Origin of the sequence: Actinomadura sp. KC06 (assembly GCF_004348735.1) — a bacterium.
Lineage (GTDB): Bacteria > Actinomycetota > Actinomycetes > Streptosporangiales > Streptosporangiaceae > Spirillospora.
Genome location: NZ_SMKT01000017.1, coordinates 1 through 56,641, shown reverse-complemented (window position 1 = coordinate 56,641; position 56,641 = coordinate 1). Strand labels below are relative to the sequence as shown.

Genomic DNA, 56,641 nt, shown 5'->3' with positions numbered 1-56,641 from the left:
ACGCGCCGGTACGCCCCCTAGTCCCTCTCAGGGGCGTCCCCTACGCCCGGCGCGGTACCGGGAGGGACCGGCATGGTCAGACCGCTGTAGATCATGTGTCTCTTCGCGGCCGATGCCCAGCGGTATGCCGTACACGCAGCATCATCGGCATGACGAACACGACGCAGACCCTCACCCGTCCGGCCGCCTCCACCTCCGCCGCCCACGCCGGCCCGCCGAAGCTCTCCCCGGTCGAGCTGCGCGCCGCGCAGATCGAGACCCTGGAGACCCCGCGCCTGAAGTACGGCTTCCTCGCCCGGATGCTGTTCAAGCAGATGGACCTGGTCTACGGCCGCGAACGCACGCTCGTGAAGTTCACGATGCTGGAGTTCATCGCCCGCGTCCCGTACCAGGCGTGGGAGCGGATGGGCTACCTCTCGCTGTCGCGCCACCGCCGCCGTTCCGCGCTCGCCAAGCGCGTCTACGAGCGGATCGTGGAGACCCGCGAGGAGCAGGACAACGAGCAGTGGCACCTGCTGATCCTCCAGGACATGGTCCAGCGGGACGGGATGAAGCAGTCGTTCGTCCTGCACCGGCTGGCGCCGTGGCTCGTGGCGTTCTTCTACTATCACGTGTCGTGGCTGCTGTTCCTGGTGCGGCCCGAGCTGAGCTACCGGCTGAACGCCGACTTCGAGGACCACGCCGAGCACGAGTACATGTCCTACGTGGCCGAGCACCCGGAGCTTGAGCACGTCCCGGCGCCGGTGACGTACGCCGCCGAGTACGGCGAGTACGCCTCCGTCGCGGACCTGCTCCGCCAGATCGGGCACGACGAGCGCGTCCACAAGCTGGACAGCCTGGTGAACATGCGCGCACCCCGCTTCCAGGACGTCCCGGACGCGGGGGCCGCTGAGGCCGCTATGACAGCTCGTCGATGATCTTCTCCAGGGCGTTGCGGACGCAGCGCCGCTCCTCCTCCGTCAGCGCGGCGGCGACTCGCTCCTCGAGTCGCCGCCGCTCTTGTTCTATGGGCGCCCGCACCTCGCGGGCCTTGCCGGTCAGGTAGAGCCGGACGAGCCGCGCGTCGGACGGATCGCGCCGCCGGACGACGAGGTCCGCCGTCTCCATCCGGGTGGCGGTGTTGACGATGGTCGGCGTCGTCAGCCCGAGCCGCGTCGCCAGCTCGCCGGGCGTCAGGCCGTCCTCCTCCCACAGGATCTCCAGGACGAGGTTCTGCCCGACGCGCACTCCGTGCCTGCTCATCGCCGCGTCGGACGCGGCGCGCAGCAGCTTGTGCGCCCGCGCGGCCAGCCGCACCAAGTCTTCCATACGGAGATCATAATGATCGCCACGATCAGTTACTAAAGCAGCCACTTGACCATCTCCTCGCCCGACCATACAGTTAAGAACATGCTTAACAATGAGGAGGCTCCGGACCGGGTGTTCCACGCGGTCGCCGATCCGACGCGGCGGGCCATCGTGGAACGGCTGACCCTCGGACCGGCGTCGGTCAGCGAACTGGCCCGTCCGCTGCCCATGTCGCTTCCCGCGGTGGTGCAGCATCTGCAGGTCCTGGAGACCGCCGGGCTCGTCCGGTCGGAGAAGGTCGGACGGGTCCGCACCTGCCGCCTCGAACCCGCGGGCCTCCGGACGGCCGAGGACTGGCTGCGCCGGCAGCGCACCGCCTGGGAGGGCCGGCTCGACCGCCTCGGCGGCCTCCTCACCGAAACCGCAAATGACCCGGATGAGAACGACGAAGGAGAGCCGTCATGACCGAGCTTTCCGCCCTGCACTCGACGTTCACCCTGGAGCGCGTGTACCCGGCCGCGACCGGCCGGCCTGGAGGCGCCGGGCTGGCGCGAGCAGGGCACCGGCGACTGGCTGGACAAACTGACGGCCGAACTCACCTGAAGCTAGCCGTGCCCGCCGGCGCCTTACCCACCGGCCCCGTTACCGGTGTGGCGTTCCCGGTCGGCGGCCGCCGCGCCGAGGATCATCTCGTCCACGACCCAGCGAGCCTCCGGGGACAGGTCGACGAGCGCGCGCAGCACCTCGGGCCGGATGACGCCGTTCTCGACGTCGCGCCGCAGCGCCTTGAGCGTGAGGTCCTCCCCGATCGGCTCGGCCTCGCTCGGGAAGCCGAAGAACCCGATCGGGACGCCGAAGAACGTGGCGAGCGCGGTGAGCGTCTTGAGCTGCGGGTTCTCCTGCCGTCCCGTGCGCAGCTTCCACACGGTAGTGGACGAGATGTCCTCGCCGGTGGCGCGCGCGATGGCGGCGGCGGTCTCCACGTTGTTGCGCGGCGGGTCCGCGTGCGCGGGCCAGAGGTTCCGGATCAGCCATTCGACCTTGTCGGCCAGCGACGCGGCCGGCGACACCTCGTCCGTGCGGTCCCGCATCATGACCTCCAACCCGTTCCCAGTGATTTTAGTTGACCACAGACGCGCCGATCAGCCAAGGACACGCGCCCCCTCCGAAAGTCGCACCGCTCCGTCCCTCCGCCACGACCATCGGCACCGGGCCCCTCCGTCCGGCGCTGCCGCGCCCCGGCGCCCCTCCGCTGCAATCGAGGAGTACGGAAAGGGGCACCCACGTGACCGAGTTCGCCGCACGAACCGAAGACCTGCGCAAGACCTACGGGACGGGCGACGCCCGCGTGACCGCGCTGGACGGCGTCACGGTCGGCATCCCCCGCGAGCGGTTCGTCGCGGTGATGGGCCCGTCCGGGTCCGGCAAGTCGACGCTCATGCACGTCATGGCCGGTCTCGACTCACCCGACGCGGGCCGCGTCCACATCGCCGGCACCGAGATCACGGGCCTGGGCGACCGCGGCCTCACCCGGCTCCGCCGCGACCGGATCGGCTTCGTCTTCCAGGCGTTCAACCTCGTCCCGACCCTCACCGCGCTGGAGAACATCACGCTGCCCGCCGACATCGCGGGCCGCGGGCTCGACCCGGCCTGGCTGGACGAGGTCATCGGCACGGTCGGGCTCCGCGAGCGGCTCTCCCACCGTCCGGCCCAGCTCTCCGGCGGCCAGCAGCAGCGCGTCGCCTGCGCCCGCGCCCTCGCCGGACGGCCCGAGCTGATCTTCGCGGACGAGCCGACCGGCAACCTCGACTCCCGCTCCGGCGCCGAGGTCCTCGCGTTCCTGCGCCGCTCCGTGGACGAGCTGCGCCAGACGATCGTCATGGTGACCCACGACCCGTCCGCCGCCGCGCACGCCGACCACGTCATCACCCTCACCGACGGCCGCGTCATCGACCAGACCTGAGAGTGAGGCGGCGCCCTCCCGGGTCTCCCTCTCAGGTCGCAGTCCCTCACCCTCTCCGGTGAACCTTGCCAAGAACCGTTGCAAAGGGCCTTTGCAACTTCTACGGTCCAAGGCATGAAGGAACAACCGCCGCCCGAGACGATCACCGATCCGCAGCAGGTGCGGCTGCTCGCGCACCCGCTGCGGCAGCGGATCGCGGAGCTCACGCGGCGCGGTCCGGTCTCGTCCACGACCCTCGCCCGCGAGCTCGGCCAGAGCACCGGCGCGACGAGCTACCACCTGCGGCAGCTCGCCAAGCACGGGTTCGTCGAGGAGGCGCCGGAGCTGGCGCGCGGACGGGAGCGCTGGTGGCGGGCCGTGCCCGCCGACCGGCGGCTGCCCCCGCGCAGCGAGCAGTCCCCGGAGCTGCGCCGGGCGGTGGAGGAGCTGACCCGCCTGGAGTTCGCGAACGAGCTGGACATGCTCACCCGCTACCAGCGCGAACGCGACCGTCTCGGCGAGCCGTGGTCGGACGCGCTGCTCTTCTCGTTCGCCACCGTCACGCTCAGGCCGGACGAGGTCCGTCCCTTCTTCGAGGAGTACATCGCGCTCCTCTACCGCTACAAGCGCTCCGACGACGACCCGCCGCCGGACGCCCGCACCTTCCACGCCAGATTCCTGGCCTTCCCAGAAGTCTGAGGTCCGGGCCGCCGAGTTGCCCCTCGGCGGCCCGGACGGGCGAGGCCCGCATCACCACGCCGAACGGCGTGTTTCTCACGCGACAACGAACCCCACGGAAAGGAGAGCACTCCATGCTGCTCTCACGCAAACACCGGCCGGCCGCACCGCGGGGCCGCCTGCTGAAATGGGCGGTGCCGCTGACATGGGCGGTGCTGCTGCTCTGGGTCGTGATCACCGTCCTGGCCGTCCCGGCCGCGAGCCGCCTGCCGGACGTCGTCGAGGGCAGGGCGTCCGCCGAACTCCCGCGCGGCGCCCAGTCCACGGAGGTCGAGGAGCTGACCCCGCGCTTCCCCGGAGGCGAGCTGGCCCCAGGCATCGTCGTCTACGCCCGCTCCTCCGGCATCACGCCCGCCGACCGGGCGAAGGCCGAGACCGACCGCCGCGCCCTCGCGCCCATCGCCGCGCGGCCGATCAAGCCGCCACAACCGTCCGGTGACGGCAAGGCGCTGATGCTGAACGTCCCGCTGCCGGACGACGACACCCTCACCGACAAGGCCGAGAAGCTCCGCGACCAGTCCCGCGCCGCTGCACCCGAGGGCCTCGACGTCCGCCTGACGGGCCCCGCCGGTTCCGCGCTCGACGTCGGCGACGCCTTCGAGAGCATCGACAAGCCGATCCTCATCATCACGATCCTCGTGGTCACGGCCGTCCTGCTGCTGACCTACCGCAGCCCGATCCTGTGGCTGCTGCCGATCGTGAACGCGGCGATCGCGCTCCAGGTGGCGAACGCGGTCGTCTACCTGCTCGGAGAGCACGCCGGGCTCTACGTGGCGGACGGCATGTCCACCATCCTCAACGCGCTCGTGTTCGGCATCTCGACGGACTACGCGCTGCTCCTCCTCGCCCGCTACCGCGAGGAGCTGCGCCGCCGTCCCGACCGCCACCAGGCGATGGCGATCGCGCTCCGCCACGCCGCCGCCCCGATAGTCGCGTCCGCGGCGACGGTCTCCCTCGGCCTCCTCTGCCTGCTCGCCGCCGACATGGGCTTCAACTACGCGCTCGGCCCGATCGGTGCCATCGGCGTCCTCGCCGGGCTGGTCGTCGTCATGACCCTGCTGCCCGCCCTCCTGGTGATCTTCGGACGCTGGATCTTCTGGCCCCGCATCCCCCGCCACGGCGACGCCCCGCCCACACGCGGCGCGTGGTACCGCGTCGGGCACCGAATTGCGACCCATCCCCGCCTGGTCTGGATCGGCGGGCTGGCCGTCCTCGGCGCGCTCGCGGCCGCCGCCCTCGGCATCAACACGGGCCTGGACCGCGCGCACTTCCTCACCGACACGCCCAGCTCCACGATCGGCGAACGCCTCCTGGCCGAGCACTACCCCGGCGGCCAGGGCCGCCCCCTCCAGGTCATCACCGACAAGCCGGACGCACCCCAGGTGACCGCAGCCCTCCGCGACGCCCAAGGCGTGGCCCGCGTAGAGAACCTCCGACCATCCAAGGACGGGCGCCTAGCCAGGCTCGAAGTCGTCCTCGAAGACCCGCCGGACAGCGCGGCGGCGAAGCAGACCGTCCGCGACCTCCGCCGGACGATCCCGGACGCCACGATCGGAGCGAGCACGGCCAGCGAGATCGACCTGGCCGACGCGCAGTCCCACGACCGCCGCGTCGTCATCCCGCTCGTCCTGGCCGTCGTGTTCCTCATCTTGATCGCGCTGCTCCGCGCCCTGATCGCCCCGATCCTGGTGATCGCCACGGTCGTGGCGTCCTACTTCGCCGCGCTGGGCGCGTCCTGGGTGCTGTTCCGGTACGCCTTCGACTTCCCGGCCCTCGACACGCAGGTCGCGCTCATGGGCTTCCTGTTCATGGTCGCGCTGGGCGTGGACTACAACCTGTTCCTGGTCGCCCGCGTCCGCGAGGAGGTGAAGCGAACCGACCACCGGACCGGCGTCCTGCGCGGCCTGGGCGTCACCGGCGGCGTCATCTCCAGCGCCGGGCTCGTTCTGGCCGCGACGTTCGGGGTACTGGGCGTCATGCCGATCACGATGATGGTGCAGATCGGCGTCCTGGTCTCCCTGGGCGTCCTCCTGGACACCTTCTTCGTCCGCTCGATCATCGTCCCGGCCCTGGCCCTGGACACCGGCCCCCGCTTCTGGTGGCCCAGCCGCCCCACAGCACGCCGGACGGACGACGGAGATCCCGCGGGCGCGGGCAACGCAACGGCGAACACACCACAGGCTCACTAGCTCGGGCCATGCAGCGATCACCGGGAGGCAGTGAACGACACTGACTCCCGGTGTCGCGCATCAGCCCGACGCTCACGCAGAAGCGAAACACCCTCACATGGGGACGCAAGGATGAACCGGCCGAGCGCGGTCGCCTCTTATGTCTTCTCGGCCGTCACCATCACCGGGTGGCCGTCGGGGTCGGCGACGTAGGCGATGCGCTCGCCCCAAGGGGTGTCGGCGGGCGGCATGAGCACCGGATGTCCGAGGGCCGCCAGTTCCCCGACCGAGGAATCGACGTCATCGCAGTACACGCAGAGCTCGAAGAAACGCCCGGAGATCGGCCGCTGCGGCAGCCCGTGAATGCCCGCGCCGCCGTCCGGCACCACGCCCAGGCCGATGGACGAGCCGTCGCCCAGCCGCAATGCGACGAAGGTCGCCGTTCCACCGTCCTCGAACCGGTAGGTCTCCTGGAAGCCGAGCGCATCACGGTAGAACTCGAGCGAGCGCTGCAGATCATCACAGGCCAGCATGGGAAACGCTGATCGAAACGCCATGCCGTGACGCTACCGCCGGCCACCGACAACCGTGCTGGACGACCGCAGAGTGGGCGCCTTCTAATCTGGTCGGTGCGACTCGACCTGATCGCAATCGTCGTGGACGACTACGACCGCGCCATCGAATTCTTCACCGGCGCCTTGGGTTTCGACCTGGTCGAGGACTCACCATCACGCACCAACGACGGGCGACCCAAGCGTTGGGTCGTCGTCCGTCCGCCGGGAGCCGAGACTGGAATCCTGCTGGCCCGCGCGGACGGCGACCGCCAAACCGCCGTCGTCGGAGAGCAGGTCGCGGGCCGCGTCGGATTCTTCCTCCATGTGGACGACTTCGACGAGGCCCACCAGCGCATGAAGGCCGCGGGCGTCGAATTCGTCGCCGAACCCCGCACCGAGCCCTATGGACGGGTCGCCGTGTTCGTCGACATAGCCGGCAACCGGTGGGACCTCCTAGGCCCGTCCCGTCCACCCAATCCGTGACGGGGTCGTGCAATAGGCTTGCCTTTGCCCTGGAACCGTCCAGTTGTCGCCAATCTTCGGCGACCGCCTGCTCGAAGCGGCCGGCGTGCGAGCCATGGGGAAGGACCTATGTCGGCTGCGCTGCTCAACGTCGTGATCGGCCTGGTGACCAGCGTCTTGAGCGGCGGAGGCGTCTGGCTGCTGAACCGCGCGAAGCGCGCTCGGACGCTGCATCGGAAAGCCGCTTTCTTCGGGCTCGAAGGCGGTGCGCCGTGTGTCGTGGTGATGAACGACAAGTACAGCAAGCCCGGCACCACGGCCCAGGACGACGTCCACGCGCTCGTCGAGATCGCGATGCTCGGACGGGAACTGGGCAGTCCCGTCGCCATCCGCCAGGCGCGGGAGTTCCGGGAAGGCAACGGCTCCAGTACCGAATTCTGCATCGGCGGCCCGTCGGGCGGTTCCAATCCGCGGACCGGCGGGCATCTGGCCGCGCACCTGCCCGGCGTCACCATCCTGCCTTACGGCGACGGCGACGACTCGATGGCGTTCCTGATCGGCGGTGAGAAATTCCGGTATGAACGCGGTCAGCGAGAACGCGCCCTGGTGGCCAAGTTCCGTCCCGGCCCCGATTCCCGGCCGGTCTTCGTGATCTCCGGGCAGACCGCCCTCTCCAATCGCGCCGCCGTCCACTTCTTGAAACGGCGGCACCGCGACCTGGCCGACTCGTTGGAGAACGCCGAAAGGTTCTGCCTGATCATCCGAACGGACGACATAGGAACGTACGGCCACGAGGCGGCCACTCTAGAACGTGACGTGACTCGTGCCGCCTTCGTCCCGGCGAACGGCGACGGCGAGGCCGCCGGCGAAACGTAAAGGAAACACGCGATCAGATTGCCTCTTCGCGGGAGGGTCGGACCGGTCCGGCCTGCCGGGAAGGGAGAATCGCGCATGGCCGTGAATCGACGATCGGCGCTCGGGCTGATGGGGGCCGCACCGCTCGCCGCGAGCGGAGTCCTGGGGGCCGGGACGGCGAACGCGACCGCCGGCCGCGAGGGTCATGGCCGGGTGCCGAAGAGCCTGCGGCCGGGAGGCGAATTCGACCTGTTCGTCCGGGAGCAGGCCCGCAAGGACGAGTTCTCGGGCACGGTCCTGCTCGTCCATTGGAGCCGCCCGGTGCTGTCGCGGTCCTACGGGATGGCCGACAAGCAGCGGCGGATCCCCAACGGCCCGGACACGATCTTCTCGCTCGGCTCGATCACCAAGGTCTGCACCGCGATCGCGCTGGCGCAGCTCGCCGAGCAGGGCAAGGTGGCGTACGGCGAGAAACTCGGCGCCTACCTGGACGGCTTCCCCGCGGAGGTCGCCGACAACGTCACCATCCACCAGATGCTCACCCACACGTCGGGCATGGGCGACTACCGCATGGAGAACAAGAACTACCCGGATGAAGCTGCCAAGTGGAACAGCGAGAAGGAGGTCATGGACGGCGTCATGACCTTCGTCCGCAAAGGAAAGCCGCATTTCACACCCGGAACAAGTTACCGGTACAGCAATTCCGCCTATGCCGCTATCGGCGCCATCGTCGCGAAGGTTTCCAACCAGTCGTATTACGACTACGTACGGGAACACATCTTCGCGGCGTCCGGCATGCCCGGCGCGAATTTCTACTCCAGGCCGGAATGGCGCGACAACCCGCGCATCGCCCACCCTTACACGATGACGCCGTCGGGACGTGTCGACGACGTCGGCAACCGCGATTTCGTCGACTCCCCCGCCGGCGGCGCCTTCTCCAACGCGGCGGGCCTGGTGCGTTTCACCGACGCCCTGCTCGGCCACAAGCTGCTCGGCCGCACGTTCACCGAGCTCATCACCAGCGCGAAGGTCCCCATGCGGCCCTTGCCGCACAGGCCCGGCGAACCGGCCAGGATCGGCTTCTCCGGGTACGGCCCTGGCGTCGTCCTCCAGAACGGCCAGTGGATCATCGGGCACAACGGAGGCTCCCCCGGCGTGGACGCCAACTGGTACTGGTACCCGCACTCCGGCTGGATCGTGGTCTTCCTCTGCAACTACGACCAGCGGACCAGCGGACCGATCGTGTCGCTGGCGGACAAACTGATCACCGGGCAGCGCTGACCGTCCACAAACCAAAAGCCGCAGATCCAAGGATCTGCGGCTGCTTCATTCGTGTACCCCCGAGCGGATTCGAACCGCCGTTACCGCCTTGAGAGGGCGGCGTCCTAGGCCACTAGACGACGGGGGCGTGTGTCCGCTGTGTACGGACGCAGCTGGGGTACCAGGACTCGAACCTAGACTAAGTGAACCAGAATCACTCGTGCTGCCGATTACACCATACCCCAGTGAGGTACGGGCGCCCGTGCCGTTAGAGGCTGGGTCGCTCGCGCCTCGATGAGAATACAGGACCTTGGGACTGCGACCAAAACGATTGGCGCAGCCGGCCCGCCGGGCCGGAGCCCCCGTCCGCCCGGCCCGGCGGGCCGTCATCCAGGTGAGTCCGCGGGCGGGTCCGCGGGTTCCATGGCGAAGAGTTCGAGCTGGACGTCGTCGGGGTCGCGGAAGCACAGGACGGGCCCGAACGGCGTCTCGGCGACCGGCGAGCAGGTGACGCCGAGGTCGACGAGGCGGGCGTACCACTCTTCGAGGGCGGCGCGGTCGTCGACGGCGAAGGCGAGATGGTCGAGGCCGGCGCGGCGGTGGTCGAAGGGGCCGGCGGCGTCCCGGTGCTGGACGAGGCCGAGGACGGTCAGCCGGCCGGGGAGGATGCAGATCGTCTCCAGCCAGCGGTCGTCGTCCTGCACGTGGAACGGGGTGAAGCCGAGGACGTCCCCGTACCACTGGACGCTCTTGTCCCGGTCGGCGACGGAGAGGGAAAGGTGGGAGAAACCGGTGACCGACGGCGGCATGCGCACTCCTTTACTCCGGTTCGGAGTATCGACGATACTCTGAACCGGAGTATCGTCAAGGCCCATGCCACGGGAACTCACGACGACGTCCTTCGCGATCCTGTCGTTGCTCGCCGTCCGGCCCTGGACGACGTACGAGCTCAAGGAGCAGATGAAGCGCGCTCTGCAGTCGGTGTGGCCGCGCGCGGAGAGCGTCCTGTACGAGGAGCCGAAGAAGCTGGTCGAGCACGGGCTCGCCCGGTCGCGCACCGAGTACACGGGGCGGCGCAAGAGCACGGTCTACGAGATCACCGAGGAGGGGCGCGCCAGCCTGCGGCAATGGCTGGACGAGCCCGGCGCCGGACCCGTGCTGGAGTTCGAGGCCCTGCTCAAGGTGGCCTTCGCCGACCACGGCGATCTCGGGCAGTTGCGCTCCACGCTGCGCCGGATACGGGACGACGCCGAGCGGCGCGTCGCCATCACCGAGGCACGAATGGCCGAGTACGAGGAGGGCGGCCCGTATCCGGACCGGCTCCCCGTGATCGCGCTGCCCGCGAAGTTCCTGCGGGAGCAGAACGCGCTGCTGCTGCGCTGGGCCGAATGGGCGCTGGCCGAGGTCGAGCACTGGGACGGCGTGACCCCGCAGACCGGCGCCCGCGTCCCACCGGACGCCTTCACCGGATAACGCCGCACCGCACCCGGCGCGATGGGGCGGTCAGCGAGTGAAGTCGGGTGGGCCTATGTGGCGTTGCCCCCAGTCGACGAGGGGACGCAGCCGCCGCCATGATTCGCGGACCCGCGTCACCACCTCCGGCGTCGCCATCCACGGGTCGGCGGGCCAGCCCTTGTGGGCGTAGAGGGAGCGGTGCCGTAGCAGGTCCAGCCGCGGATGGTCCTCGGGCGTGCCGCGCGGGCGGGTCTTGAGCCGGTCCCCCGCGATCTCCATCCCGGCGGAGCGCAGGTCGTCCACGATGCTCTGGAGTTCAGGGCCGTAGAGGTCCGAGCCGACCGCTTCACGGTAGCGGCGGAGCTGGTCGGGCGTGGGGGCGTACATGCCGCCGGCGACCATCAGCCCGTCCGCGTCGACCTGGACGTAGAACCCTTCGCTCGTGTGGCCGCCCTGGTGCGTCTTGTACGGCGTCTTGTCCTTGCTGAACCGGACGTCCCGGTACGGGCGGAAGAGCTTGACCGCGCCGAACTCCTCCTCAAGTTCGGCGCACAGCTCGACCAGGGGTTCACGCACGTGGCGCTCGTACGTTTCCTTGTGGGCCGTCCAGTACGCCTTGCTGTTGTCGACCTGCAAGCCCTCATAGAACGAGAACGCCTCGTCGGTGAAGCCGCCGACCGCCATGGCTCTCCCCTTCAGTCCCGGGCGACGACGCGGTTGGTGAGGCTGCCGATGCTCTCCACGGTGACGGTGACCTCGTCCCCGATCTCCAGCGGGCCGACGCCGGCGGGCGTGCCGGTGAGGATCACGTCGCCGGGCAGCAGCGTCATGACCTGGCTGACGTACTCGACCAGGGCCGGGATGTCGTGCAGCAGCAGGGAGGTGCGGGAGTCCTGCCGGACCTCGCCGTTGACGCTCGTGCTGATGGCCAGGTCGGCGGGGTCGGCCTCCGTCTCGATCCACGGGCCGATCGGGCAGAACGTGTCGAAGCCCTTGGCCCGCGTCCACTGCCCGTCCTTCGCCTGCAGGTCGCGGGCCGTGACGTCGTTCGCGCACGTGTAGCCGAGGATGACCTCGGCGGCGCGGGACGCCGGGACCTCGCGGCACATCCGGCCGATGACGACGGCCAGCTCGCCCTCGAAGTCGACCCGCTCGGACAGCTTCTGCGGGTAGGCGACCGCCTCGCCCGGCCCGATCACGGCGGTGGACGGCTTGGAGAACACGACCGGCTCGGCCGGGGGCGTGTCACCGCCCATCTCGCGGACGTGGTCGGCGTAGTTCTTGCCGATCGCGATGACCTTGCTGGGCAGGATCGGCGCGAGCAGCCGGACGTCGGCGAGCGGAAGGCGCTGTCCGGTGAACGTCAGATCACCGAACGGGTGGGCCGCGATTGCCGCGACGGTGTTCTCCTCCACCACGCCGAAGGACATGCCGTCGTCGGTGGAGAACCTGGCGATACGCATGGTCGAGAGCCTAGCGCCTGCCTTAGAAGCCGCAGGGCCGGCCGTTGAGCTTGCAGTTCTTCGGGGTGGACGTCGCGCCCGACGCGCCGAACTGGACGTCCCACGTCCCGCCCGGCGGGATCGCGGGCGCGCCGTCCAGGTTCGTGATCTCGACGCTCGACCCGCCGCTGACGAGCCGCGCGCCCCAGATGTTCTTCACGACCGCGCCGGGGACCTGGAACGTGAGACGCCACGTCCGCATCGGCCTGTCAGTGCTGTTGGTGAGGACCATCTTGCCCTCGTAGTACCCCTGGCTCTGCTGGACGAGCTGGTACGTGATGCCGTCGCCGTCCAGCACAGGGCCGATCGGCGCGCTCGGCGCGGCAGGAGCCTGGGACGCGGGCGGCTGCCCGGGCACCCCGCCCGAGGGACCGGCGGTCGACGGAGGCGTCGCGGGCGCCTGGCCGGGCGGCGGCCCGCCGGGGTCGCCGGGTGACGACTGTGCGGCGGACGGCGATGACGACGGCGTCGGCGCTGCCTTCCCCGTCGTCTCGGAGCCGCGGTTGTACAGCAGCACACCGACCGCGGCGATGGCGAGGAGCAGCACTATGCCGATCAGCGCGATGAGCAGCAGCGGACGTCGTGAGCGAGACTGCCCGGACGGCCCGACCGGCCCGACCGGCGGCACTCCCCCGGACGGCGATGCGGCATGCGGCATCGCCGGTGCGGTCGCCTCATAGGACGGCGGCACCGTCGACTCAGCGGGAGGCGGAGGCACGTACGCCTGCGGCTGTGCCTGCGCGGGGGCCGGAGCCCCGGCGGCAGGGTTCGTCGATTCCGCCTCGGCGCCGAACTGCTCCGTCCAGCGCGCCTCCCCGGCCACGGGAGCCGCCGCCTGCGGTCCGGCGGGCGGAGGCGGCGCCTGCTCGTGCATCGCCGGCTGCTCAGCCGCGGGAGTCTCCTCGACGTCCTCGGGCACCGTGACCGGCTCAGCCGCCGACGCCTCCTCGCCCGGCATCTCGAAGGCCATCACCTTCGGCGGGACGCGAATGTCGGAGACGGTCACGGACGAGCGGTCCTCCGGCTCATCCTCTGGATCGTCGTCCAGGTCGTCCGCAGGGACGTCTTGGAGCGTTGCAGCCGCGGGCTCTACCGCGCCCTCCGCAGGGCCCTGGACGTCGTCGTCCTCGGGGTCGTCGATCGGCACGTCGGCGAACGTGGCGCCCAGGTCGTCCTCCGGCGCGACGTCCTGGGAGGTCACGCCGGGGTCGATGAGATCGCCCACGGGCTCGTCGACGATGGTCGCCTCCGGCCCCGGCCCGGCGGCGGGCTGGGGATCCGCGACCTTTCCGGGGACGCGGAACTCGGCGGTGGTCTTGTGGTCCGGGGGCACGTACCCGGGCTCCTCGCCGCTCACTTCGTCCACCTTCCGCTGTCGTCGATCTCATGGAGTCCGACGATGAGCGTGGCGGTTCGGTTCATGACGAACCGGGAGGCGTCCGAACGCGTCAGCCGGTCGGGGCGGGTTCCAGCCCGCGGCGCGCCGCCTGCCGCAGCTGCCGGTTGAGCATGTCGGTGATCAGCTCGATGGCGTCGGGGGTGGTGGCGTCCTGCGCGCCGCTGAGCCAGCGGGTGGCCTCGGCGAGCAGGTCCTCGGCCGAGTCGGCGGCGGAGTCCGCGTCGGCGAGCAGGCCGAGGACGGCGCCGAGACGCAGCGCCGCGTCCGCGCGGCCCGACTCGGCGGCCCGGCGGAACCAGCCGGCGGCCTGCTCCAGGTCGCCCTCGCGCTCGTAGGTCTCGCCGAGGCCGAACGCCACGTCCGCCCACGTCCCGTCCGTCGGACGCCCAAGGTCCTCGGGGCTCCAGGGTCGGACAGGCATGCGATCACTCCGGCAGGTCGGTCAATTGAGAGACGGCACGTGGGAACCGTCACACGTGCCGTACCGGACCTATGGTGGACGCTCCACCCGAAATCCGCCACCGATTTAGCGACTTTCGGCGAAATTACTGCGCAGCCACCGCGATACAGGCGGAAACACGCCGTCTACGGCACACATCCAGCCGGGGCGGGCGGGTCAACAGGAGCGGAAGCGCCCGAGGCGCGGCCCCACGACGGCGGCGAAACTGACCACGGCGCAGACGAGCGTCACGGGCGCGGGCGCTCCGACGCGGCGGCCGGTCTCAGCCGTGATCAGCAGGGCAACGCCGCCCGCCACGACCGCACCGGCAAGATCCGTGACCGCCGCAGAGGCGGGGACGCGAGGCTCGGGCACCGGCGTCAGCACCAGGCGCGGATGTGCGCTCTCGGTCGGAGCCTCCGGGCAGACCATCACCATTCGCGTCTCCGGACCGGCGCCACACCGGGCCTGGCCTCGCGCCCTGCTCTCCATGGCGATCTCTCCTCGTCAGGCTCGCGGCCGCTATGGGCCCTCGACGATCCGTGCGGGTTCGACCCCCCACGGTTTCGACGCTCGCAGGCTGGGTGCTCGCGAAATGGGTGTTCATGGGCTCGACGCCGCTGGGCTGGACGGTCGCGGGGTCTGCCGGGAGGGCGACGGCCTTCCTCGGGTGGCGTTCCACCACAACGACGTTGACCAGGGGCGCGCGCCGCCCCCACACCTGTTGCTTACGGGGCTCACGGAGGTTCAGATTCCGCGTGCGGAAGCCCATCCAGAAGACATTGAGGTAGAGCAGGAGGAACAACGTGGCCGGGCCCAGGACCCAGAGAGCGATGGTGAGGCTGCCGGTCATCTCGACGCTCCTTCCAACGGAATGCCGGGAGGATGAACCCGACCAGCTGGTCCAGGTGCCTAGGCGCCTAGGCGCCTGACCACCCAGTTGATCTATCCGGTACCATCGGTGCCCATCAAGCCTTCTGACTCCAGCCATACCGGGTTTCGTCCTACTAAGGGTGTAACCAGCAACCAGACGGGCAAAACCTACTCGCAGCAACTACTTCCGTTGATTGCAATGAGAGTGCCATGGCAGACAACATCCCTAAGTACCGCCAGATCGCCAAGGACCTCCGCACCCGGATCGACAGCGGGGAGCTCGCACCCGGCACCCAGCTGCCGACCGAGAAGGAGCTGGCCGATCTCTGGGACGTGTCCCCCAACACGATCAAGAAGGCCCTCAACGAGCTGCGCATGGACGGCCGGGTAGAGACCGTCCCGCAGACGGGGAGCTTCGTCACCGAGGCCGATCAGCCGTTCGTCATCACCCTGAACCACACGGAACTCGACGATGAGCGCGCGCCCGGGCCGCGCTACGGCAGTGGTGAGGGCAGGGCATTCGAGATAGAGGCGCGGCGGCAGCGTCACGAGGCTCAGTTCTCGAAACCCGAGGTGCAGGTCGAGGACGCCGAGGATTTCCATATGAAGGCGTTCGGCATCCCGCCCGTCCCGGAAGGCCAGCTCAAGCCGCAGATCGTCCGCCGGTCCCAGCGGCGGTTGGTGGACGGCAAGCCGAACTCGCTCCAGCACTCCTACTACAGGCTGGAACTGGCGATCGAGGCGCAGCTGCTGCTCAACTCCGCGGACATCGTCGAAGGGACCGTCGCCTACCTGCAATCGTGCGGCCACGTCCAGGCCGGTTACGAGGACGTGTTCAACGCGCGCCCGCCCACGGCGGAGGAGCGCAAGTTCTTCCGCCTGTCCAAGGACAGCCTCGCCGTGATGGAGCACATCCGAACCGCTTACGACCAGAACGGCGAACCCATCCGCCTCACCATCACCGCGTACAAACCCGGCGCCACTCTGATCCGGTTCATCGCCGGGGAGGTGCCCGACGAGGTGTGGCAGAAGGGATCGTCCTGACGCGCTCCGGCTACCGCATCCGCCTCGCGCTGCCGGACGAGATCGGCATCGTCCTCGGGCTCATCGACGACGCGGCGGCCTGGCTGCGGTCCAAGCACACGACGCAGTGGCGCAGCCCGTGGCCCTCCGCTGATCAGCGCTGGAAACGCGTCCACGAAGCCCTCCTGAACCGGGAGACATGGCTGCTGCTCGACGCGGAACGTCCAATCGGAACCGTCAGCATCAGGTCCAGCGGCCACATGGAGCTCTGGACGCCGGAGGAACGCGCGGTCGAGGCCGTCTACCTGCACCGGCTGGTCATCGACCGCGCCTACGCGGGTGCCGGCCTGGGCGCCGAGCTCATCGGCTGGGCCGGACGCGAGGGCGCGTCGCGGCAGCGGGACGCGCGGCTGATCAGGATCGACGTCTGGACCGACAATGTCGAACTCCACGCCTACTACCGCCGCTTGGGCTTCAGGCACGTCGCGATCCGCACCACGTCCGACCGGACCCCGTCGGGCGCCTTGTTCGAGCGGCCGCTCGACCCGCCCGAGCCCGCGCGCCACCCCCGTATCACCAAATGGCCCGGTCATTGAGCCTGGACGGGCACGGTCAGACGAAGCGGACGAGCATCAGGTCGCTGTCGGGGCTCTTGCGCCAGTAGACGGCGCCCGGGTCGGCCGACATGCCTTCGACCTCGCTCGCGATGATCAGCGCCCGGTTGATGCAGTCGGTCTTGTTGTAGCCGGTCAGCTCCTGCATGCGCTGGAGGGCCTGGACGGCCTTGCCGGTCAGGTTGACCGTCACGCGCTCGGGCTGCGGAACCGCATCGCCGCGGTGGGGCGGTTCACCGTCGTCCATGCTCCCACCCGAGGTGTCGGAGGCTGCTCGGGAGTTCGTCATGAGCGCGTTCTCCAATCCGGGGGCGGAGGCCGGCCCCGCCGTCCGTCCGGCGCGGGGTGCCGAACGCTCGCCGGTCAGCGATATTACAGCGTTCCAGCAGCGAATCCATGCCCCTCGTCGAGGGTGCAGGTTGGTGGTTCCCGCGCCAGATGGCCGAAAACCTCCACAATCACAGCTCTGCCTGACGGTTACCATCAGGCCAGCTTATTCTCGCCTGTCTTCATACAGTTATTATATGGTCTTCGTATGTATCGCTGGGTAGGCTGACGGCTGGGGAGAAGTGGGGACACGACGCCGGGAGGGCGGGCGTACACTACGGCGCACCTTCCCGGGGGAAGGACTACTTCGTGAGCACTGACCGTTTGGGGGCGCTGCTGCGGAGGCGCACGGCCTCGCGCGGCGGCCGGGCTGCTGAGCTCGAAGGTCACCACGCCCGCGACGCTCCTGGCCGTCGTCCTGGGATACGCGCTGGACGGCTCGCCCGGCGCCGTGATCACCGGCGGCCTGACGTTCCTGACGTTCCCCGTGGTGAGCATGACCAACGCGTTCGTCCAGTACATGCGGGCTGGGACGGTGCAGGCGGCGCCCATCGAGCCGCCGCCCGGGGCCGCTCCCCCGCCGCCGGTCGCCGCCCCGGCCGGGTCACCGTCCGGGGACCTGATCGAGGTCCCGCGGAGCGCCTCCTACGACGGGACGACGTTCTGGGGGTCGCTCACGCCCGACGAGCGCCACACCCTCCTCGCTCTGGCGCGCCGCCACGTGTTCCGCAAGGAGGACACGCTGTGCTGCGAGGGCGGGCCCGCCACCGAGGTCATCGTGATCCTTTCCGGCTGGACGCGGGTATGGGTCGACGAGGGCCTTGACCAGCGGATCCTCGCGTTCCGCGGCGCGGGCGAGCTGATCGGCGAGCGGGCGGCGCTGATGGTCAAGGACCGGTCCGCCAACGTGACCGCCGAGGGCGACGTGCAGGCGCTGCGGGTCGGTGCGCGCGACTTCGGGATCTTCCTGGACGCTCACCCGCGCGTCCGGGCCGTCCTGGAGCAGCAGGTCTACCGGCGGCAGGTCGAGCGGACCGAGCCGCCGGTGTCCCGCACGCTGCCGGACTGGTCCGGCGGCAACTGCACGATCCTGATCACCGACATCACCGGTTTCAGCTCCCCGGCGCGCACCGACGCCGACCGCAGGCACGTCCTGGACGCCATGTACCGGCTGCTGGACGAGTCGTTCACCGCCTCCGGTCTCCGGCTGGCGGACTTCTACGAGGAGGACCGCGGCGACGGCGCGCTCATCGTCGTCCCGCCGACGACGCCGACCGAGGCGGTCATCGACCCGATGCTCGCGCGGCTGGCCGCGGAGCTGCGCCGCCACAACCGCCGCGCCGCCGACGCGGCCCGGATGCAGCTGCGGGCCGCGCTGCACGTCGGTCCGGTGCAGCGCGGCCCGAAGGGCGTGTCCGGCATCTCGATCATCACGGCGCGGCGGATGGTGGACGCGCCCGCGGTGAAGAGGCGGGTCGCCGACACGGGCGCCGACCTGGCCTTCGTCACGTCCGACTTCGTCTTCGAGACCGTGATCACGTCCGCGCCGGGGTTCGTCGACCCCGGCCGCTACGCGCGCGTCCGGGTGCGGCTGAAGGAGGCGTCGCTGTCGGCGTGGCTCACCCTCGAAGGCGGCGAGTCGCGGCTCCGCGCCGTCTGAATCCGCCGGGCGTCAGGCGGCGACCAGGTCCTGGTAGTCGGGGTGCCTCTCGATCCACCTCTTGATGAACGGGCAGACCGGCGCCACCGACAGGCCCCGCGTCCGGACGTCGTCCAGGACGCCCCGGGCGAGCGCACCGCCGACGCCCTTCCCCTCGAACGCGGACCCGACCTCGGTGTGGACGAGGGCGATGGCGCCCTCCCGCAGCTCGTACTCGACGAACCCGGCGAGCTCGCCGTCCAGCCTGATCTCGTAGCGGTTCTGCCCGGCGTTGTCGGTGATCTCGGTGCTCATGCCCCCGATAATGCCCGCCGAGCCGAAGTAATTCCCGGTCAGCCCGCCTCGTAGCCGGCGCGGAGGAGGCAGTAGGTGACGGCTTCCTCCAGGGCCTGCCAGGACGCGGCGATGACGTTGTCCTCGACGCCGACCGTGCCCCATTCGCGTTCGCCGTCCCCGGACTCCACCAGCACCCGCGTGCGGGCGTCGGTGCCGTGCGCGCCCTCCAGGATGCGGACCTTGTAGTCGACGAGCTCCAGCCGCGCCAGCTCCGGGTAGAGGCGGCCGAGCGCGATGCGCAGCGCGTTGTCGAGGGCGTTGACGGGGCCGTTGCCCTCGCCCGTGGCGATGATCCGCTCGCCCTTGGCGTGCAGCTTGACGGTGGCCTCGCTGATCATGGAGCCGTCCGGGCGGCGCTCCACGATCGACCGCCACGACTCGACCTCGAAGTGCCGCTGCCGGACGCCGGTCAGCTCCTCGCGCAGCAGCAGCTCGAACGAGGCGTCCGCGGCCTCGAAGGTGTAGCCGTCCGACTCCAGCTTCTTGACCTTGTCCACGACGGCCTTGGCCTTCTCGCCGGACAGGTCGTAGCCGAGCTCGCGTCCCTTCAGCTCCACCGACGCGCGTCCGGCCATGCTGGACACCAGCATCCGCATGTCGTTGCCGACGGCGGCCGGGTCGATGTGCTGGTACAGGTCCGGGTCGACCTTGACGGCGGACGCGTGCAGCCCCGCCTTGTGCGCGAACGCCGACAGGCCCACGTAGGGCTGCTGGGAGCTCGGCGCGATGTTGGTGACCTCGGAGACGGCGTGCGCGATCCGGGTCATCTCGGCGAGCTGCGCGTCCGAGACCAGCGGCATCCCGCGCTTGAGCTGCAGGTTCCCGACGACGGTGAACAGGTTGGCGTTGCCGCTGCGCTCGCCGTACCCGTTCGCGCACCCCTGGACGTGGGTCGCCCCGGCCTTCACGGCGGCGAGCGAGTTCGCGACCGCGCAGCCGGAGTCGTCGTGGCAGTGGATCCCGACGCGGACGCCGAGCGACACGACGTCGTGGACGACGTCGGCCAGCTCGTCCGGCAGCATGCCGCCGTTGGTGTCGCACAGCGCGACGACGTCCGCGCCCGCCTCGGCGGCCGTGCGGACGGCCTCCAGCGCGTACGCGCGGTTGGCCTTGTAGCCGTCGAAGAAGTGCTCGGCGTCCAGGAAGACTCGTTGGCCCTCCGCACGCAGGTGGGAGACCGTGTCGCGGATCATCGCGAGGTTCTCCTCCAGGGTGGTGCGGAGGGCCAGCTCGACGTGCCTGTCGTGACTCTTGGCGACAAGGGTCACGACAGATGCGCCGGAGTCGCGCAGCGCGGCAACCTGAGGGTCGTCGGCGGCCCGCACACCGGCCCGGCGGGTCGCGCCGAACGCGGTGAGCTGCGCGTGCGTCAGGTCGAGCTCTGTTCGAGCGCGCCTGAAGAACTCGGTGTCCTTGGGGTTGGCTCCGGGCCAGCCGCCCTCGATGAAGCCCACGCCAAGGTCGTCCAGGTGCCGCGCGATGGCGAGCTTGTCGGGCACGGAGAGGTTGAGCCCCTCCTGCTGCGAGCCGTCGCGCAGGGTGGTGTCGTAAACGTGGAAAGCGTCGCCTTGCATTGCGTGGTACCCCCAAGGGGCTGCGCCAGGACACAAAAAAGACCCCTCACGGACGTGAGAGGTCTGCGCGCCGGCGCTGTCCCGTTAGCTGCTGCCGGCGCGCCAGCCGATAATCACGAGGCTGTCGCGCATGATGTGCGCCAGTCTGCCACATGGTTCGCGTTCCTGGGACATCCGTCTCAGATGGTGAGACGGACGGGAGCCCGCCGAGACGCCGCGGCCCCGGCACGCACGGTGCCGGGGCTGCGGAAACGCGACATCAGACGATCTTGTGGACCCAGCCGTAAGGGTCGGGACGGGTGCCGTACTGGATGCCGACCAGCGCCTCGCGCAGCCGCATCGACACCTCGCCCGGTTCGCCGTCGCCGATCGTCCACTCGCGGTCGGCGCCCTTGACCCGGCCGACCGGGCTGATGATCGCGGCGGTGCCGCAGCCGAACACCTCGGTGATCGCGCCGGACTCGCAGCCGGACTGCCACTCCTCGATGCTGATCTTGCCCTCCTCGGCGGGGATGCCGAGGTCGGGGGCCAGCTTGAGCATGGAGTCGCGGGTGACGCCGGCGAGGAGCGTCCCGGTGAGCGCGGGCGTGAGGATCCGGGCCTGCGTGCCGGAGCCGTAGACGAACAGCAGGTTCATCGAGCCGACCTCCTCGACCCAGCGGTGCTCGACCGCGTCCAGCCAGACGACCTGGTCGCAGCCCTCCGCGACGGCCTGCGCCTGCCCGGCGAACGAGGCCGCGTAGTTCCCGCCGGTCTTGGCCTCGCCGGTGCCGCCCGGCGCGGCGCGCGTGTAGTCCTGCGACAGCCACACCGAGACCGGCTTGATCCCGCGCGGGTAGTACAGGCCGGACGGGGACGCGATGACCATGAAGAGGAACTCGTTCGCGGGGCTGTTGACGCCGAGCGCGCGGGTGGTCGCGAACATGAACGGGCGCAGGTAGAGGCTGTGCCCCTCGGTGTCGGGCACCCAGTCCTTGTCGGTGCGGACGAGGAGTTCGATCGCGTCCACGAACAGCTGCTCGGGGATCTCCGGCATCGCCATCCGGCGCGCCGACCGGTTCATCCGGGCCGCGTTCATGAACGGCCGGAAGGTGACGACCGAGCCGTCCGGCTGCTTGTAGGCCTTGAGGCCCTCGAACAGCTCCTGGGCGTAGTGCAACACCTGGCTGGCCGGGTCCATCGGGATCGGACCGTACGGCTCGAGTCTCGCGTCGTGCCAGCCCCGGTCGGCGGAGTACCGGATCGTGACCATGTGGTCGGTGAAGTACCGGCCGAAGCCGGGATCGGCCAGGACGCGCTCGCGTTCGGCGGCGGTCGCGGGCCGGTCCGTGCGCGTGATCTCGAAGTCCAGGGTGTCGCTCATCGCGGTTCTCGTCCTCTCGCGGATCGCCGGCACGGCCCCATCGCCGTTGCGGCTTCCTAGTCCCTATTGTCGTACTTCGTCCAGACTCACTCCTTCACCGACCACTCGCCCTCCGGCGCGGGGCGGACCCGGGGGGAGGAAGAGTGTTCGTCACGGCGCACACTAAACCGGGCGCGCCGCGAGGGCACGCCCGGAGTTTCTCTGTTCCGCTGACCGGCAGAGAGGCGCGCCCTCAGCCGGATACTCGCTTGGCGATCGAGTCGCCGATCTGGGACGTGGACCGCTCGCCGAGGGCGGCGCGCTCGGCGAGGTCGTCCGAGACGGCCTGCTCGACGCGGCGGGCGGCGTCGCCCGCGCCGATGTGGTCGAGCAGCATCGCGACGGACAGGATCGTGGCGGTCGGGTCGGCCTTGCCCTGCCCGGCGATGTCGGGGGCGCTGCCGTGCACCGGCTCGAACATCGACGGCGCGGTGCGGTCGGGGTTGACGTTGCCGGACGCGGCGAGCCCGATGCCGCCGGCGATCGCGGCGCCGAGGTCGGTGATGATGTCGCCGAACAGGTTGTCGGTGACGATCACGTCGAACCGCCGCGGCTGCGACACGAAGAACATCGTGGCCGCGTCGACATGCAGGTAGTCGGTCGTGACCTGCGGGTACTCCTGCGCGACCTGCTTGAGAACGCGCTGGTACAGCTCTCCCGCGAAGGTCAGGACGTTGTCCTTGTGGACGAGCGTGAGCCGCTTGCGGGGTCGCGCGGCCGCGGTCTCGAACGCGTACCGGACGACCCGCTCGACGCCGAAGGCGGTGTTGACGCTCTCCTGCGTGGCGACCTCGTGCGGGGTGCCCTTGCGCAGCACGCCGCCGACTCCGGTGTACGGGCCCTCGGTGCCCTCCCGGACGACGACCATGTCGACGTCTTCCGTGGTCACGCCCGCCAGCGGCGTCGCGACGCCCGGGAACAGCTTCACCGGGCGCAGGTTGACGTAGTGGTCGAGCGCGAACCGGGCCCGCAGCAGCAGCCCGCGCTCCAGCGTCCCGCTCGGCACGCTCGGGTCGCCGACGGCGCCCAGCAGGATGACCTCCTGCTCGCGCAGCTCGTCCAGGACCGAGTCGGGCAGCGTCTCGCCGGTCCGGTGCCAGCGGGCGGCGCCGAGGTCGTAGGACGTCCGCTCGAACGCGAGACCGCTGGACGGCGACACGGCGTCGAGGACCTTCAGCCCTTCGGCGACCACCTCGGGACCGATCCCGTCCCCCGGGATGACGGCCAGACGAACGCTGCGGGAAACCATGCGCGCACTCTACTGCAAACGTCTCAGTGCGTGGGCTTTGATCTCACATCTCGGGACGATCATCCCGTTTCAGCAGGGAGCAGTCACCGCACATCCCGCCGTCCGGGACGCGGTAGTACAGGCAGCAGCTCCGCCGGACGTACCCGTCCGGCCCGAACGCCCCCGCCCCGGCCAGCGGCTCCCGCGCGAGCAACTCCCGGACGACCTCGCGCCGAGCCGCGTCAGGCGGCCCCACGTTCAGGCTCCCGGCGAGAGCGGAGGCCGCATTGCCCCAGACCAGCCCTTCCGCGAGCCCGACGAAGGTCGACATGACGTCACGAAGCGGCTTGAGCAGACCGTCCACGACCATGGGCCGGATGAGAGCCGCGGCTTCGCCGGCCCCGTCCACCCGCCACCCGGACGGCTCGTCCAGCCGGAACGCGATCGCCTCCCCCGGCGCCCAGTACCAGCGCAACCGCCCCAGGTCGGGGACGACACCACGCGCCGCCGCCGCAACGACCGGCGACCAAACCCGCGCAGCAAGCCCTTGAAAGACCAGCGACCCCGCCACCCGCCGCTCCTCGGTACCGAGCCTCTCGGCGTAGTCCTCGGTCAGCGCGACGAGCCGGGCAGGATCACCAGGAAACGGCTCCCAAGCGAGAGCGTCCTCCGCTCCGGTGACGATCTCGAAGTACGGCCCGAGCCGGGCCACCTCCCCCAGCACCCGGGCCACTTCGGCGGAACCCACGTCGAGCGCCATAGCCCTCAGTGTCCCACCGCGACAACCTCAGCCGTCGCCGCAACCACGCAACGACCTCAACGCCTGCGATCGCGTCCGAAGGCAGGTTCGAGCTTGCGAGAACCTGATCGCGCAGCGAGCCGCCAAGGCGAGACAAAGCGATGCAGCGATCGCGCGCAGTGCTCGACGATGGAGGGCGCTCAGCGCCCGACGGAGGAGAGAAGCGCTAATCAGCCCTGCGGTCCAGGGCGGCCTGCAGGGCGCGGGCGGCTTCTTCTTCGGCGTCGTCGTTCGGGGCGTTGTTCAGGGTGTCGTACATGATGATTCGCTCCGTGTCGCTGTGCTGAGACCAGTGGGGCCGCCGGGACGCCGTGGTTCGCACGGTCCGGCGTCGGCATCGGACTCACGGCCAGGCAGAGCCTCCGCAGCGGGTGCCGGCCTGCCGATGATCAGGCCCCGCTGCGGCAGCGAAGGATTACTACGAAGCGCCGCATGACTATCTGCGAGATTACCCCCCGGTGCGGCGGACTGTCCCGACCCGTGGCGGAAAATCTCACGATCTGAGACGCGGAGCGTGTGAGAACCGCCACGGGTTGGGACGTGCCGGAAAAATCAGCTTTCGAGGTCGACCCGGCGGCCCATGTCGGCGCCGACCTCGGCGGTGATGGCGTCGACGAGCTGCGGCGGGATGGCCGAGTCGACGGTCAGGGCGATCAGCGCCTTGCCGCCTTTGGCGTCCCGGCCCACCTGCATGCCCGCGATGTTGACCTGCTCGTCGCCGAGGATCTTGCCGACCGCGCCCACGATGCCGGGACGGTCGACGTAGGAGAAGAACGCCATGTGCTCGGTCGGGACGAGCTCCATGTTGTAGCCGTTGATCTCGATGATCCGCTCGGCGTGCTTCGGGCCGGTGAGCGTGCCGGACACCGACACGACGTCGCCGTCGGCCATCGTGCCGCGCACCTGCACGACGTTGCGCCAGTCGGGGCTGTCCTCGCTGGTGGTGAGGGTGACCTCGACGCCCCGGTCGCGGGCCAGCAGCGGCGCGTTGACGAACGTCACCGTCTCCTCGATCACGTCCAGGAAGACGCCCTTGAGCGCGGCGAGCTCCAGCACCTTGACGTCGTGCTCGGCGATCTCGCCGCGGACGACGACGTCCAGCCGGACGGGGACGCCGCCGGCGAGGGAGGTGAAGATCCGGCCGAGCTTCTCGGCGAGCGGCAGGCCGGGCTTGACGTCCTCGGCGACCGCGCCGCCCTGCACGTTGACCGCGTCCGGGACGAACTCGCCGGACAGCGCGAGCTTCACCGACCGGGCGACCTGCGTGCCGGCCTTCTCCTGCGCCTCGTGGGTGCTGGCGCCGAGGTGCGGGGTCACCACGACGCTGTCGTGGTGGAACAGCGGGCTGTCGGTCATCGGCTCGGTGGTGAACACGTCGATGCCGGCGCCGGCGACGCGGCCGTCCTTCAGCGCGAGGTCGAGGGCCTCCTCGTCGACGATCCCGCCGCGGGCGGCGTTCACGATCCGCACGGTCGGCTTGACCTGCCGCAGCTCGCGGTCGCCGATGAGGCCGAGCGTCTCGGGCGTCTTCGGCAGGTGGACGGTGATGAAGTCGGACTCGCGGAGCAGCTCGTCCAGTGTGACGAGCTTCACGCCGAGCTGGGCGGCGCGGGCGGCCTGCACGTAGGGGTCGAACGCGATCACGTTCATGTCGAAGGCGGCGAGGCGCTGCGCGACGAGGACGCCGATGCGGCCGAGGCCGAGGACGCCGACGGTCTTGCCCTGCAGCTCGACGCCGGTGTACTTGGACCGCTTCCACTCGCCCTGCTTGAGGGCGCCGTGGCCCTGCGGCACGTTCCGGGCGGTGGCGAGCAGCAGCGCGATCGCGTGCTCGGCGGCGGTGACGATGTTGGACGTGGGCGCGTTGACGACCATGACGCCGGCCTTGGTCGCGGCCTCCACGTCAACGTTGTCCAGGCCGACGCCCGCGCGGGCGACCACCCGCAGCTTGGCGGCGTGCCGGAACACCTCGGCGGTGACCTTGGTGGCGCTGCGGACGATCAGCGCGTCGACGTCGGCGACGGCGGGCAGCAGCCGTTCGCGGTCGGCGCCGTCGACGTGGCGGACCTCGTAGTCGGCTTCCAGCACGGCGATGCCGGCGGGCGAGAGTTCTTCGGCGACGAGGACGACGGGCTTGCTCAAGGCAGACAGTCCTTCGGAAAGTGGATGGCCGTGTGAGTGTGTGCAGGTGACGTCACGGGTCACCTCGTCGTGCCCTCGCCCCCAGGCGTCGAGTCTATCTCCCGGCGGCCAGAGCGATTCGCGGCAGGGAGACACCTACCGGTAAGTCCTTCTTTGCCGGGATGCGCGCAGAGCGAGGCGCAGGGCGAGACGCGGAGCGAGGCGCAGGGCGAGGCCCCGTCCGCGCCGCCTCCCGGCCGCGGTCCGGTCAGGTCCAGGGCAGGGCCGGTCAGGTCCAGTCCGGCGATCCGGTCGTGGCAGGTCCGGGCGGGGCCCGAGCCCGGCCGGTCAGGCCGCGTTGGGCTCGGGCATCGCGAGCAGGACGCACGCGACCCGCTCCGCGTCGGCGACGTGGACGTGCGGGACGTCCACGTACACGCGCAGCGGCCCGGCGGGCAGCCCCAGCTCGTCGGCGACCTGGACCTGCACCTCGCGGAGCGGGATGTAGGTCAGGTAGCCGCGGTAGACGTTCTGCGACCGGAACATCGCCGTCATGATCAGCCGGTAGCCGCGGATGCGGAAGGACAGCGCCGTCAGGCTGGGCAGCCCCTCCGCCGGCTCGCCGGGGATCGTCAGCGAGATCCAAGCGCTGGTCGTCCAGGGCCTGGCCCGCAGCAGGTCGACGACCCAGCGGATCTGGTCGTTGCCCTCGAGGTCGTGCAGCCGCGGCCAGTACCGCCCGCGGACGGCCCGGCGCGTGCGCTCCTGCGCCCGCCGGACGATCCGCGCGCGGTCGCCGTGCTCGTGCAGGATCGGGTCCTCCCAGCTCAGCGAGGTGACCTCGAACAGCAGCGGCGGTCCCTCGATGATGGGGCCGCCCTCCTCGAGGCCGGCCTCGCCGGCCGTCCAGACGTGCCGCAGGACGCCGATCCACGCCTGTCCGCAGCTCTCCCAGCGCCGGACGTCCTTCTCCTCGTCCGCCGGCACGTCACGACTCCCCGCCGCAATTCGTCCCTTGGCCCGCATTGCGGATCCGGGAATAGGCCGCACGCGGCATTGCCGCGCGGGGGGTGATTTCCGCGTCGTCTCCGGCCCGTGGCTCTCCGTCGTTCTTGAACAGCATCACACCACTCATGCTCTCCGCCCCAATGCCGCCACGGCGGCGGTCGCACGAGTGTTTGCGCGGGGTCCCCGCGCCGGCCGCGGCCGTCACGGCTTTCTTCAAGTATCAGGCAAGAAGCGCTAAAACGACAGAGCAATTTAGCCAGAAGGTGCCTTCACCGTCATTCTGACCCGTGCTTCGATGATCGGTCACTTGGACAATCTGTCCAAAATGTCGTGATTATCGTGGGTTGCGGGTCCCGGACGTGCGGTGCAGCACGATGTAGCCGTCCTGCCGGAAGACCTCGCGGTACCCCTCGGCCGCCAGTTCCGCCACCCGCCGCCGCTGGTCGGCCACGCTCGGGAACGGGAACTCCAGGCGTCCGACGTAGGCGACGACCCAGGGCGCGCCGCGCGAGTGCTCGTCCCACAGCAGGACGCGGGCGCGGGAGGTCAGCGCGGGGCCGACGCCGTTGGCCGCCTCGACGAGCGCGCCGTCCGGGATCTTCGAGGCCGCGGCGGACGCGGCGCGGGCGCGGTCGTTCTGCGCCCACAGTGCGGGATCGGCGAGATGGCGGTAGGCGAAGAACGGCACGCAGACGACCATCGCCACCAGGACCGCAGCCGTCGGCAGCATGGACGGGGCCCGTCGCAGGGCAGGGATTTTGCCGCGCAGCCGTGCGGCGCCGTCCACCGCCGCCAGGACGAGCACGGCGATGATGAACGCGTTGTAGTGGTAGTGCGGCTCCCACCAGTTGCTGAAGCGGCTGTTGAGCATCCGTTCGGCCAGCAGCGGCAATGCGGTCAGAGTCAACGGCGACGCCAACGGAAGCAGAAGCAGCGGAAGGACGACCAGCGCCATTGTCAGAACCTTCTGCGGCGGGGTGCCGAGAACGGCCACGACGTCCCACGGATGGGTCAGCGCATGAACGGCCGCATGGGGCAGGTCCGGGCCGAGCGACCCGTACGCCCAGTAGTAGTCGTTGTCCCCGCCGAACGCGGCAATGATCACGCGAGAGGACACCCACGTGGCGACCAGGCCCACGACGACATAGGCGAGACCCGTCCGCCGCTCGCCCCTCGGCAGCAGATCGCGCAGCCGCCTGGGCCGACCTTCGTACCGGGTGAGGAGGTAAAGGCCGAAGCCCGCGAGCAGGAGCCCCATGTCCTCCTTGACCAGCAGCAGGACGAACGCCGCCAGCACCGCCTGCCCCCGCCGTCCGGCGTCGTGGCGCTCCACCATCAGCGCCGACAGCAGCGGGACGAACGCGACCTCGTGGAAGTCGAACGCGAGCGCCTCGGCGATCGGCCACGACAGGGCGTAGCCGCCGGCGGCGCAGTACGCGGCGCGGGCGCCGAGCCGGCGCTCGGTGAACCGCCAGATCGGCACGATCGCGAGGGCGAGCAGGGCGGCCTGCGCGAGCAGCAGCGTCTCCGGACCGTCGTGGATCCAGTACAGCGGCGCCAGCAGGACGAGGATCGGCGAGAAATGGTCGCCGAGGATGGAGAAGTCGGGCCCGAACTCGTTGTGGACGCCCTTCACCATCGCGACCGGCCACTCGAGGCGGCTGTACGAGCGGATCGCCTGATCGAAGATGACCAGGTCGTAGCTGCCCGACCGGAACGCCCGCAGCCGCATCAGCGAGTACGCCGCGTACAGCACGGCGCTCGCGACGATCATCGCCGTGAGCGCCGTCCGGCGCCCCGATCCTCCCCAGCGGCCCGCCGGGACCTGCTCGGCAGGCCCCTCCACCGCAACCGCCTCAGCCACGCGCCGGACGCTATCAGCAGCGCCCGGCGCGCGGCCGAACCCCTGGACGGAACCCCGCCGAGCCCTGGGAACGGAAGCCCGCGGAGCCCTAGGACAGGACGCGGTGCGTCATGGGGAGGCGGTTCCGGGTGAACGTCGCGGCGACGAGGGCCGCGGCGCACGGGATGAGCACGCCGACGGCGAGCAGCAGCGTCCACGGGACGTCGATGATCGTGCCGTGCTCGGCGGCGCCCGGCTGCTCCGGCCGGCTCGTGAGCGGCCGCGCCACCGCGAGGCCGGGGACGAGCCCGCCCGCGATGCCGAGCCAGCAGCCCGCCGCGGCGACGAAAAGCGCCTGGCACATCGTCAGCACCCGCCAGGTCAGCGGGCGGGCGCCGACCGCGGCGAGGGTCGCGAGGTCCGGCCTGGCGTCGGCCGCCGCCAGGCTCGTGGCGATCAGCGCGCCGCCGAGCGCCAGGACGGCCGCCACCGACGCCAGCAGCAGCGTGACCGTGCCGAAGGAGTCGGTGAAGCCCCGCTCGACGTACACGGCGTCCGTGTGGGGGTTGAAGGGGGCCATGGACCTCTGCAGTCGGGCCTCCTCGGCCTTCGTGACGCGGTGGTCGGCGCGGTCGACGCCGAACGCCTCCGTCCCGACGGGCAGGCCGATGCGCTCGGCGATCTTCGGCGGGACGATGGCGCGCACGCCCGGATCGCCGCCCGCGGCCACGGACGGCAGGCCCTCGACCCGCCTGAGCGTGCGCTCCGCGTCGTCGTCCCACACGAACACCCTGGCGGTCGTCGTCCCGCCCCCGGTGGGCGTCGCGCCGAACAGGACGACCTTGCCCGCGTCCAGGGCGGACGTGACGGCGGGGTCGTCGCGGCCGAGCAGCATGCGCGCCTCGCGGGCGCCCCCGACGACGTTGTCCAGGAGGACGGTCATGCCCGCCGGGTCCTCGCGGGCGATGAAGCTGAGGGCCGGGCATTCCGCCGCGTCGGCGTTCATGCACGTCCCGCCGGGGCCGGGCAGGGTCTTCAGCGGGAGGACGGGCACGCCGGGCAGGTCGCGCCGGATGACCCGCTCCGCCTCGTCCGCGCGGGCCTGGGGGGCGCGGATCAGCGCGCTTCCCATCGGCAGCGTCGCCTGGTACTCGAGCTGGCTCTGCCGGAAGTCGCTGGCGCCCCCGATGGCCAGCGCGGTGATTCCGGCGACGGCCGCGGTGATCGCGGCGACCGCGGGCGCGGTGCGGGCGCGGTTGCGGGCGCCGTCCCGGACGGCGAGCCGCAGCGGCAGCGGCAGGCGGGGCGCGAGCCGCCCGGCCGTCCCGACGATCCACGGGCACGCCAGGACCAGGCCGACGATGATCGCCGCCGCGCCGAACGCGGCCCCGAACTCGCGCAGGGGGCCGACGCCGGCCAGGGCTGTGACGACACCCGCAAGGATGAGCGCGCCGCCGCCGATCGGCCATCCGCGCCGGGACCGTCCGGGCGGGTCGCGGCGTCCGGCGAGGGCGGCGGTGACGTCCATCCGGGCGGCCTGCGCGGCGGGCAGCAGCGCGGCCAGCACCCCGCTCCCCGCGCCGAGCAGCATCGTCACGGCGACCTGGAGCCACGGCACGCGGAACGGCCCGAACGGCTCGCCCTCCGCGGCCTCGAGGGCGGGGACGGCTGCGGCCGCGGCGAGCGTCCCGAGGACCGCCCCGCCGACCGCGGCGATCCCGCCGAGGAGCAGGCCGGACGCGAGGACGACGGCGCGCAGGTGCCGGTCGGTCCCGCCCGCCGCGGCGACGAGCGCGAGGTCGCGGCGGCGCCTGCGGGCGTCCACCACCAGCGCCGGCCCGGCGAGGAGGACGACCTGCAGCAGGATCATCGTGATCGCCATCCCGGTGATGGCGGTCTCGGCGGCGCCGGCTCCCGAGTCCCCGGTGCCCTCCGCGGAACCCTCGCCCGTCCGCCACAGGACGGCGAGCGCGACGATGGCCGCGACCGGGAGCCCGATCATGCAGAGGATCAGCGCGGTGCGGCCCTTGGCGCGGAGCGCGTCTTTCCGGGCGATGCGCAGCGCGAATCGGTACCGGTTCACGGCGCCTCCTGGAGGAGGGTCTCGGGGCCGGTGCGCGCGGGCGTGGCGTCGACGATCCTGCCGTCGCGCAGGAACACGACCCGGTCCGCCCAGGCGGCGTGCCTCGACTCGTGCGTGACCATCAGGCAGGACGCGCCCGCGTCGCAGCGGCCGCGCAGCACGCGCATCACGTCCTCGCCGGTGTGGCTGTCGAGCGCGCCGGTCGGCTCGTCGGCGAGGACGAGCCGGCGGTCGCCGACCAGCGCGCGGGCGATCGCGACGCGCTGCTGCTGGCCGCCGGACATCTCGCCCGGGAACCGGCCCGCCAGCTCCTCGACGCCGACCTCCGCCAGCGCCTCCCCCGCCTCGCGGCGGGCGCGCCGGGAGCGGACGCCGTCGAGCTCGCGGGGCAGCATGACGTTCTCGGCGGCGGTCAGGCTCGGGATGAGGTTGAGGTCCTGGAACACGTACCCGACACCGCGGCGGCGCAGGGCGGACCGTCCGGACGGGCCGAGCGCGCCCAGGTCGGCGCCGTCGAGGAGGATCCGTCCGGACGTCGGCGTGTCGAGGCCGCCGGCAAGCGTCAGCAGCGTGGACTTGCCGGACCCCGACGGGCCCATCACGGCGACGAACTCCCCGGCCGCGACGTCCAGCGTCACGTCCCGGAGCGCGTGCACGAGGGCGGGCCCGGTCCCGTGGTCGCGGGAGACGTCCCGCATGGCGAGCAGGCTCATCGCCGGGCCTCCTCGTCGCTCTCCACCGGCAGGTGAGCCGGGGCCGCCGGTGGCGTGGCGCGGGCGACGTAGGTCTCGCAGTGGTCGAGCCAGCGCACCTCGGCCTCCGCCTGAAAGATCATGGATTCCAGGACGAGGCACCACGCGCGGTCGCCCTGCTCGGCGGGGACGGCGGGCGCGTCGGCCTTCAGCCGGGTGAGGTCCTGCAGCGCGCGCAGCGTGGCGCCGCGCTGGGTCTGGACGACCTGCGCGACGTCCACGCCGGGCGTGGTGACGGCCATCGCCAGCTTGATCGCCAGCTCGTCGCGGGGCCGGTCGGCGCGGACGATCGGGGTGGCGAACCACCGCCGCACGTCCGCCTCGCCCGCCGGGGTGATCCGGTAGACGAAGCGGCCCTCGTCGTCGGCGCCGACGCGGGTGACGAGCTCGTCGCGTTCGAGGCGGGACAGGGTGGAGTAGACCTGGCCGATGTTGAGCGGCCAGGTGGCGCCGGTGGACGACTCGAACTCGGCGCGGAGCTGGTAGCCGTAGCGGGGCCCCTGGGACAGCAGTGCCAGCAGGCCGTGACGGATCGACATACCTACCAAGTATGCATACCGAGTATCCCTAGGGCAATACCGAGTATGCATCCATGGCGACACACCGCCGGGATTTCACTGTACGCAACCGTCCGGAGGCTTAACGTAACTGTCGTTCCCGGCCGATCAGGAGACTCCGTGAGCTCGGACTGCACCATCAGCGTCCTGCGCGACGTCCTGCGCGTGTACGACCACCGCTACCTGAGCCTCGACCGCGTGCAGCGCGAGCGCCTCGTCGACGGCACCCGCCGCGTCATCGGCGAGGAGGGCCTCAGCGAGGCCGCCCGCGCCGCGATGCCCGCGTCCGTCCGGCTCAGGGCGTTCTGCATCCAGCACGGCCTGGACGACGAGCTGGAGCGGCTCATCCGCGACGAGACCGACGGCGTCCTGGCGGGCGCCGTCGTGGTCGGCGGGCGGATCTACGCCATGTACCCGTACCTGCGCGGCGTCCCCCGCCAGGACGCCGACATCACCACCGAGGTCGGGGTGGACCACCGCCTGGACGCCGTCACCTGGCAGAACAGGAAGATCCGCATCCGCGGCTTCGCGGCGCTGCAGCGCGTCGAGACGAACCGGACCGCCGTGGACGTCATCCTGCGGGAACGGACCTCCGGCCGGGAGCACGGCTTCCTCGCCGAGCCCCGCCAGGAAAGCCCCGGAGCGTTCGAGGCCGTCGCCGACCCGGCCGTCGTCGAGCCGGGGCGCTGGGACGTGCACGTCTCCGCGACGAGCCTCGGCGTGACGCGCGAGGCCCGCTTCGGGTCGGTCCGCGGCGACGGCGTGAAGACCGTCCAGCAGCGGCGCACCGCCGAGGCCAAGGACGTCACGGTCTACTTCACCAAGGGGGGCCACCTGGCGCTGGTCGTCGCCGACACCGACGGCCGCCGCCCGCCGCTCCGCACCAGGCTCGGCCGCCTCCTCCGCGACCGCTGACCCCGGCGTGTCGCCCCATCACGGTTCGATCGGTAGGGCAACACGCCGGCCATCGGTCAGTCGAGCGGAGCTCGTCCGTTGAATGGTGTGGGTGGGGGCTGGAGGACGGTTAGTCGTTGAGCCAGCTCATCATGGGACGGAGCTCGGCGCCCGTCTTCTCGATCGGGTGCTCGGCGAGCTCCTCGCGGTACTTGCCGAACTGCTTCTGGCCGCCCTCGAACTCGTCCACCAGCTCCTTGGCGTACTGGCCGGACTGGATCTCGCCGAGGATCTTCTTCATCGCGGCCTTGGTCTCCGGCGTGATCACGCGCGGGCCGCGGCTGTAGCCGCCGTACTCGGCGTTGTCGGACACCGACCAGTACATCTTCGACACGCCGCCCTCGTACATCAGGTCGACGATCAGCTTCATCTCGTGCAGGACCTCGAAGTAGGCGACCTCCGGCTGGTAGCCGGCCTCGGTCAGCACCTCGAAACCCGTCTTGATCAGCTCGGAGACGCCGCCGCACAGCACCGTCTGCTCGCCGAACAGGTCGGTCTCGGTCTCCTCGGTGAACGTCGTCCTGATGCCGCCCGCGCGCAGGCCGCCGATCGCCTTGGCGTAGGAGAGGGCCAGCGGCCAGGCGCCGCCGGACGGGTCGCGCTCCACGGCCACGATCACCGGCACGCCGCGCCCGGCGACGAACTGGCGGCGGACGAGGTGCCCCGGGCCCTTCGGCGCGACCATCGCCACGTCCACGCCCTCCGGCGGCTGGACGAGGTCGTACCGGATGCTGAACCCGTGGCCGAAGAACAGCGCGTCGCCCTCGACCAGCGCCGGGCGGATGTCCTTCTCGAAGATCTCCCGGTGGTGGTGGTCCGGGGCCAGCAGCATGATCAGGTCGGCCTCCTCGGCCGCCTCCGCCGGGGTGACGACGCGCAGCCCCTCGGCCTCCGCCTTCTCCCGGCTGGCCGACCCCTCGCGGAGCCCGACCCGCACGTCGACGCCGGAGTCGCGCAGGGAGAGCGCGTGCGCGTGCCCCTGGCTGCCGTAACCGATGATCGCGACGTGCCGGCCCTGGATCACGCTCAGGTCGGCGGCGTCGTCGTAGAACATCTCAGCCACAGTGCTATTGCCTTTCGTTGGTTTCGTGAATTCGCCCAAGGTGCGGGGACGTGCCCCCGCGCGGGTCACGCGCTGCGCTCGATGGCCCGCAGCGACCGGTCGGTGATGGACCGGGCGCCGCGGCCGATGGCCACCATGCCCGACTGCACCAGCTCCTTGATGCCGAACGGCTCCAGGACCCTGATGAACGCGTCCAGCTTGTCGCGGTTGCCGGTGGCCTCGATGGTGACGGCGTCCGGCGCGACGTCCACCACCTTGGCGCGGAACAGCTGGACGGTCTCCAGCACCTGCGAGCGCGTCTCGGCGTCGGCGCGCACCTTGACCAGCACCAGCTCCCGCTGGACGGACGCCGACGAGTCCAGCTCGACGATCTTCAGCACGTTGATCAGCTTGTTGAGCTGCTTGGTGACCTGCTCCAGCGGCAGGTCCTCGACGTTCACCACGATCGTCATCCGGGAGATCTCCGGGTGCTCGGTGGTGCCGACCGCGAGGGACTCGATGTTGAAGCCGCGCCGGGAGAACAGCGCCGCGACCCGGGCCAGGATGCCGGGCTTGTTCTCCACGAGCACCGACAGGGTGTGCAGGCTCATCGGGGTCAGTCTCCGTTCTCCCACTCGGGCGCCATGTCCCGCGCGATCTTGATGTCGTCGTTGGTGGTCCCGGCCGCGACCATCGGCCAGACCATGGCGTCCTTGTGCACCACGAAGTCGATGACGACGGGCGCGTCGTTGATCTCCATCGCCTTGGCGATGACCTCGTCCACGTCCTCGGCCTTCTCGCAGCGCAGGCCGACACAACCGTACGCCTCGGCGAGCTTCACGAAGTCCGGGATGCGCTTGGCGGCGAGCCCGGACTCCGACTGCAGGGTCGTGTTGGAGTACCGCCCGTCGTAGAAGAGCGTCTGCCACTGCCGGACCATCCCGAGGTTCCCGTTGTTGATCACGGCGATCTTGACGGGGACGCCCTCGATCGCGCAGGTCGCGAGCTCCTGGTTGGTCATCTGGAAGCAGCCGTCGCCGTCGATCGCCCACACGGTCGAGTCGGGCGAGCCGACCTTGGCGCCCATCGCGGCCGGGACGGCGTAGCCCATCGTCCCGGCCCCGCCGGAGTTCAGGAACGCGCCGGGACGCTCGTACTTGATGAACTGCGCGGCCCACATCTGGTGCTGGCCGACGCCCGCGACGTAGTACGCGTCGGGACCGGCGATGCGGCCGATGCGCTCGATGACGTACTGCGGGGACAACGAGCCGTCGTCCGGCGTGTCGTAGCCGAGCGGGTACGTCGCGCGCCACGCTTCGAGCTGCCGCCACCAGTCGCCGTAGTCGCCCTTGCGCCCGGCCTCGTGCTCGTTCTGCACGGCGACGATCAGGTCGGCGATGACCTCGCGGGCGTCCCCGACGATCGGGACGTCGGCGTGCCGGTTCTTGGAGATCTCCGCCGGGTCGATGTCGGCGTGCACGATCTTGGCGCCGGGCGCGAACCCGTCCAGCTTGCCGGTGACGCGGTCGTCGAACCGGGCGCCGAGCGCGACCAGCAGGTCGGACCGCTGCAGCGCGCCGACCGCGCCGACGCCGCCGTGCATGCCGGGCATGCCCATGTGCAGCGGGTGGCTGTCGGGCAGCGCGCCCTTGGCCATCAGCGTTGTGACGACGGGCGCGCCGGTCAGCTCGGCGAGCACCTTCAGCTCGGCGGACGCGCCGGCCTTCAGCACGCCGCCGCCGACGTACAGCACCGGCCGCTGCGCCTGGACGATCAGCCGCGCCGCCTCGCGCACCTGCTTGGAGTGCGGGCGCGTGACCGGCCGGTACCCGGGGAGCTGCAGCGTGACCGGCCACTCGAAGTTCACCGTGGCCTGGAGCGCGTCCTTCGCGATGTCGACGAGGACCGGTCCAGGACGGCCGGTGCCCGCGATGTGGAACGCCTCGGCGATCGTCCGGGCGATGTCGCCGGCCTTGGTCACCAGGAAGTTGTGCTTGGTGATCGGCATCGTGATGCCGGCGATGTCGGCCTCCTGGAAGCCGTCCGTCCCGATCAGCGACGACGCCACCTGGCCGGTGATCGCCACGATCGGCACCGAGTCCATGTAGGCGTCGGAGATCGCGGTGACGAGGTTGGTCGCGCCGGGCCCGCTGGTGGCCATGCACACGCCCACCTTGCCGGTGACCATGGCGTAGCCCTGGGCCGCGTGGCCGGCGCCCTGCTCGTGCCGGACGAGGATGTGGCGCAGCTTCGCGGAGTCGAACAGCGGGTCGTACGCCGGGAGGATCGCGCCGCCCGGAATTCCGAACACGGTGTCGACGCCGACGTTCTCCAGGGCGCGGACCAGCGCCTGGGCTCCCGTCATCTGTTCGGTCGTCATGATTTCTGCGTTCCTTGGGGAGAAAATCGGGGTTCGGGCTCCGGGCAACAAAAAACCCTCGCCGCCGTGGGCGGTCGAGGGGAGGCGCGCAGGTCAGGGTGCTCGGTCAGCCTGCGCGCCGACCAAGTACTACGAGAATGCCAAGGATGCTCTGCACGAGCCCCACTTTCGCCGATGACGGGCCACCGGTCAAATCCTTGGACACTTTGTCTCACATATTGAGACACGCCGGGACGGCGGTCAGCCCGGAAGGGGCAGCGGGACGTCGCCGGAAAGAGCCCTGCCTTCCAGGTTCGTCCGGACCAGCGACTCGACCCGCTCCGCCGCCATCGGGCGCGCCACGAGGAAGCCCTGGCCGCGCGGGCAGCCCATCTCGCGCAGCAGCTCCAGCTGCTCCGGGCGCTCGATGCCCTCCGCCACCACGGTCAGGCCCAGGTCGCTGCCGAGCCGCACGATCGTCCGGGTGAGCAGCGTCAGCGTCTCGTCCGAGCCGAGGCCCGCCACGAACGACGGGTCGATCTTGATGATGTCGACCGGCAGCTGGCCGAGGTAGGCCAGCGAGGCGTACCCGGTGCCGAAGTCGTCGATCGCGAGCCGGACGCCGAGGTCGCGCAGCTCCACCAGGCGCTCCACGTTCTGGCCCGCGTCCTCGACGAGGACCTCCTCCCGCACCTCCAGCGTCAGCGCGTGCGGCGGCAGCCCGGTCTCCTCCAGCGCCGCCGCGACCGACTCCACGAACCGCGGCGCGGCGATCTGCCGGGCGGTGAAGTTCACCGACAGGCCCACCGCCCAGGAGTCCCGGCGCCAGCGGGCGACCTCGCGGCACGCCTCCCGCAGCACCCAGCCGCCGAGCGGGACCATCAGGCCGGACTCCTCCGCCGGGCCGATGAACTCCTCGGGCGGCACCGCCTCGCTCCCCCGCCACCAGCGCAGCAGCGCCTCCACGCCCGTCACCCGGGACGTCGCGAGGTCCACCACCGGCTGGAACTCGACCGCGAACTGCTCCTCGGCCAGCGCCCGCTGCAGGTCGCTGCCGAGCTCCAGCCGCCGGACGACGTCGGCGTGCATGTGCGGCGCGTACACCTCGACGCGCCCGCCGCCGAGCTCCTTCGCGCGGGCCATCGCCAGGTCGCCGTTGCGCATCAGGTCGGCGGCGGTGCGACGGAGCCTGCGTGCCGTCACCGGTGCGCCGCCCGCCGACTCGGCCCCTTCCTCGTCGCCTGCGAACGCGATCCCGACACTCGCCGTCAGCACGATGTGCTTGTCACCGACCTGATAAGGGTCGGCCGAAAGCACGCGCAGCAGGCGTCCGGCCAGTTCCACTGTGGCGCGCGTCTCACGGTCGTCCGGCGGGAGCTGGACGAGGACGGCGAACTCGTCGCCGCCCCAGCGCGCCACCGTGTCGTCCGCCTGGACGTTCGCGCGCAGCCGCCGCGCCGCCTGCGCCAGCACCTGGTCGCCGGCCGCGTGCCCGTCGGAGTCGTTCACCGCCGTGAAGCCGTCCAGGTCGACGAACACGACCGCGACGCCGCCGCCGGACGGGTGCCGCGACAGCACCTCCCGGACGCGCTCCTCGAAGTAGGACCGGTTCGGCAGGCCCGTCAGCCCGTCGTGGAACGTCAGGTGCGCGACCTGCCGCTGCAGCGCCGCCTGCTCGCTGAGGTCGCGGGTCGTGACCAGCAGCCGCGCGGGCGCGCCGTCCGTGCCGCTGTACCGGGAGATCGTGGACTCGGTCGGCAGCCAGGTGCCGTCCGCCGCGCGCACCCGGAACGACACGCGCAGCGCGTCCTGCAACCCGCCGGGGCGTGCGCCTGAAGGGTCGTCGTCGAGGAACTCGGTGAACACGTCCTGGACGCGCGGCAGGTCCTCCGGGTGGATGAGCTCGCTCAGCGGGCGTCCGAGCAGCTCGTCGGGCGTGTAGCGGTACGTGCGGAGCGCCCCGGCGCTGGCGTACTGCACGGTGGCGTCCATGTCGCAGATGAGCACGGCGTCGTTGATGCTCTCCGACAGGGCACGGAAGTGTTCCTCGCCGGTGACGACGGCGCGGCGCAGCGCGTCGTTCTCCCGCAGCAGGCCCGCCAGCCGGGCGATCAGCACCAGCGCGGCCGAGCCCGCGGCGATCGAGATGCCCGGTTCGAGGCCGTTCTCCCCGGTGACCGAGTGGCCCGCGATGAACAGCCCGGCCGCGGCGGCGACCGCGGCGGGCGCGAGCCCGGGGCCGATCATGCGGCCGCACCGCTCCTCGGGAGCGGCCTCGCCTTCGGGGACGTCGTCGACCGGCAGATCCGGCTCGGCGGCCGGGCCCGTCCACGGCGCCAGCAGCAGGAGCAGCAGCCCTGCGAGCCGCAGGATGTCGGACGGGTCGCCGGCCTGGTCGCCGCCGTCCAGCCGGACGAACGTCGTCACGATGTCGGCGACCGCGATGGCCGTCAGCGCGCCGTACCCCATCCACGCGAGCCGGCGGCCCCCGCGCGCCGCGCCGAGGACGAACGGCAGCGCGCCGCAGATGAACACGATGTCGATCAGCGGGTAGAGCAGCTCCAGCAGGAACGCGGACGGCGACTCCCCCGACCGGTGGTAGAGCGTTCCGAAAACGGCGACCCAGCCGAGGACGAACAGCGCGCACGCGCAGACATAGGTGTCGGCGGCGTAGCGCAGCCACACCCCCGTGTCGCGCGGCAATCTGATCGGGGCGACGAGGCCGACGACCAGCGCCACCAGGGCGAAGAGGTAGAAAAGGTCGGGTACGGACAGAGAGAGCGCGCTGCGGGCGTGACCGTCCGACAAGGCGCTGCCCAGGGCGCCGAGGAACCAGGACGCCGCAGCGATGCCGTACCAGCGCCAGGACGCGCGCCAGAGGCCGCCGGAGAGGGCATCGGGAGCGCCGTCCGCGGGGATGCCGTCCGGCCGCCGGGCCGACAGCAGCAGGGAGACCGCGGCGGCGCCCGCGGCGCCCACCTCGGCCCACGCGATGAAGGCACGGCCGCCCCAGCCCAGCAGCGAGCCGATGGCGTACAGCACGCCGACGACCGCGGCCATGGCCACCGGCAGCGCACGCGGCGGCACCCGCCTGGCGTAATCGCCGCTCATCGCGCCGTGTCCCTTCCTGCCCCGGTGGAGCGTCCAGTCCCTGCGTGCGCTGAAACGCGCCAGGGGAGATGCCGGGTTCACGACCCTCACCGCACGGATAACGGTCGGAAGGTCCTGAATCGTGCCCCGCGCGGGATCGGCGCGGGCCGGTGGCGAACCACGCCGGCTCGCCCGCCGGGAGATCAGCGACATTGCTGCACTACGGGATCACCGTGTCGCTCAATGTACGTTCGGTAGGTCACGGAGCGATTGAGGCTGGGCGTCCTCCCGGCGACAAACGACCTCGTCGGATCACGGTTTGGGACACCCGAAAGGCGAACGTCCCTGATGTTCCCCCATGGTCGGCATTACGCTGAGTGACCACTCCGGGCCGGGCGCAGGACGCGTCCGGCCGGGCACCGGAGCCGGGCGGGAACGGCGGGCCGCCCGGATCCGTACTACCTACGGGAGGCGCTCATGCGACTGCACACGATCGTCCTGGCCACGGCCGCGGTGCTCCTGGCGGCCTGCTCGTCGGACGGGTCCGGGGAAGGGAGCGCGCACACGCCGCCGCCCCTCACCACCACCGCGACGCCGGGGACGGGGAGCCCGGGCGAACCGCGGAGGATCGCCACCGGGCTGAAGGTGCCGTGGGCGATCGCGTTCCTGCCGGGCGGCGACGCGCTCGTGACCGAACGCGACAGCGCGAACCTCGTGCGGGTCAAGGCGTCCGGCGAGTGGGAGCAGGTCGGCAAGGTGCCCGGCGTGGAGCCGGGCGGCGAGGGCGGCCTGATGGGCGTCGCCGTCTCCCCCGCCTACGCCACCGACCGCATGATCTACCTGTACTACACGGCCGCGTCCGACAACCGGGTCGTCCGCGCCACGTTCGACGGACGTCTCGGCACGCCGCAGCCCATCGTCACCGGCATCCCGAAGGGCTTCAACCACAACGGAGGACGCCTGGAGTTCGGCCCCGACAAGATGCTCTACATCACCACCGGCGAGGTCGGCGAGGAAGGGCTCTCCCAGGACAAGGAGTCCCTCGGCGGCAAGATCCTCCGCGTCACCCCCGACGGGAAGGCCGCTCCCGGCAACCCGTTCGGCAACCGCGTCTGGACGTACGGGCACCGCAACGTCCAGGGCCTCGCCTGGGACGACAGGGGCCGCCTCTACGCCACCGAGTTCGGCCAGAACCGCTTCGACGAGATCAACCTCATCGAGAAGGGCAAGAACTACGGCTGGCCCGACGTCGAAGGGGTCGGCGACCGCGACGGGTTCACCGACCCCCTCCTGACCTGGTCGACCGGCGAGGCGTCCCCGTCCGGCCTCGCCTACGCGGGCGGCTCCCTGTGGGTCGCGGCGCTGCGCGGCGAGCGCGTGTGGCAGGTCCCGCTGGACGACGGCAGGACGGCGCGTCCGGTCGCCCGGCACACGTCCGAGTACGGCCGCGTCCGCGCCGCCGTCCGGGCCCCGGACGGCTCGGTCTGGATCGCCACCAGCAACCACGACGGCCGGGGCGAGCCGAAAGCCGACGACGACAGGATCCTCAGCATCCCCGTGCGCTGACGCGTCCGCCCGGCCGCCGGCGGGTCAGGACGCGCCGAGCTTCTCCAGGATCAGCTCGCGGGCCCGTCCGGCGTCGGCCTGCCCGCGGGTCGCCTTCATGACGGCCCCGACCAGGGCGCCCGCCGCGGCGACCTTCCCTGCGCGGACCTTGTCGGCCACGTCGGCGTTGTCGGCGATCACCTGGTCGACGACGGACGCGAGTTCGCCCTCGTCGCTGACGACCTTGAGCCCGCGCGCGGCGACGACCTCGTCCGGCGTGCCCTCCCCGGCGAGGACGCCCTCGAACACCTTGCGGGCCAGCTTGTCGTTCAGCTCCCCCGCGGCGATCATCGCCTGGACGCGCGCGACCTGCTCGGGCGTGACGGGCAGCTCGGCCAGTTCGACGCCCTGCTCGGTGGCGTGCCGGGACAGCTGGTTCATCCACCACTTCCGCGCGGACGTGGCGTCGGTGCCGTGCGCGATCGTCGCCTCGATCAGGTCGACGGCGCCCGCGTTGACGACGTCGCGCAGCTCCAGGTCGGACAGGCTCCACTCCTTCTGGATGCGGCGCCGCCGCGCGGCCGGAAGCTCCGGCAGCGAGGCGCGCAGCTCCTCCACCCAGTCGCGGGACGGCGCCATCGGCACCAGGTCCGGCTCGGGGAAGTAGCGGTAGTCCTGCGCCTCCTCCTTGCTGCGCCCGCTGGTGGTGCGGCCGGTGTCCTCGTGGAAGTGCCGCGTCTCCTGGACGACGCGGCCGCCGTCCGACAGCACGCCGCCCTGCCGCTCGATCTCCGACCGGACGGCCCGCTCCACCGAACGCAGCGAGTTCACGTTCTTCGTCTCGGTACGCGTCCCCCACTCGGTCGCGCCGCGCGGCATGAGCGAGACGTTCACGTCGCAGCGCATCGAGCCCTGCTCCATGCGCACGTCCGACACGCCCAGCGACCGGACCAGCTCGCGCAGCTCCGTCGCGTAGGCGCGGGCGACGAGCGGCGCCTTGTCGCCGGTCGCGACGATCGGCTTGGTCACGATCTCGACCAGCGGGATGCCCGCCCGGTTGTAGTCGACCAGCGAGTACTCCGCGCCGTGGATGCGGCCGGTCGAGCCGCCGACGTGCAGCGACTTGCCGGTGTCCTCCTCCATGTGGACGCGCTCGATCTCGATCCGGTAGGTGTCGCCCTCGACGTCCACCTCCAGGTGGCCGTCCACGCAGAGCGGCTCGTCGTACTGCGAGATCTGGTAGTTCTTCGGCATGTCCGGATAGAAGTAGTTCTTCCGGGCGAACCGGCACCACTCCACGATGTCGCAGTTCAACGCGAGGCCGATCTTGATGATGCCCTCGATCGCGGCGTGGTTGGTGACGGGCAGCGACCCGGGCAGCCCCAGGCACACCGGGCACACCTGCGTGTTCGGCTCGGCGCCGAACCCGGTCGGGCAGCCGCAGAACATCTTCGACGCGGTGCCCAGCTCGATGTGCGTCTCGATGCCGAGGACGGGCTCGAACCGCGCGAGCGCCTCGTCGTAGTTCATCAGAGTCGGGGTGCTCACTTCGCCTCCACCAGTTCCGGGGCCTTGGCCAGGAGCGGGCCGCCCCAGCGGTCTTCGAGGGCCCGCTCGACGGCGGCGCCGACGCGGTAGACGCGGTCGTCGCCGAGGACGGGCGCCATGATCTGCAGGCCGACCGGAAGGCCGTCGGCCAGCCCGCACGGGACGGAGATCGCGGCGTTGCCGGTGAGGTTGGCCGGGATCGTGCACAGGTCGGCCAGGTACATCGCGATCGGGTCGTCGGCGCGCTCGCCGATCGGGAACGCGGTGGTCGGCGTGGTCGGCGAGACGAGCACGTCCACCTGCTCGAACGCGGTCTCGAAGTCGCGCTTGATGAGCGTGCGGACCTGCTGCGCCTTGCCGTAGTAGGCGTCGTAGTAGCCGGACGACAGCGCGTACGTGCCGAGCATGATGCGCCGCTTCACCTCGGGCCCGAAGCCCTCCGCGCGGGTCAGCGCCATGACCTCCTCGGCGCTGCGGGCACCGTCGTCGCCGACGCGCAGGCCGTACCGCATCGCGTCGAAGCGGGCCAGGTTGGACGAGCACTCCGACGGCGCGATCAGGTAGTAGGCGGGCAGCGCGTACGTGAAGTGCGGGCAGGAGACCTCGACGACCTTCGCGCCGAGGGACTCCAGCAGCTCGACCGCCTCGGTGAAGCGCGCCGAAACGCCCGGCTGGTAGCCGTCGCCCGCGAACTCCTTGACGACGCCGACGCGCAGCCCGTTGACGTCGGCGCGGCGGGCCGCCTCCACGACCGGCGGGACGGCCTCGCTCACCGACGTGGAGTCCATCGGGTCGTGGCCGCTGAACGTCTCGTGCAGGAGGGCCGCGTCGAGGACGTTCCGTGCGAACGGCCCAGGCGTGTCGAGCGACGACGCGAACGCGATCACGCCGTAGCGGGACGAGCCGCCGTAGGTGGGCTTCATGCCGACGATCCCGGTGACGGCGGCGGGCTGCCGGATCGAGCCGCCGGTGTCGGTGCCGGTGGACAGCGGCGCCTCGTACGCGGCGACGGCCGCCGACGACCCGCCGGACGACCCGCCCGGGACGCGCTCCAGGTCCCACGGGTTGCGCGAGGTGAAGTAGGCGCTGTTCTCGGTGGACGAGCCCATCGCGAACTCGTCCATGTTCGTCTTGCCGAGGATGACCAGGCCGGCCTCGCGGAGCCGGGCCGTCACGGTCGCGTCGTACGGCGGCCGCCACCCTTCGAGGATCTTGGATCCGGCGGTGGTGGTCATGTCCCGGGTGGTGAACACGTCCTTGTGCGCGACGGGGACGCCCGCCAGCGGGCCGAGGGCCTCGCCCGCGGCGCGGCGCTCGTCCACCCGGCGGGCCTGCGCCAGCGTCGTGTCGCGGTCGACGTGCAGGAACGCGTTGACCTGGCCGTCCACCGCGGCGATGCGGTCCAGATGGGCCTCGGCGACCTCGACCGCCGACACCTCGCCGGCGGCGAGCAGCTCTCCGAGTTCCGCCGCGCTCTTCCTGACCAGCATCGTCACGCCTCCTCGTCCAGGATCCGCGGGACGCGGAAGCGCTGCTCCTCGGCGGCGGGCGCCCCGGCGAGGGCCTGCTCGGGCGGCAGGCACGGGCGGACCTCGTCCGTCCGGTAGACGTTGGTCAGCGGCAGCGCGTGCGAGGTGGGCGGGATGTCCTCCGCGGCGACCTCCTGCACCCGCGCGACCGCGGAGATGATCTGGTCGAGCTGGGCGGCGAGATGGTCGAGCTCATCGTCGCCGAGCGCCAGCCGGGACAGCCGGGCGAGATGCGACACCTCGTCACGGGTGATGGCGGACATGAGAGAAACCGTTCCTGCGAAGTGTTGGGTTCACCGGCCATCCTATGGGCCGCGCCCCCGTCCGCCCGACCGGTTTACGCGGGCGCGATCCGGCGCGCCGTTTCAGATCCCGGTGGCGGGAACGATGGTGTTCACACCCCCGGACGACGAACGGAGGACGCCATGACCATCGGCGGCAGCATCGCCCTGCTCATCATCGGCGCGATCCTGGCTTACGCGGTCGACTACGAGTTCAGCGGCGTCGACATCCGGCTGGTCGGGGTGATCCTGATGATCGGCGGCCTGATCGGCCTCGTCATCGGCGTCATCCGGATCGTCTCCGCCCGCCGCGCCATCGAGCGCCGCCCCCCGCCGCAGCACGTCCGCGAGGAGTACTACGACGAATACGAAACCCGCCGCCGCCCCTACTGAGCGATCTACACGGCGACCTGAGCCGTCGCGATCGCGACCGAAGGCAGGTTTCGAGCTTGCGAGAAAGCTGATCGCGCAGCGAGCCGCCAGGCGAGTCGGAGCGATGCAGCGATCGCGCGCGTTTCTCGACGATGGAGGGCCCCCAGGGCCCGAAGGAGGAGAGAGACGCAATAAGCTACGCGGCCGGTTCTGGGGCGCGTTGCATGTGGCGGCGGAGCCAGTCGGTGGCGGCCTCGGCGTCCATGGGCCGGCCGAAGTGCCAGCCCTGGGCGGCGTCGCAGCCCATCTCGCGGAGCGCGCGGGCGGTGGCCGGGTCCTCGACGCCCTCGGCGACGGAGCGCAGGCCGAGGGTGCGGGCGAGGTCGACGATGGAGCGGACGATGACGGCGTCCTCGGTGGACTCGGCGAGCCGCCCCACGAACGATGAGTCGATCTTGATCTCCTCGACGGGGAGCCGGTTGAGCCGGACGAGCGAGGAGTAGCCGGTGCCGAAGTCGTCCAGGCTGAGCGGGATGCCGAGCTCGGCGAGCGCGCCGACGGTGTCGGAGGCGTAGGCGGGCTCGTTCATCAGGATCCGCTCAGTGATCTCCAGCTGGAGGGCGGCGGCGGGCAGGCCGCGGGCGAGCAGGCCCTCCTCGATCGTCTCGGTGAGGCCGGTGTCGAACAGGTCGCGTCCGGAGGCGTTCACCGCGACCTGCACGGTCAGGTCCTCGCGCCACCAGGCGGCGGCCTGCGCGAGCGCGGCGCCGACGACGTGGTGGGTGATCGAGCGCATCAGGTACGTCTGCTCGGCGACCGACAGGAACGCCTCGGGTTCGAGGATGCCCTTGTCGGGGTGGCGCCAGCGCAGCAGCGCCTCCATGCCGACGAGCTGGCCGTCCCGCAGGGACACCTTGGGCTGGTAGAACAGCTCCAGCTCGGAGCGGTCGATGGCGCGGCGCAGGTCGCCGAGCATGCTGAGCCGCGCCGGGGAGTTGCGGTCCTTGCGGGCCGAGTAGATCTCGACGCCGGAGCGTGCCTCCTTGGCGTTGTACATCGCGACATCGGCGCGCTGGAGGAGGAGCTCGAAGTCGGGCGCGTGGTCGGGGAACAGCGCGATGCCGACGCTGCCCTCCAGGTCGAACGACATGCCGTCCAGCCGGACGGGTTCGCTCAGCGCGGCGCGGAGGCGGGCGGCGACCTCGCGGGCGGCGGCCTCGTCCCGGACGGACGGCAGCAGCACCGCGAACTCGTCGCCGCCGAGCCGGGCCACGAGGTCGCCGGGGCGGACGCTGTGCGTGAGGCGGTGCGCGACGAGCTGCAGGAGGCGGTCGCCGGTGGGGTGCCCGAGGGTGTCGTTGACCTCCTTGAACCGGTCGAGGTCGAGGAGGAACAGCCCGGCGCGGTGCTTCGGCGGGTCGGTCGCCTTGCGGCGGCGCGGCGCGAGCCCGGCGCGCGGCGCGAGCTTCGCGGCGCCGCGCTGCTCCGCGCTCGCCTTCTCCGCGCCGCGCTTCTCGGCGCCGCGCTTTTCCGCGCCCCGCGCTTCGGCGAGGGCCTCCTCCGTCCGGACGATCAGCAGCTTGCGGTTCGGGAGGCCGGTCAGCCCGTCGTGCAGGGCCTGGTGCTCGCGCCGGACGGACACCGACGCGTTCAGGTACACGGCGATGAACGGCAGGACGATCAGCGGCACGAAGGCGGCGGACCGGTCCATGGCGATGACCATGAGCGGCGCCAGGCCGAGCAGCGCCAGGTGCACGAGGACCTGGTAGCCGAGATCCCAGCGGAGCGCCTTGATCAGCGAGACCCGCTCGTGCAGCGCGACGGCGGAGCCGACGAGCGTGTCGTTGCAGATGAAGTAGACGGTGCCGGCGAGCGCGATCGCCGCCAGGTCGGCGCCGTCGGGCACCCACAGGTTCGTGGGGGTGGCGAGGTCGCCGAACAGGGCGAGGACGAGCTGCGCGGCGGCGAGGCTGAGGGTGTACTGGGCGACGTTGAACGCGATGCGGTGCGGGGTGCGGCCGCGGAAGATCCCGCAGGTGATGACGGCGACGGCCTGCAGGGCGGCGGCGATCGGCAGCCCGGCGTACAGGAGCGCGGCGAACGAGAAGGTCGTGGACGTGGTCGCGCCGTTGTTCTCGGTGGAGCCGGGCGTGATGATCGGGCGGAGCTCGCCGAAGATGATGAAGCAGCCGAGGATCCAGAACACGGGCGTGCTCGCGAGCGCGTCCAGGTCGTCGGCGGTCAGCCCGGAGAACGCGACGCCGCCCGCGGCGACGCCGAGCAGGATGACGACGACGAAGTAGATCCACAACGGGGATCCACGGCGCGGCGCCGTGTTCCGCGTGTTGTTCGGGTCCTTCATCACATCCTCGGGGGGGATTCGGGGGGCCGTCCCCGGCACCGGACGTCCCCGACCTCGAGGGACGCCCCTCGGGTGTTACGTCCGGAGATTCAGGTGTAGGTCGTGATGAGAGGGAGGGTACGGCCTTTGCTCAACTTCGCGAAACCATTTGGGTACGTTCCGTTATGCCTGATCCCTACCCGCCACTCACCGTTGGGTAGTTGAAGTGTACCCCTGAGTAACGCAACCCTGGTGGCGGGGTTCCGACCACGCGGCGTTATTCGTCGGCGCTGACGGTTACGGCCTTGGCCGCATCCGGTCCGTCGGCGAGGAGAACTCGGAAGCCTTCCTCCCCCAATACCGATACGCCCAACTTGACTGCTTTGTCGTATTTCGACCCAGGGTTGTCACCTGCGACGACGAAGTCCGTTTTCTTGGACACCGAGCCGGACACCTTGCCGCCGAGCCCCTGCACCGCCTCGGTGGCCGAGTCCCGGCTGAACCCCTCCAGCGACCCGGTGATCACCACGGTCACCCCGGCCAGCGGACGCGGGCCCGCCGCGCCCTCGTCCTCCATCCGGACGCCCGCCGCCCGCCACTTCTCGACGATCTCCCGGTGCCAGCCGACCTCGAACCACGCCCTGATCGCCGCGGCGATCGTCGGGCCGACGCCGTCCACCGCGGCCAGCTCCTCCTCGGACGCGGTCGCGATCGCGTCCATCGAGCGCATCTCGCGGGCCAGGTCCTGCGCGGCGGCCGGCCCGACATGCCGGATCGACAGCGCCACCAGCACCCGCCACAGCGGCTGCCGCTTCGCCTTCTCCAGCTCCTCGAAGAGGAACTCGACCGTCTTCTTCGGCTCGCCCTCCTTGTTCGCGAAGAACGACACGACCTTCGGCTCGCCGGTCTTCGGGTCGATCTTGGACGTGCCCGTCTTCTGGTCGAGGACGAGGCTCCTGATCGGCAGCAGCTCCTCCACGGTCAGATGGAACAGGTCGCCCTCGTTCTTGACCGGAGGCTCGGCGGGCTCCAGCGGCTGCGTCAGCGCCGTCGCCCCGACGTAGCCGAGCGCCTCGATGTCGAGCGCGTTGCGGCTCGCCACGAAGAACAGCCGCTCGCGCAGCTGCGCGGGGCAGTACCGGGCGTTCGGGCAGCGGATGTCGGCGTCGCCCTCCTTCTCGTACGCCAGCTCGGTGCCGCACTCGGGGCAATGCGAGGGCATCTCGAACTCGCGCTCAGAGCCGTCCCGCAGCGCGGTCACCGGCGCGAGGATCTCGGGGATCACGTCGCCGGCCTTGCGCAGCACGACCGTGTCGCCGATCAGCACGCCCTTGCGCTTCACCTCGCTCGCGTTGTGCAGCGTGGCGCGCTCGACGGTCGACCCGGCGACCTTCACCGGCTCCATCACGCCGTAGGGGGTGACGCGGCCCGTCCGCCCGACGCCGACCTTGATGTCGAGCAGCTTGGTGTTGACCTCCTCCGGCGGGTACTTCCACGCGATCGCCCAGCGCGGCGCGCGGCTCGTCGAGCCGAGCCGCCGCTGGAGGGAGAACTGGTCGACCTTGACGACGACCCCGTCGATCTCGTAGGCGGTGATGTGCCGGTCCTCGCCGTACCCGGCGATGTACTCGCGGACGGCGTCCATCCCGCCGAGGACCTTGTACCGGTCGCTGACCGGCAGTCCCCAGCCGCGCATCAGCTCGTACGCGCCGGACTGGCTCTCCGGCTGCGTCCCGCCCCGCCAGGCGCCGAACCCGTGGACGAGCATGCCGAGCGGCCGGTGCGCCGTGATCCGCGGGTCCTTCTGCCGCAGCGACCCGGCGGCGGCGTTGCGCGGGTTCGCGAACGGGTCCTTGCCGGCCTCGACCTGCGCGGCGTTCACCTGATCGAACCCCTCGACGGGGAGGAAGACCTCGCCGCGCACTTCGAGGACGTCCGGCCAGCCGTCGCCCGACAGCCGGGACGGGATGTCGGCGATGGTGCGGACGTTGTTGGTGACGTCCTCGCCGGTGCGCCCGTCGCCGCGCGTGACGCCGCGGACGAGCCGCCCCTTCTCGTAGGTCAGCGCGATCGCCAGCCCGTCGATCTTCAGCTCGCACAGGTAGCCGGCGACCTCGCCGACCTCCCGGACGACGCGCTCGTCCCACGCCCGCAGCTCGTCGTCGCTCATCGCGTTGTCGAGGCTCTGCATCCGCTCCAGATGCTCGACGGTCGCGAAGTCGGTGACGATCGGCGCGCCGACCCGCTGCGTCGGCGAGTCGGGCGTGACCAGCTCCGGATGCCGCTCCTCCAGGTCGCCGATCTCGCGCATCCGGGCGTCGTACTCGGCGTCGGTGAGCGTCGGCTGGTCGAGGACGTAGTAGCGGTAGTTGGCCTCGTCGATCTCCCGGCTCAGCTCCAGATGCCGCTGCCGTGCCTCACTCGGAACCGTATCGCTCATGGTCATGCCCCTATTGTCGCCATCACGTCCGACAATACGAGCCGCGCCGCGCCCCCGCTCAGTCAGCGGCTTCGTAGATCATCCGGGCGGTGTCTCGGCAGCGCTTGAGCGCCTCGCGGACGTAGCGCGGGGACGCGCCCGCCATGCCGCACGCCGGGGTGATCACGACCTGCCGCGCCAGCTGCGCGGGCGGGAACCCGAGCCGCCCCCACAGCTGCCGTACCGGCTCGGCGGTCGCCTGGAGGGGCGGCAGGACGCCGTCCGTCGCGCGCACCGCGCCGAGCAGGAGGCCCGTCCCCGCGTCGATAGTCTCGCCCACTGCGTCGTCGTCGCGCCTCGGCACGAGGCTCAGATCGACCGAGATCCCCTTCGCGCCCGCGCCCCGGAGCAGCGCGTACGAGACGTCCCGCGCACAGCAGTGGACGATCGGGAACGCGTCCACCGCTTCGATGACCGTCCTGAGCGTTTCCTCCGCGACGGGCTCCTCGATCGCCCGGAGCCGGGAGAAGCCGCTTGCGGTCGGGACCGTCCCGGCGAGGACGGCGGGCAGGCTCGGCTCGTCCAGCTGGAGGAGGATCTGCGCGGCGGGCAGGCGGCGCCTGACGTCCGCCACGTGCGCGGCGGCGCCCTCGGCGAGCGAGGCGGCCAGGTCGCGGACGGCGCCCGGGTCCTTGAGCGCCCGGTCGCCGTGCCTCAGCTCGATCGTCGCGGCCAGCGTCCACGGCCCGCACACCTGGATCTTGAACGGCCCGTCGTGCCCGCCCGCGACCTCCTCCAGGATGTCCAGATCGCGGGCCAGATGGTCGCGGGACCTGGACGTGTCGAGGCCCGGGCGGTCGGAGAACCGCCAGCCGGACGGCTCCAGGTGGATCGGCATGTCGACCAGCAGCCCGGCCGTCCGTCCCGTCAGGTCGGCGCCCGGACCGCGCGCGGGCAGCTCCGGCAGATGCGGCATCTCGGGCAGCTCGCCCAGCACGACCCGCAGCGCCTCCGCCGGGTCGCCGCCCGGATACGACCCGATCCCGGTCGCGGTGCCCGCCTGCCACGGATAGCTCGTCGTCACAGGAGCGACCCTATCGGCGCGCCGTCCCGAAGATCGCGGCCCGCCCCTAGGCGGGGACGCGGGCGGTGTCGGCGATCGTCGCGGACGCGAGCACGCGCTCGCCGTCGTACAGGACGGCGGCCTGCCCGGACGCGACGCCGCGGGCGGGGCTGGACAGGCGGATGCGCAGGGTGTCGCCGTCCCGCTCGGCCGTGCAGCCGTAGACCTCTCCGTGCGCGCGGAGCTGGACGTGGCAGCCGAACGGCCCTTCCGGGGCCTCGCTCAGCCACACCGGGCGCTCGCCGGTGATCTCGTCGACGTCCAGCGAGTCGCGCGGCCCCACGGTCACCGTGTTCGTCACCGGGGAGATGTCCAGGACGTACCGCGGACGCCCGTCAGGCGCGGGCGTGCCGATCCGCAGCCCCTTGCGCTGCCCGATCGTGTAGGCGTAGGCGCCGTCGTGGCGTCCGACCTCGTTGCCGTCGGTGTCGACGATCGGGCCGGGCGCCTCGCCGAGCCGCTCGGCCAGGAAGCCGCGCGTGTCGCCGTCCGCGATGAAGCAGATGTCGTGGCTGTCGGGCTTGTCGGCCACCTGGAGGCCGCGGCGCTCAGCCTCCCGCCGGATGTCGGCCTTGGACGTGTCGCCGAGCGGGAACAGCGCGTGCGCGAGCTGCTCGGGCGTGCACACGGCCAGGACGTACGACTGGTCCTTGCCCGCGTCGACGCCGCGGCGCAGGACGCCGTCGTCCAGCCGCGCGTAGTGGCCGGTGCAGACGGCGTCGAAGCCCAGCGCCCTGGCACGATCCAGCAGCGCCGCGAACTTGATCTTCTCGTTGCAGCGCAGGCAGGGGTTCGGGGTGCGGCCCGCCGCGTACTCGCTGACGAAGTCCTCCACGACGTCGCGGTGGAAGCGCTCGGCGAGGTCCCACACGTAGAACGGGATGCCGATCACGTCGGCGGCGCGGCGCGCGTCCCTGGAATCCTCCAGGGTGCAGCAGCCGCGGGCGCCCGACCGGTACGACTGCGGGTTGCTGGACAGGGCCATATGGACGCCGGTGACGTCGTGCCCGGCCTCGGCGGCGCGGGCGGCGGCCACGGCGGAGTCGACGCCGCCGGACATCGCGGCTAGTACACGGAGTGCCATAACCCTTCGAGGGTACGCGCCGCGAGGCCCTCACCCGTCATCGTTTCCGGACCGGGCGGGCGGCGGCGGGAAGCGCGGCGGCTCACGTAGGGTTTACGGGACGGGCATGGCCTCGCCGGACTCCCGGCCGAGCCCCGCGCCATGCCGGGAACCATCCTCCAGCGACCTCATCGGCCCCGGTCCTGAGGCGGCTCGGCCGCTTGACCACGACAAGGAAGAGACGACAGTTGGGAATCTTCCGTCGTCCGCGCGACGCGTCCGCGGTGACGCCGCCCGCGATCAGCGAGTTCTGGGAGTGGTGGGCGCAGGCCCGCCCGACGATCGAGGCGTCCCTGGCCGCCGGGCCCGACCAGCCCGAGCCCGAGACGCCCGGCGAGGGGCTGTCCGCGGACGCGATCGAGGAGCTGTCCCGGCGCATCCACAAGATCCACCCAGGGCTGCTGTGGGAGATCGGCGGCGCGGAGGACCGGGCCCCGGCCCTCACCGTGACCGGCGGCGGGAACCCTGAGCTGCGCGGCGTCACCGAGCGGTGGGCGCGGTCGGCGCCGTCCGGTGCGGCGGCGGGCGGCTGGACGTTCCACCCCGCCCGGCAGGCCGACCCGGAGATGCTCGGCCAGGACCTCGTCCTCGGCGACCACGAGTTCGACCTGGAGTACGTGCGGCTCGGCATGCGCGCCGACTCGGGCCGCGCCCGCGTGCACCTCACCGCCTACCATCCCGACTTCCTGTTCGTCGCGGAGGAGCAGCAGATCCAGGTCGCGATGAACGTCCTGCACTGGGCGCTCGGCGAGGACGACGTCGCCCGCTGGGTCGGCGAGGTCTCGATCGCGACGGAGGCGCCGATCGACGCGCTGCCGCCCTCGATGCTGCCGTCGGTCATCGAGCAGATCTCCGAGCCGTTCGCCGAGCCCGCCTGGCTGACCGGCGAGGGCCGCACCCCGCGCGGCCATCCCGCCCGGCTCGGCGCCCGGTTCCCGCTGCACCGGCAGGACTACCCGCTCTGCGACCTGCACGTGGCGATCTCCGTCCCGTACGCCAACAGCAACCCCGACCGGCTGCCCGTCGAGCCGTCCTCGGGCGCGCTGCGGGCGTTCGAGAAGAAGCTCGCCAAGCTCGGCGACCGCGCCGTGCTGGCCGTCCGCGAGACCGGCGACGGCCTGCGCGTCTTCCACCTCTACGCCGACCCCGACTCCGGCGTGATCTCCGAGCTCGACCAGCTCGCCGCCGGATGGTCGGAAGGGAAGGCGAAGGTCGCGTCGACCAGCGACCCCGGCTGGAAGGCCCTCACGCCGTACCAGCCGTGATCTCCGGGTGAGCGTGCCGGGGGTCAGGCGGCGTGGGCGGGCCCCGTCGAGTCGACCTTGCGGTAGCGGGACTCGAAGAGGCTGTAGACACCGAAGGTGAGCACGCCCGCGGCGAGGGCGGCGAGGCCCCACGCCCCGGCGGGGGTCGCGGCGAACTCGCGGAGCGTGCCGTCCAGGCCCTTGGCCTTGTCCGGCTGGAAGGTGATGGCCGCGTAGGCGAGGAACGCGCCCGCGGCGGCGCCGACGAGGCCGCGGGCGATGTTGCCGACGACCCCGAACGGCTGGACGACGCGGTGCGCGAGACGGCCCATCGCCGCGGTACTGAGCTCGTCCATGAACGTGCGGCGGACGGCGGCGACGATCACGACGGCGCCCCACACCACGAAGCCCGCGGCGATCGCCAGGACGAGCCAGCGGCCGCCCGGTTCGCTCATCAGGCGCGCGGTGACGGTCTTGGACTGCTGGTCGCTGGACTTCCCCTGGTAGCCGAGCAGGAACGCGAGGGTCGCGGCGCAACCGGCCGTGTAGACGATGCCGCGCCCGGCGGAGGCCAGGCGTTTGGTGGGCTTGTCGCCGTCCGGGACGGGACGCCCGTGCACGACCTCCGCGTACTGCCAGAAGGCGAGCGCGGCGAAGCCGACCGCCATCAGCACGATGACCACCGGGCCGCCGGGGTTGTCGGCGACGGTCTGCAGCGCGCCCTTCCGGTCGGCCTCCTGCCCGCTCCCACCGAAGGCCACTTGCACGGCCAGCCATCCGATGAGGATGTAGAGGAGGCCGCGCGCGACCAGCCCCACGCGGGACATGACATGGAACCAGGGGTGTCCCGCCGCCTTCTCGAGTCCGTCGCTCACATCCGTTGCCACGGGCACGCTGTCCCCGCTCAAGGAACGGTCAAACCGGGGTAGATCAGCTGAGACCGGCCTGGCGGGCGCGTTCGACGGCCGGGGCGATGGCGTCGGCGAGGGCCTTGACGTCGGCCTCGGTGGAGGTGTGGCCGAGGGTGAAGCGCAGCGAGCCGCGGGCGTGCTCCGCGGTCGAGCCCATCGCGGTCAGGACGTGGCTGGGCTGGGAGACGCCGGCGGAGCAGGCCGAGCCCGTGGAGCAGGCGATGCCGCGCGCGTCCAGCAGCATGAGCAGCGCGTCGCCCTCGCAGCCGGGGAAGGAGAAGTGCGCGTTGCCGGGGAGCCGGGCGGCGGGGTCGCCGTTCAGGACCGCGTCCGGCACGACGGCGCGGACGGCGTCGATCAGCTGGTCGCGCAGCTCGGTGAGCCGGCGCGCCTCGGCCTCGCGGCGCGCCACCATGACCTGGACGGCGGCGGCGAACCCGGCGATGGCGGGCGTGTCGAGCGTCCCGGACCGGACGTCGCGCTCCTGGCCGCCGCCGTGCAGCAGCGGCACCGGGTCGACGAGGCCGGGCGGGTACGGCTTGGCGAGCAGCAGCGCGCCGACGCCGATGGGGCCGCCGAGCTTGTGCCCGGTGACCGTGAGCGCGTGCGCGCCGCTCGCCGCGAACGAGACGGGCAGCGTCCCGGCGGCCTGGACGGCGTCGGTGTGCAGGGGGACGCCGTGCTCGCGGGCGGCGGCGGCCAGCTCCGCGACCGGCTGGACGGTGCCGACCTCGTTGTTGGCCCACATCACGCTCACGAGCGCCACGTCGTCGCCCAGCGCATCGGCGAGAGCCTCGGGACGGACGCGCCCGGCATCGTTCACCGGAATCCAGTCGACACGGGCGCCCTCATGGTCGGCGAGCCACTGGACGGAGTCCAGGACGGCGTGGTGCTCGACGGCACTCGCCAGCACGCGGGTGCGGGCCGGGTCGGCGGCGCGGCGGGCCCAGTAGAGGCCCTTGACGGCGAGGTTGTCGGCCTCGGTGCCGCCGGAGGTGAACACGACCTCGCTCGGACGGGCGTCGAACGCCTCCGCGATGATCTCGCGGGACTCCTCCACGACCCGGCGGGCGCGCCGTCCCGCCGCGTGCAGCGAGGACGGGTTCCCGATCTCGCGCAGCTCCGCCGTCATCGCCTCGATGGCCTCGGGCAGCATCGGGGTGGTCGCCGCATGGTCGAGGTAGGTCACCACGCGGACAACAGTATCCGCGTGCCGGATGTTCCCTTCGCGGTGCCCCGGCGCGGCCGGCGGCGCGCACCCGGGAATACGGGCGGCGGCGGCCCGGTTGGCCGTCTGTACCGTCCAGCCGGTACAGTAAATTGACCATGATGAAGGATGCCCTCCTCGACGCCGCCGAAGCCGTCCTCTCCGAGCAGGGGACGCAGGCGCTGACGCTCACCGCGGTCGCGGACCGCGCGGGCGTCAGCAAGGGCGGGCTCCTGTACCACTTCCCGACCAAGGAGGCCCTGGTCCGGGCGATGGTGGCGCGGGTCATCGACGAGTTCGACGACCTGATCGCGACCTACCTCGACTCCTACGGGGACGGCGTGCCGGGCGCCTACACCCGGGCCTACGTCGAGGCCACGTTCGAGATCCTGACCGGGGAGGCCCGTGCCTACCGGCGCTGGTCGGCCATCACGGCCGCCGCCGCCGATCCGGAGCAGGCCGCGCCGCTGAACGAGGCGATGCGGCGCTGGCACGGCCGCGCCCCCGCGGACGACCCCGACCCGGGCATCGCGACGGTCGTCCGGCTGGCGGCCGAGGGGCTCTGGGAAGTGGTGAGCCACGATCCCGGGCTGTACGGCGAAGAGCAGCTCGAAGCGCTGCGGCAGCGGCTCCTGGGCCTGCTGGAGCGATGACGCCGGACGGAGCCGACCGTCCATCCCGACCGACCCACCTGAACGCCCCGCCGGGCCACGCCTGGAGCGTTCCACGACTGCCGAAAGAGGTGAACCATGCTGTTCCGTGCCCGTTCGGGAACGTTCCTGACCTTCGCGCTGGCCGGTCTGCTGACCGGGGTGTGGGTGGCGCGCATGCCCGCGCTCGCCGCCAAGTTCGGGACGAGCGAGGCCGAGATCGGCATCGTCGTCCTCGTCTGGGGGCTCGGCGCGGTCGCGGCCATGCAGGCGCTGCGCGGCGTGATGGCCCGCGCCGGGAGCCGCGCCGCCCTGCGGGTCGCGCTGCCGCTGACCGCGCTGTCGTACGCGGCCGTCGCGCTCGCGCCCACGTACGGCGTGCTGCTCGCCGCCGTGGTGCTGTTCGGCATGACGTTCGGCATCACCGACATCGCGATGAACGCGCAGGGCAGCGTCGTCGAGCGGGCGTACGGGCGGTCGATCATGAGCGGCATGCACGCCGGGTGGTGCGTCGGCGCGATGAGCGGCGGGCTGTTCGGCGTCGTCACCGCCGCGGCCGGGCTCGGGTTCACCGCGACCGTCCTGACCGCCGCGCTGCTGACGCTGCCCGCCGGGCTCGCGCTCGGCCGCACCTACCTGCCC

The 56,641-nt window shown here is 71.4% G+C and carries 51 protein-coding genes, 2 tRNA genes and 1 pseudogene; 18 read left to right on the top strand and 36 right to left on the bottom strand.

The window, feature by feature from the left end:
• Positions 1-149 precede the first annotated feature (149 nt).
• Complete coding sequence (locus E1287_RS08640; RefSeq protein ID WP_131964325.1) at positions 150-917, top strand: alternative oxidase; 768 nt, start codon at positions 150-152, stop codon at positions 915-917.
• On the opposite strand, the gene E1287_RS08635 is transcribed toward E1287_RS08640, so the two are convergent.
• Positions 898-1,308: a MarR family transcriptional regulator gene (locus E1287_RS08635; RefSeq protein ID WP_131964324.1), complete on the bottom strand. Its 411-nt coding sequence runs from the start codon at positions 1,306-1,308 to the stop codon at positions 898-900. The two genes, E1287_RS08640 and E1287_RS08635, sit on opposite strands and share 20 nt — an antisense overlap.
• An 81-nt stretch (positions 1,309-1,389) precedes the next feature.
• Here E1287_RS08635 and E1287_RS08630 point away from each other — a divergent pair, with 81 nt between their 5' ends.
• The gene (locus E1287_RS08630) at positions 1,390-1,752 is read left to right on the top strand and encodes a metalloregulator ArsR/SmtB family transcription factor (protein WP_131964323.1); all 363 of its coding nucleotides are present in this window, start codon (positions 1,390-1,392) and stop codon (positions 1,750-1,752) included.
• A gap of 161 nt (positions 1,753-1,913) precedes the next feature.
• Here the strand turns inward: E1287_RS08630 and E1287_RS08625 are convergent, their stop codons facing one another.
• On the bottom strand, positions 1,914-2,381 hold the full coding sequence (locus E1287_RS08625; RefSeq protein ID WP_207934086.1) for a helix-turn-helix transcriptional regulator: 468 nt from the start codon (positions 2,379-2,381) through the stop codon (positions 1,914-1,916).
• A gap of 191 nt (positions 2,382-2,572) precedes the next feature.
• Here E1287_RS08625 and E1287_RS08620 point away from each other — a divergent pair, with 191 nt between their 5' ends.
• The 3 genes from E1287_RS08620 to E1287_RS08610 all read left to right on the top strand — a co-directional run bounded on the left by E1287_RS08620 (position 2,573) and on the right by E1287_RS08610 (position 6,156).
• Complete coding sequence (locus E1287_RS08620) at positions 2,573-3,250, top strand: ABC transporter ATP-binding protein (protein ID WP_243718744.1); 678 nt, start codon at positions 2,573-2,575, stop codon at positions 3,248-3,250.
• A gap of 114 nt (positions 3,251-3,364) precedes the next feature.
• The gene (locus E1287_RS08615) at positions 3,365-3,928 is read left to right on the top strand and encodes a winged helix-turn-helix domain-containing protein (RefSeq protein WP_131964321.1); all 564 of its coding nucleotides are present in this window, start codon (positions 3,365-3,367) and stop codon (positions 3,926-3,928) included.
• 113 nt (positions 3,929-4,041) lie between these two features.
• Complete coding sequence (locus tag E1287_RS08610) at positions 4,042-6,156, top strand: MMPL family transporter (RefSeq protein ID WP_131964320.1); 2,115 nt, start codon at positions 4,042-4,044, stop codon at positions 6,154-6,156.
• A gap of 137 nt (positions 6,157-6,293) precedes the next feature.
• Here E1287_RS08610 and E1287_RS08605 read toward each other — a convergent pair whose 3' ends face one another.
• Positions 6,294-6,692: a VOC family protein gene (locus E1287_RS08605; protein ID WP_131964319.1), complete on the bottom strand. Its 399-nt coding sequence runs from the start codon at positions 6,690-6,692 to the stop codon at positions 6,294-6,296.
• 72 nt (positions 6,693-6,764) lie between these two features.
• Here E1287_RS08605 and E1287_RS08600 point away from each other — a divergent pair, with 72 nt between their 5' ends.
• The 3 genes from E1287_RS08600 (at position 6,765) to E1287_RS08590 (ending at position 9,287) form a co-directional block, all read left to right on the top strand.
• The gene (locus tag E1287_RS08600; protein ID WP_131964318.1) at positions 6,765-7,172 is read left to right on the top strand and encodes a VOC family protein; all 408 of its coding nucleotides are present in this window, start codon (positions 6,765-6,767) and stop codon (positions 7,170-7,172) included.
• Between the two features lie 108 nt (positions 7,173-7,280).
• Positions 7,281-8,027, top strand: coding sequence for a hypothetical protein (locus tag E1287_RS08595; protein ID WP_131964317.1), 747 nt, complete (start codon positions 7,281-7,283; stop codon positions 8,025-8,027).
• Positions 8,028-8,102: 75 nt separating this feature from the next.
• Positions 8,103-9,287 carry a serine hydrolase domain-containing protein gene (locus E1287_RS08590; RefSeq protein ID WP_131964316.1) on the top strand — a complete coding sequence of 395 codons (1,185 nt, stop codon included), beginning with the start codon at positions 8,103-8,105 and terminating at the stop codon, positions 9,285-9,287.
• Positions 9,288-9,341: 54 nt separating this feature from the next.
• Here E1287_RS08590 and E1287_RS08585 read toward each other — a convergent pair.
• From E1287_RS08585 to E1287_RS08575, 3 genes are all read right to left on the bottom strand, one after another.
• Positions 9,342-9,414: transfer RNA gene (locus E1287_RS08585), tRNA-Glu, on the bottom strand.
• A 25-nt stretch (positions 9,415-9,439) separates the two neighbouring features.
• Positions 9,440-9,511, bottom strand: a tRNA-Gln gene (locus E1287_RS08580).
• Between the two features lie 141 nt (positions 9,512-9,652).
• On the bottom strand, positions 9,653-10,075 hold the full coding sequence (locus tag E1287_RS08575) for a VOC family protein (protein ID WP_131964315.1): 423 nt from the start codon (positions 10,073-10,075) through the stop codon (positions 9,653-9,655).
• A gap of 64 nt (positions 10,076-10,139) precedes the next feature.
• On the opposite strand from E1287_RS08575, the gene E1287_RS08570 reads away from it, so the two are divergent.
• Positions 10,140-10,739, top strand: a complete 600-nt coding sequence (locus E1287_RS08570) for a PadR family transcriptional regulator (RefSeq protein WP_131964314.1) — start codon at positions 10,140-10,142, stop codon at positions 10,737-10,739.
• A gap of 30 nt (positions 10,740-10,769) precedes the next feature.
• On the opposite strand, the gene E1287_RS08565 is transcribed toward E1287_RS08570, so the two are convergent.
• The 5 genes from E1287_RS08565 to E1287_RS08545 form a co-directional block, all read right to left on the bottom strand.
• Positions 10,770-11,405, bottom strand: a complete 636-nt coding sequence (locus E1287_RS08565; protein WP_131964313.1) for a DUF2461 domain-containing protein — start codon at positions 11,403-11,405, stop codon at positions 10,770-10,772.
• An 11-nt stretch (positions 11,406-11,416) separates the two neighbouring features.
• Positions 11,417-12,184, bottom strand: coding sequence for a fumarylacetoacetate hydrolase family protein (locus E1287_RS08560; RefSeq protein ID WP_131964312.1), 768 nt, complete (start codon positions 12,182-12,184; stop codon positions 11,417-11,419).
• 22 nt (positions 12,185-12,206) lie between these two features.
• Complete coding sequence (locus E1287_RS08555; RefSeq protein ID WP_131964311.1) at positions 12,207-13,580, bottom strand: cellulose binding domain-containing protein; 1,374 nt, start codon at positions 13,578-13,580, stop codon at positions 12,207-12,209.
• Between the two features lie 91 nt (positions 13,581-13,671).
• Positions 13,672-14,043, bottom strand: coding sequence for a hypothetical protein (locus E1287_RS08550; RefSeq protein WP_131964310.1), 372 nt, complete (start codon positions 14,041-14,043; stop codon positions 13,672-13,674).
• Between the two features lie 195 nt (positions 14,044-14,238).
• Positions 14,239-14,553, bottom strand: a complete 315-nt coding sequence (locus E1287_RS08545) for a hypothetical protein (RefSeq protein WP_131964309.1) — start codon at positions 14,551-14,553, stop codon at positions 14,239-14,241.
• 591 nt (positions 14,554-15,144) lie between these two features.
• Between E1287_RS08545 and E1287_RS08540 the strand changes: the two genes are divergently transcribed.
• Entirely contained in the window at positions 15,145-15,978 is an 834-nt protein-coding gene (locus E1287_RS08540) for a GntR family transcriptional regulator (protein WP_131964308.1), read from the top strand.
• On the top strand, positions 15,957-16,553 hold the full coding sequence (locus tag E1287_RS08535; RefSeq protein ID WP_131964307.1) for a GNAT family N-acetyltransferase: 597 nt from the start codon (positions 15,957-15,959) through the stop codon (positions 16,551-16,553). The genes E1287_RS08540 and E1287_RS08535 overlap by 22 nt, the downstream gene beginning before the upstream one ends.
• A gap of 16 nt (positions 16,554-16,569) precedes the next feature.
• On the opposite strand, the gene E1287_RS08530 is transcribed toward E1287_RS08535, so the two are convergent.
• Positions 16,570-16,818 carry a hypothetical protein gene (locus E1287_RS08530; protein ID WP_131964306.1) on the bottom strand — a complete coding sequence of 83 codons (249 nt, stop codon included), beginning with the start codon at positions 16,816-16,818 and terminating at the stop codon, positions 16,570-16,572.
• Positions 16,819-17,349: 531 nt separating this feature from the next.
• On the opposite strand from E1287_RS08530, the gene E1287_RS08525 reads away from it, so the two are divergent.
• Positions 17,350-18,558, top strand: a complete 1,209-nt coding sequence (locus tag E1287_RS08525; RefSeq protein WP_131964305.1) for a cyclic nucleotide-binding domain-containing protein — start codon at positions 17,350-17,352, stop codon at positions 18,556-18,558.
• A gap of 12 nt (positions 18,559-18,570) precedes the next feature.
• On the opposite strand, the gene E1287_RS08520 is transcribed toward E1287_RS08525, so the two are convergent.
• The 11 genes from E1287_RS08520 to E1287_RS08470 form a co-directional block, all read right to left on the bottom strand.
• Entirely contained in the window at positions 18,571-18,852 is a 282-nt protein-coding gene (locus E1287_RS08520) for a GNAT family N-acetyltransferase (protein WP_131964304.1), read from the bottom strand.
• 38 nt (positions 18,853-18,890) lie between these two features.
• Positions 18,891-20,468 carry a citramalate synthase gene (gene cimA, locus E1287_RS08515; RefSeq protein WP_131964303.1) on the bottom strand — a complete coding sequence of 526 codons (1,578 nt, stop codon included), beginning with the start codon at positions 20,466-20,468 and terminating at the stop codon, positions 18,891-18,893.
• A gap of 259 nt (positions 20,469-20,727) precedes the next feature.
• A complete protein-coding gene (locus tag E1287_RS08510) occupies positions 20,728-21,831 on the bottom strand; it encodes a branched-chain amino acid aminotransferase (protein WP_131964302.1) in 1,104 nt (367 codons plus the stop codon).
• Between the two features lie 232 nt (positions 21,832-22,063).
• Complete coding sequence (locus tag E1287_RS08505; RefSeq protein ID WP_131964301.1) at positions 22,064-23,119, bottom strand: 3-isopropylmalate dehydrogenase; 1,056 nt, start codon at positions 23,117-23,119, stop codon at positions 22,064-22,066.
• A gap of 43 nt (positions 23,120-23,162) precedes the next feature.
• Positions 23,163-23,858, bottom strand: a complete 696-nt coding sequence (locus tag E1287_RS08500) for a (2Fe-2S)-binding protein (protein ID WP_131964300.1) — start codon at positions 23,856-23,858, stop codon at positions 23,163-23,165.
• 591 nt (positions 23,859-24,449) lie between these two features.
• Positions 24,450-26,039 carry a phosphoglycerate dehydrogenase gene (serA, locus tag E1287_RS08495; RefSeq protein ID WP_131964299.1) on the bottom strand — a complete coding sequence of 530 codons (1,590 nt, stop codon included), beginning with the start codon at positions 26,037-26,039 and terminating at the stop codon, positions 24,450-24,452.
• 327 nt (positions 26,040-26,366) lie between these two features.
• A complete protein-coding gene (locus tag E1287_RS08490; RefSeq protein WP_243718742.1) occupies positions 26,367-27,005 on the bottom strand; it encodes a hypothetical protein in 639 nt (212 codons plus the stop codon).
• 355 nt (positions 27,006-27,360) lie between these two features.
• Positions 27,361-28,890 (bottom strand): DUF2079 domain-containing protein, encoded by a 1,530-nt coding sequence (locus E1287_RS08485; protein ID WP_131964297.1) that lies wholly within the window; start codon positions 28,888-28,890, stop codon positions 27,361-27,363.
• Between the two features lie 88 nt (positions 28,891-28,978).
• Complete coding sequence (locus E1287_RS08480) at positions 28,979-30,952, bottom strand: FtsX-like permease family protein (RefSeq protein ID WP_131964296.1); 1,974 nt, start codon at positions 30,950-30,952, stop codon at positions 28,979-28,981.
• A complete protein-coding gene (locus E1287_RS08475; RefSeq protein WP_131964295.1) occupies positions 30,949-31,665 on the bottom strand; it encodes an ABC transporter ATP-binding protein in 717 nt (238 codons plus the stop codon). Before E1287_RS08475 ends, E1287_RS08480 begins: the two co-directional genes overlap by 4 nt.
• Positions 31,662-32,243 (bottom strand): PadR family transcriptional regulator, encoded by a 582-nt coding sequence (locus tag E1287_RS08470; RefSeq protein WP_131964294.1) that lies wholly within the window; start codon positions 32,241-32,243, stop codon positions 31,662-31,664. Before E1287_RS08470 ends, E1287_RS08475 begins: the two co-directional genes overlap by 4 nt.
• Before the next feature lie 138 nt (positions 32,244-32,381).
• On the opposite strand from E1287_RS08470, the gene E1287_RS08465 reads away from it, so the two are divergent.
• Positions 32,382-33,176 (top strand): hypothetical protein, encoded by a 795-nt coding sequence (locus E1287_RS08465; RefSeq protein WP_131964293.1) that lies wholly within the window; start codon positions 32,382-32,384, stop codon positions 33,174-33,176.
• A gap of 109 nt (positions 33,177-33,285) precedes the next feature.
• On the opposite strand, the gene ilvC is transcribed toward E1287_RS08465, so the two are convergent.
• The 4 genes from ilvC to E1287_RS08445 all read right to left on the bottom strand — a co-directional run bounded on the left by ilvC (position 33,286) and on the right by E1287_RS08445 (position 39,727).
• Positions 33,286-34,269, bottom strand: a complete 984-nt coding sequence (ilvC, locus tag E1287_RS08460; RefSeq protein ID WP_131964348.1) for a ketol-acid reductoisomerase — start codon at positions 34,267-34,269, stop codon at positions 33,286-33,288.
• Positions 34,270-34,343: 74 nt separating this feature from the next.
• Positions 34,344-34,868: an acetolactate synthase small subunit gene (gene ilvN / locus E1287_RS08455; RefSeq protein ID WP_131964292.1), complete on the bottom strand. Its 525-nt coding sequence runs from the start codon at positions 34,866-34,868 to the stop codon at positions 34,344-34,346.
• Between the two features lie 5 nt (positions 34,869-34,873).
• Entirely contained in the window at positions 34,874-36,640 is a 1,767-nt protein-coding gene (locus E1287_RS08450; protein ID WP_279503740.1) for an acetolactate synthase large subunit, read from the bottom strand.
• Positions 36,641-36,877: 237 nt separating this feature from the next.
• On the bottom strand, positions 36,878-39,727 hold the full coding sequence (locus tag E1287_RS08445; RefSeq protein ID WP_131964290.1) for a GGDEF domain-containing phosphodiesterase: 2,850 nt from the start codon (positions 39,725-39,727) through the stop codon (positions 36,878-36,880).
• A gap of 456 nt (positions 39,728-40,183) precedes the next feature.
• Between E1287_RS08445 and E1287_RS08440 the strand changes: the two genes are divergently transcribed.
• Entirely contained in the window at positions 40,184-41,272 is a 1,089-nt protein-coding gene (locus E1287_RS08440; RefSeq protein WP_131964289.1) for a PQQ-dependent sugar dehydrogenase, read from the top strand.
• A 24-nt stretch (positions 41,273-41,296) separates the two neighbouring features.
• Here E1287_RS08440 and gatB read toward each other — a convergent pair whose 3' ends face one another.
• From gatB to gatC, 3 genes are read right to left on the bottom strand one after another with little or no spacing between them, the layout of a single operon-like run.
• The gene (gatB, locus tag E1287_RS08435) at positions 41,297-42,781 is read right to left on the bottom strand and encodes an Asp-tRNA(Asn)/Glu-tRNA(Gln) amidotransferase subunit GatB (protein ID WP_131964347.1); all 1,485 of its coding nucleotides are present in this window, start codon (positions 42,779-42,781) and stop codon (positions 41,297-41,299) included.
• A gap of 14 nt (positions 42,782-42,795) precedes the next feature.
• Positions 42,796-44,289, bottom strand: coding sequence for an Asp-tRNA(Asn)/Glu-tRNA(Gln) amidotransferase subunit GatA (gatA, locus tag E1287_RS08430; RefSeq protein ID WP_207934085.1), 1,494 nt, complete (start codon positions 44,287-44,289; stop codon positions 42,796-42,798).
• 2 nt (positions 44,290-44,291) lie between these two features.
• Positions 44,292-44,591 carry an Asp-tRNA(Asn)/Glu-tRNA(Gln) amidotransferase subunit GatC gene (gatC, locus tag E1287_RS08425; protein ID WP_131964287.1) on the bottom strand — a complete coding sequence of 100 codons (300 nt, stop codon included), beginning with the start codon at positions 44,589-44,591 and terminating at the stop codon, positions 44,292-44,294.
• Positions 44,592-44,753: 162 nt separating this feature from the next.
• Between gatC and E1287_RS08420 the strand changes: the two genes are divergently transcribed.
• Positions 44,754-45,002, top strand: a complete 249-nt coding sequence (locus E1287_RS08420; RefSeq protein ID WP_131964286.1) for a DUF6458 family protein — start codon at positions 44,754-44,756, stop codon at positions 45,000-45,002.
• 175 nt (positions 45,003-45,177) lie between these two features.
• On the opposite strand, the gene E1287_RS08415 is transcribed toward E1287_RS08420, so the two are convergent.
• The 4 genes from E1287_RS08415 to mnmA all read right to left on the bottom strand — a co-directional run bounded on the left by E1287_RS08415 (position 45,178) and on the right by mnmA (position 51,948).
• Positions 45,178-47,343: a GGDEF domain-containing phosphodiesterase gene (locus E1287_RS08415; protein ID WP_131964285.1), complete on the bottom strand. Its 2,166-nt coding sequence runs from the start codon at positions 47,341-47,343 to the stop codon at positions 45,178-45,180.
• 256 nt (positions 47,344-47,599) lie between these two features.
• On the bottom strand, positions 47,600-49,768 hold the full coding sequence (ligA, locus tag E1287_RS08410) for an NAD-dependent DNA ligase LigA (protein ID WP_131964284.1): 2,169 nt from the start codon (positions 49,766-49,768) through the stop codon (positions 47,600-47,602).
• Between the two features lie 52 nt (positions 49,769-49,820).
• Positions 49,821-50,825, bottom strand: a complete 1,005-nt coding sequence (locus E1287_RS08405) for a methionine synthase (protein ID WP_131964283.1) — start codon at positions 50,823-50,825, stop codon at positions 49,821-49,823.
• A 46-nt stretch (positions 50,826-50,871) separates the two neighbouring features.
• Positions 50,872-51,948, bottom strand: coding sequence for a tRNA 2-thiouridine(34) synthase MnmA (gene mnmA / locus E1287_RS08400; RefSeq protein ID WP_131964282.1), 1,077 nt, complete (start codon positions 51,946-51,948; stop codon positions 50,872-50,874).
• A gap of 227 nt (positions 51,949-52,175) precedes the next feature.
• Between mnmA and E1287_RS08395 the strand changes: the two genes are divergently transcribed.
• Complete coding sequence (locus tag E1287_RS08395) at positions 52,176-53,252, top strand: DUF695 domain-containing protein (protein ID WP_131964281.1); 1,077 nt, start codon at positions 52,176-52,178, stop codon at positions 53,250-53,252.
• A gap of 23 nt (positions 53,253-53,275) precedes the next feature.
• On the opposite strand, the gene E1287_RS08390 is transcribed toward E1287_RS08395, so the two are convergent.
• The gene (locus E1287_RS08390) at positions 53,276-54,106 is read right to left on the bottom strand and encodes a DUF1206 domain-containing protein (protein ID WP_243718740.1); all 831 of its coding nucleotides are present in this window, start codon (positions 54,104-54,106) and stop codon (positions 53,276-53,278) included.
• Between the two features lie 55 nt (positions 54,107-54,161).
• Complete coding sequence (locus E1287_RS08385; protein WP_131964345.1) at positions 54,162-55,331, bottom strand: cysteine desulfurase family protein; 1,170 nt, start codon at positions 55,329-55,331, stop codon at positions 54,162-54,164.
• 137 nt (positions 55,332-55,468) lie between these two features.
• On the opposite strand from E1287_RS08385, the gene E1287_RS08380 reads away from it, so the two are divergent.
• Both E1287_RS08380 and E1287_RS08375 read left to right on the top strand, forming a co-directional pair.
• Positions 55,469-56,002 (top strand): TetR/AcrR family transcriptional regulator, encoded by a 534-nt coding sequence (locus E1287_RS08380; RefSeq protein ID WP_131964280.1) that lies wholly within the window; start codon positions 55,469-55,471, stop codon positions 56,000-56,002.
• A gap of 96 nt (positions 56,003-56,098) precedes the next feature.
• Positions 56,099-56,641, top strand: a pseudogene (locus tag E1287_RS08375) (MFS transporter); the annotation flags it as partial.

Excerpts from the sequence above, each read along its gene's own strand:
- E1287_RS08640 (WP_131964325.1), top strand. The coding sequence starts at position 150 with ATGACGAACACGACGCAGACCCTCACCCGTCCGGCCGCCTCCACCTCC.
- E1287_RS08635 (WP_131964324.1), bottom strand. The coding sequence starts at position 1,308 with ATGGAAGACTTGGTGCGGCTGGCCGCGCGGGCGCACAAGCTGCTGCGC.
- E1287_RS08630 (WP_131964323.1), top strand. The coding sequence starts at position 1,390 with ATGCTTAACAATGAGGAGGCTCCGGACCGGGTGTTCCACGCGGTCGCC.
- E1287_RS08625 (WP_207934086.1), bottom strand. The coding sequence starts at position 2,381 with ATGATGCGGGACCGCACGGACGAGGTGTCGCCGGCCGCGTCGCTGGCC.
- E1287_RS08615 (WP_131964321.1), top strand. The coding sequence starts at position 3,365 with ATGAAGGAACAACCGCCGCCCGAGACGATCACCGATCCGCAGCAGGTG.
- E1287_RS08610 (WP_131964320.1), top strand. The coding sequence starts at position 4,042 with ATGCTGCTCTCACGCAAACACCGGCCGGCCGCACCGCGGGGCCGCCTG.
- E1287_RS08605 (WP_131964319.1), bottom strand. The coding sequence starts at position 6,692 with ATGGCGTTTCGATCAGCGTTTCCCATGCTGGCCTGTGATGATCTGCAG.
- E1287_RS08595 (WP_131964317.1), top strand. The coding sequence starts at position 7,281 with ATGTCGGCTGCGCTGCTCAACGTCGTGATCGGCCTGGTGACCAGCGTC.
- E1287_RS08590 (WP_131964316.1), top strand. The coding sequence starts at position 8,103 with ATGGCCGTGAATCGACGATCGGCGCTCGGGCTGATGGGGGCCGCACCG.
- E1287_RS08575 (WP_131964315.1), bottom strand. The coding sequence starts at position 10,075 with ATGCCGCCGTCGGTCACCGGTTTCTCCCACCTTTCCCTCTCCGTCGCC.
- E1287_RS08570 (WP_131964314.1), top strand. The coding sequence starts at position 10,140 with ATGCCACGGGAACTCACGACGACGTCCTTCGCGATCCTGTCGTTGCTC.
- E1287_RS08565 (WP_131964313.1), bottom strand. The coding sequence starts at position 11,405 with ATGGCGGTCGGCGGCTTCACCGACGAGGCGTTCTCGTTCTATGAGGGC.
- E1287_RS08560 (WP_131964312.1), bottom strand. The coding sequence starts at position 12,184 with ATGCGTATCGCCAGGTTCTCCACCGACGACGGCATGTCCTTCGGCGTG.
- E1287_RS08550 (WP_131964310.1), bottom strand. The coding sequence starts at position 14,043 with ATGCCTGTCCGACCCTGGAGCCCCGAGGACCTTGGGCGTCCGACGGAC.
- E1287_RS08545 (WP_131964309.1), bottom strand. The coding sequence starts at position 14,553 with ATGGAGAGCAGGGCGCGAGGCCAGGCCCGGTGTGGCGCCGGTCCGGAG.
- E1287_RS08540 (WP_131964308.1), top strand. The coding sequence starts at position 15,145 with ATGGCAGACAACATCCCTAAGTACCGCCAGATCGCCAAGGACCTCCGC.
- E1287_RS08530 (WP_131964306.1), bottom strand. The coding sequence starts at position 16,818 with ATGGACGACGGTGAACCGCCCCACCGCGGCGATGCGGTTCCGCAGCCC.
- E1287_RS08520 (WP_131964304.1), bottom strand. The coding sequence starts at position 18,852 with ATGAGCACCGAGATCACCGACAACGCCGGGCAGAACCGCTACGAGATC.
- cimA (WP_131964303.1), bottom strand. The coding sequence starts at position 20,468 with ATGCAAGGCGACGCTTTCCACGTTTACGACACCACCCTGCGCGACGGC.
- E1287_RS08510 (WP_131964302.1), bottom strand. The coding sequence starts at position 21,831 with ATGAGCGACACCCTGGACTTCGAGATCACGCGCACGGACCGGCCCGCG.
- E1287_RS08505 (WP_131964301.1), bottom strand. The coding sequence starts at position 23,119 with ATGGTTTCCCGCAGCGTTCGTCTGGCCGTCATCCCGGGGGACGGGATC.
- E1287_RS08500 (WP_131964300.1), bottom strand. The coding sequence starts at position 23,858 with ATGGCGCTCGACGTGGGTTCCGCCGAAGTGGCCCGGGTGCTGGGGGAG.
- E1287_RS08475 (WP_131964295.1), bottom strand. The coding sequence starts at position 31,665 with ATGAGCCTGCTCGCCATGCGGGACGTCTCCCGCGACCACGGGACCGGG.
- E1287_RS08470 (WP_131964294.1), bottom strand. The coding sequence starts at position 32,243 with ATGTCGATCCGTCACGGCCTGCTGGCACTGCTGTCCCAGGGGCCCCGC.
- ilvC (WP_131964348.1), bottom strand. The coding sequence starts at position 34,269 with ATGTTCTACGACGACGCCGCCGACCTGAGCGTGATCCAGGGCCGGCAC.
- ilvN (WP_131964292.1), bottom strand. The coding sequence starts at position 34,868 with ATGAGCCTGCACACCCTGTCGGTGCTCGTGGAGAACAAGCCCGGCATC.
- E1287_RS08445 (WP_131964290.1), bottom strand. The coding sequence starts at position 39,727 with ATGAGCGGCGATTACGCCAGGCGGGTGCCGCCGCGTGCGCTGCCGGTG.
- E1287_RS08440 (WP_131964289.1), top strand. The coding sequence starts at position 40,184 with ATGCGACTGCACACGATCGTCCTGGCCACGGCCGCGGTGCTCCTGGCG.
- gatB (WP_131964347.1), bottom strand. The coding sequence starts at position 42,781 with ATGAACTACGACGAGGCGCTCGCGCGGTTCGAGCCCGTCCTCGGCATC.
- gatA (WP_207934085.1), bottom strand. The coding sequence starts at position 44,289 with ATGCTGGTCAGGAAGAGCGCGGCGGAACTCGGAGAGCTGCTCGCCGCC.
- gatC (WP_131964287.1), bottom strand. The coding sequence starts at position 44,591 with ATGTCCGCCATCACCCGTGACGAGGTGTCGCATCTCGCCCGGCTGTCC.
- E1287_RS08420 (WP_131964286.1), top strand. The coding sequence starts at position 44,754 with ATGACCATCGGCGGCAGCATCGCCCTGCTCATCATCGGCGCGATCCTG.
- E1287_RS08415 (WP_131964285.1), bottom strand. The coding sequence starts at position 47,343 with ATGAAGGACCCGAACAACACGCGGAACACGGCGCCGCGCCGTGGATCC.
- ligA (WP_131964284.1), bottom strand. The coding sequence starts at position 49,768 with ATGACCATGAGCGATACGGTTCCGAGTGAGGCACGGCAGCGGCATCTG.
- mnmA (WP_131964282.1), bottom strand. The coding sequence starts at position 51,948 with ATGGCACTCCGTGTACTAGCCGCGATGTCCGGCGGCGTCGACTCCGCC.
- E1287_RS08380 (WP_131964280.1), top strand. The coding sequence starts at position 55,469 with ATGATGAAGGATGCCCTCCTCGACGCCGCCGAAGCCGTCCTCTCCGAG.